Origin of the sequence: Microbacterium sp. MYb62 (genome assembly GCF_002979475.1) — a bacterium.
In the GTDB taxonomy this organism is placed as follows: domain Bacteria; phylum Actinomycetota; class Actinomycetes; order Actinomycetales; family Microbacteriaceae; genus Microbacterium.
Genome location: NZ_PCOY01000007.1, coordinates 1 through 57671 on the forward strand (window position 1 = coordinate 1; position 57671 = coordinate 57671).

The following is a 57671-nucleotide window of genomic DNA, read 5'->3' on the forward strand; positions in this document are numbered from 1 at the left end:
ACCCCGCACCGCCGCCGGAGAACCCCCCGCTGACCACGGCTGGGCCTCCCCGGGTGGCGACACGGCATGATCCCCCGATTCGATCTGTTCGTCCCCGACGGGGACGAGGCACGGCGCTGGGCGGAGGAGGAACTCTCCAATCCGCGCTACGCCGATGCGAAGCCGACGTGGTTCGACCTGGTCGCACGTGACGTCGGTCGTTTCCTCGCTGATCTGTTCAGCTCGGAGAACGGGGCGAACGTCGGTCCTTCCGCGCTCATCATCGTCACCGTCATCATCGTGGCGGCCCTGATCACGGCACTCGTCATCTGGGGCCGGCCGCGAAACTCGCGCGCCGTCCGCCGCGCGAGAGCCGATCTCCTGGGAGCGAGCGACGACCGTACCGCGGCGCAGCTGCGGTCCGATGCCGAGCGCCGCGCCCGCGAAGGCGACTGGGATTCGGCGACCATCCTCCGATACCGGGCGATCGCCCGCAGCCTGTGGGAGCGCGATCTGATCGATCCGGCTCCCGGCGCCACCGCCCAGTCGATCGCCCGCGACGCGAGCGCGGTGTTCGCAGACGAGGCCGATGCCCTGCGGCGAGCGGCGGGCGCGTTCGACGATGTCCGCTACCTCGAGCGTCAGGCGACCTCGGAGACCTACCGCGAGCTCGCGGAGACGGATGACCGGCTCCGCGCGCGCCGTCCCGAGGCGGTTCCGGCATGAGCGTGATCGAGCAAGAAGCCCCGGTTCCGTCGACGGCGGAACAGCGACCCCGCAGGGCGAAGGCGATCCTGGGCTGGGCGATCGTCGTGGTCCTCGTGCTCCTCGTCTCCTTCGTCGCCCTCCGGGTCGCCGCGACGGCGCCGGCGGAGAACGGTGCGCTCGACCCCGAGGGTCGCGGCGAGGCAGGCACCCTCGCCCTCGCGGAGATCCTTCGCGATCAGGGCGTCGACGTCGACGTCCACCGATCCCGGGCGGAGGCGCGCGCGGCGATCGATGAGGACACGACGCTCGTGATGGCCAATCCCTACACGCTCACCGATGAGGCGCTGGAGACGCTCATGGAACCTGCCGAGCGCGTCGTCTTCCTGTCCACGAGCACGCACCTGCTGAACGTTCTGAGCATCGGGGAGAACGCTCCGGGCACGCTGGCGGCAGCCACACCCGGATGCGACGTCGCCGAGTTCGCAGAGGTCGGGACGATACGCGCCGACCGGCTCTTCTCCCCCGCCGACGGAGTGCAGGCGTGCTTCGCGAACGACGAGGGCGCCGCCGTGCTCGTGGACGATCGGACCAGCACCCGACACGTCGTCGTCGAAGGCACGAGGCTCTTCAGCAACGAGTACCTCACCGAGGACGGGAATGCCGCACTGGCACTCGCTCTCCTCGGTCAGACCGACCGTGTCGTCTGGTACGTGCCCTCCTTCGGTGACTCCGACATCCAGGGCGAGCCGACGCCGACTCTCGGCAGCCTCACCCCGCTCTGGGTCACCCCCGCGATCCTGCTGCTGATGCTGGCGGGTGTCGCCACCGCGATCTGGCGCGGACAGCGCTTCGGCCCCCTGGTCGCCGAGACCCTGCCGGTGACCGTGAGGGCATCCGAGACCATGCACGGACGCGCCCGCCTGACCGCGAAGGCCGCGGATGCGGAGCACGCGGCGGAAGCTCTCCGCGACGGCGCACGGCGACGCCTCGCCCGCCGGCTCGGACTCGCGGTGCAGGCCGGCGCGGACGAGGTCGCCGACGCCGCCTCGGACCGCCTGCAGATCCCGCGCGGATCCCTGCAGGTGCTGCTGTCCGGGCCCCTCCCCACCGACGACGACTCCCTGATCGATCTCGCCAGACGCCTCGACGAGCTCGAATCGGCCGTCGAATCCACACTCCGCTCCGCCAGGGCGACGAGCACCGCCGCAGAACCGTCCACCCATCCCAGAGAAGACGAGGGAACCACGTGACCGTTGAGAATCCTCCCGCCGACGATGCCGCACTTCGTCAGGCGATGCACCGCGTGCGCACCGAGGTCGACAAGGCGGTGGTCGGCCAGGCCGGTACCGTCACGGGCCTCCTGGTGGCGCTGCTCGCTCGGGGGCACGTGCTCCTGGAAGGTGTCCCCGGGGTCGCGAAGACGCTCGTCGTACGCTCGTTCGCACGCGCGCTCGGGCTCGACACCAAGCGGGTCCAGTTCACCCCCGACCTGATGCCCGGCGACGTCACCGGCTCGCTCGTCTACGACGCGCGCACCGGCGAATTCGACTTCCGTGCCGGCCCCGTCTTCACCCACATCCTGCTCGCGGACGAGATCAACAGGACCCCGCCGAAGACGCAGGCGGCGCTGCTGGAGGCGATGGAGGAACGTCAGGTGTCCGCCGACGGTGTCAGCCGCCCGCTGCCCGATCCGTTCCTCGTCGCCGCGACGCAGAACCCGATCGAGCACGAGGGCACCTATTCCCTGCCCGAGGCGCAGTTGGACCGCTTCCTGATGAAGCTCGTTGTCGGCATGCCGGAGCGCGACGCCGAGGTGTCGGTGCTCCGCCGGCACGCGGAGGGCTTCTCCCCGCGCGAGCTGACCGGTGTCGAGGCCGTGGTCTCCGCGGACGAGATCCGTGCCGCACAGCAGGCCGCGTCCGCCGTCGATGTGACCGACGATGTGCTCGGGTACGTCGTGGATCTCGCCAGGGCGACACGTCAGTCCCCCTCCGTTGAACTCGGTGCCAGCCCCCGCGCCTCGACCGGCCTGCTCGCGGCGGCGAAGGCCTGGGCCTGGCTCAACGCCTCCTCGGCCGTCACCCCCGATCATGTGCAGACGATGCTGGTGCCGGTGTGGCGCCATCGCCTGCAGCTGCGGCCCGACGCCCAGATGGAGGGCGTGTCCGCGGATGCGGTGCTCACCTCGGTCGTGCAGCAGACCAGGGTGCCGATCTAGGTGTTCGTCACCGGCCGCCTCGCCGTCGCCATCGCCGTCGGCATCGTCCCCCTCGTCCTCGCAGGGCTCGCGGGCTATCCGGCGTACGCCGTGCTCGGTGCCTGGATCGGTCTGTGCGTCCTGCTGGTCGGACTCGACGTCGCGCTCGCGGCGAACCCCCGCTCGGTCACGGTGAGCCGCCGGGTCCCGAAGCGCGTGCGCATGGGCGAGCCGGTGCCGGTGACCGTGATCGTGCACAATCACGGTGCCAGGACGCTGCATGCGGTGCTCCGCGATGCCTGGCAGCCGACGGCCGGAGCGCCGACGGAACGGCAACATCTGCACATCCCCGCCGGCGAGCGCGGAAGGGTCGCGATCCCGCTCCTCCCCCGCCGGCGCGGGGAGCTGGTCAGCGATTTCGTGATGATCCGCTCGCGCGGCCCACTGGGCCTCGCCGGACGGCAAGCACGACATTCCGTGCGCGGAGCGATCCGGGTGCTGCCCGCGTTCTCGTCCCGCAAGCACCTGCCCTCGCGTCTGGCGAGGCTGCGCGAGCTCGACGGGAACACGAGCATCCAGGTGCGCGGCCAGGGGACCGAGTTCGACTCCCTGCGCGAGTACGTCCGCGGCGACGACGTGCGATCGATCGACTGGCGCGCCACCGCTCGTGCCGGCACGACGATGCTGCGCACCTGGCGGCCCGAGCGCGACCGGCACGTGGTCATCATCATCGACACGGGACGCACCGCCGCGGCGCGGGTGGGCGACGGCACTCGTGTCGACGCCTCGCTCGAAGCCGCGCTGCTGCTGGCGGCGCTCGCCGCCCGTGCCGGAGATCACGTGCATCTGCTCATGTACGACCGTGCGGTGCGCGGCAGGGTGACGGGCGTCGACGGCGCCGCGCTCCTGCCCGCCTTGACCGATGCCATGGCTCCCGTGCACGCCCGCCTGGTCGACACCGACTGGCACGGCGCGTTCGCCGCGGTGCGGACGCTCACCACCCGACCGTCGCTGATCGTCGTCCTCACGGCTCAGGATGCCGCCGAATCCGCCCGCGGTTTCCTCGGGGCCTTCCCGGACGCCTCACGGGCGACCACCGTGCTGGTCGGATCGGTGACCGACGACGGCATCGCCGTCCTTGCCCGTCAGCGTGATTCGCGCGAAGACGTGTACCTCGCCGCGGCGGCCGAGCGGACCCTCCGCGACGCGGAGAACGTCGCCGACGCGATCCGCCGGGCCGGCGGGGAGGCGATCGCCGCCGACCCCGAGGATCTCCCCCCGAGGATCGCCGACCGGTACCTCGAGCTGAAGGCCGCCGGCCGGCTCTGACCCCGTGCGACTCGTCCGACGCGTCCCCTCACGACCGAGCGTGCGGATCGTCTGACGGTCAGCCGACGACGAGGCGCGGGGTACCGGCCTCGTACTCGACGAGATCGCCGGTCTCGCCCTGACGACGGGCTCGGCCGCCGATGACGAGCATGTAGATGAGGAACACCGCGAGCGCGGCGGCGCCGATGCCGATCTTCATCGGCCAGGGCAGAGCCCAGCCGGTGATGAAACCCTCCACGAGCCCCGCGAGGAAGAGCGCGAAGACCAGTCCGAGGGCGACGGTAGCGAGTGCGCGCCCCTCCTCGGCCAGCGCCTCGCCGCGCGAGCGGTGCCCCGGTGCGACCCATGCCCAGAAGACGTGCAGTCCGGCAGCAGCGGCGACGAAGACGCAGGTCATCTCGAGCATGCCGTGCGGCAGGATGTAGAGCACCATGAGGTCGGCCTTGTCGTGCGCGGCCATCACCGCACCCGCGGTCCCGAGCCCCATCGCGTTCTGCACGAGCATGTAGACCGGCCATACGCCGGTGACGCCGAAGAGCACGCACTGCATCGCGATCCAGGCGTTGTTGCTCCAGACCATGCCCATGAAGGTCGCCGCGGAGTTCTCGGTGTAGTAGCCGGTGAAGCTCTCGTCCGCGTACTGCTGGAGCGCATCCGGGGGGCCGAGGGTCGCGACGAGTGCAGGATCGGCGGCGATCCAGGCCGCAGTGCCGACGGCGATGGCGATGAACGAGACCGCGATGACCAGGGTCGTCCAGCGCAGTCGGTACAACGCGGCGGGAAGCTGCAGCCGGAAGAAGCGCCCTGTCTGGGTGAGGATGCTGTCGGAGGCGCCGGTGAGGCGCAGTCTGGCGCGCACCAGGATCGTCGACAGATACGCCCCCTGGGGAGAGTCGCCGACCGAGGTCTTGAGCTCGGCGAGATCCGCGGAGGCTGCCCGATAGCGCATGATCAGCTCATCGACGCCGTCACCGTCGAGGCGGGCGCGGCTGAGTTCATCGAGCCGTGCCCACTCGGCCCGGCGTGCATCAGTCAGCGCATCGGCATCCACCTGATTTACTGTACTCATGTCCGTCCCGATCGCCGCCTCCGACGAGGTGCTCTCCGGTGAAGCCGTCGCGATCGACGTGCAGCCCGTCGGCTTCCTGTTGCGAGCACTCGGCGCCATCATCGACATGCTCCTCGGCTACGGCGTCTTCATCCTCTGGATCTTCCTGCGCATCTGGCTGGTGGATGCCGGCGTGCTCGACGACGCCACGGACAGGATCGCCACGGTCGCGGCGCTCGTCGTGAGCTTCGTGGTGCTGCCGATCACGATCGAGGTCGCGCTGAAGGGCCGCAGCCTCGGCAAGCTCGCCATCGGGGGACGGATCGTGCGCGTGGACGGCGGTGCCGCCGGATTCCGTCACGCGTTCATCCGCGGTCTTCTCGGCGTGCTGGAGATCTACATGACCTTCGGCGGACTCGCCGTGCTCGTCGGCGCGTTCAACGCGCGATCGCAGCGACTGGGCGACCTGGTCGCCGGCACGTACAGCCAGCGGGTCCGCACCCCGGGGCTCGCATCGCACGCACCTCTGCTTCCTCCGTCGCTGGCCGGGTGGGCGCAGATCGCCGACGTGGCGCGTCTGCCCGACCGGCTCGCGCGGCGCATCTCGCAGTTCCTGCAGACCGCGCCGCTCATGGTCCCGTCCGCGCGGGAGCGGGTCGCGTACGACCTGCTCACCGAGGCGACTCCGTTCGTCTCACCGGTCCCTCCCGCCCCGCCGGAGCAGGTGCTCATCGGCATCACGGTGCTCCGTCGCGAGCGCGAGCGGCGAGCGCTCGAGAACATCGACCGCCGGGCCGAACGACTCACGGGTCGCCGCCTCGGCGTCTGAGCACCGCGAGGGACTCGCGCTCAATACCGGTAGTGCTCGAGCTTGTAGGGGCCGCCCACCGGCACTCCGATGTACGCCGCCTGCTCGTCGCTGAGGGTGGTCAGCTGCACGCCCAGGGCATCGAGGTGCAAGCGCGCGACCTTCTCGTCGAGGGCCTTGGGCAGCACGTACACGCCGGTCGGATAGGCCTCGATGTTCGTATAGAGCTCCAGCTGAGCCAGCACCTGGTTCGTGAAGGACGCGCTCATGACGAACGACGGATGACCCGTGGCGTTGCCGAGGTTCATCAGACGCCCCTCGCTGAGTACCAGCACGCTGCGTCCGCTCGGCAGGCGCCATTCGTGCACCTGCGGCTTGATCTCGATCCTCTCCGCGCCGGGGAGGGCCTCGAGCCCCGCCATGTCGATCTCGTTGTCGAAGTGGCCGACGTTGGCGACGACCGCGAGGTGCTTCAGTGCCTGCAGGTGCTCGGTCGTCACCACGTCGCGGTTGCCGGTGCCGGTCACCACGATGTCGACCTCGCCGGCGACATCGATCAGGCGGGCGACCTGGAAGCCGTCCATGGCGGCCTGGAGCGCGCAGATCGGATCGACCTCGCTCACGATCACCCGGGCGCCCTGGCCGCGCAGCGCTTCGGCCGCCCCCTTGCCGACGTCGCCGTAGCCGCACACGAAGGCGACCTTGCCGCCGATGAGCACGTCGGTGGCGCGGTTGAGGCCGTCGGGAAGCGAGTGCCGGATGCCGTACTTGTTGTCGAACTTGCTCTTGGTCACCGAGTCGTTGACGTTGATGGCCGGGAAGAGCAGATCCCCCGCAGTCGCGAGCTCGTACAGGCGGTGCACGCCGGTGGTGGTCTCCTCCGTGACGCCGATGAGTCCGGCCGCGACCTTCGTCCAGCGATCGGGCGTCGCGGCGACCGACCCGCGCAGGAGGTCGAGGACGATCGAGTACTCGGGCGAATCGGCATCCGTCGCGGCGGGAACGACGCCGGCCTTCTCGAACTCGACGCCCCTGTGCACGAGGAGCGTCGCGTCGCCACCGTCGTCGAGGATCAGGTTGGGTCCGTCGAAGCCCGTCGACGACCAGTCGAAGATGCGATCGGTGCAGGCCCAGTACTCCTCGAGCGTCTCGCCCTTCCAGGCGAAGACCGGAACGCCGGCCGGGTCATCCACCGAGCCACCGGGGCCGACCACGACGGCGGCCGCCGCTTCATCCTGCGTGGAGAAGATGTTGCAGCTCGCCCAGCGCACCTGGGCGCCGAGCGCCACGAGCGTCTCGATGAGGACGGCGGTCTGCACGGTCATGTGGAGGGAGCCGGCGATCCTGGCACCCTTCAGCGGCTGCGCTGCACCGAACTCCGACCGGAGCGCCATGAGCCCCGGCATCTCGTTCTCCGCCAGCCGGAGCTGGTGACGGCCGGCTTCGGCGAGGGACAGGTCGGCGACGCGGTACTCGAGCTCAGGCATGCGCTCATTCTTCCACCCCGCCGAATCCGGCCCGCCTGCGTGTCAGAACCGGATCGCATCGATCACCTTCACCCGCAGCGCGACGAGTGCGGGGATGAACCCCGACACCGCGCCGACGATCACCGAGGCGACGAGTCCGACGAGGGCGGCCCGCATCGGGAACGGCGGGATGTCCTGGATCCCGGAGAACATCGAGGTGACGACCCAGTCCGAACGCAGCACCGCGACGACGATCGCGATCCCGATCACACCGGCGACGGTCGTCGCGACCAGGCTCTCGAGGAAGACCGAGAAGAACACGCGTCCGGAACTGGCGCCGAAGGCTCGGCGGACACCGATCTCCCGCACGCGCTGGCGCATCGCGACGAGCTGGATGTTGATCAGGCTGAGCGCCCCGAGCGCGAGGATCAGCGCGGCGATGCCGCCCGTGATCATCTCGAAGGTCGCCTGGACGTCCATCGCCCCCGGCTGCGCCGCCCAGTCCGACCTGCTCACCGTGACCGTCTGCCCTTCGGGGAGGCCCGCGCGAAGGTCCATCGCGAGCACCGGAGCGATCTCATCGACCTGCGCGGTGCCGATCCAGATCTCGTACTGCGTCCAGGCATCCGTCGGCAGCGCGTCGATGCGGGCCCGATAGGCGTCGTAGAGCAGGTCGACGCGCAGCTCCTCGTCGCCGAAGCCCTGACGAGGCGTGATGCCGATCACCTGGTAGGTGCCGCCCGCCGGGCCGCTGAGAGTCACCGTCGGGTGCTGCGAGAGCGGCAGGCGTCCGAGACGATCCCAGAGCGCCTCGGTGATCACCACGGGAGGGGCCAGCGCCTCGACGTCGGAATCCAGGAACCAGCGCCCCTCCAGAAGCTTCTCGCGATGGATCTGCGAGAACGCGGGATCCATCACCCGGGCGGGAACAGGGGTGATCCCCTCGGGCAGCGCCACCTCGATCGACAGGCCCTGGGAGATGCGGGCGGTGTGGCTGAAGTCGAACCTCTCGGACGCACGGCGGAAGCGCTCGTCGAAGTCATCGGCGTCGACCGGGGTGCCGTCGTCGCTGCCGACGGCCACCACGACGGTGGCCGCCCGTCCGCCCCAGCGATCCGACTGCTCGGCCTGGAACTGGCGCTGGTACTCCGATATCGCCACCACCGCGGTGAGCGCCCCCACCGAGACCGCGATCCCGATCAGGCTGAGCAGCACGCGCAGCTTGTGCACGCGGATCTCCGCCCAGGCGTCCGCGAGCGCGCCGAGGAATCCCGTCATGAGACGACCTCCGGCGATGCGGAGGGGACCGAGGCGGCGAGCGTCGACGCCTCGAAGGCGCGACGGAGGTCGGCGGTCTCCAGGTGGCCGGCATCCAGGCGATAGTGGCGGCGTGCCCGGGCAGCGACATGGAGGTCGTGTGTGATGGTGACCAGCGCGGCGTCCGTCTCGGTCGCCACCTCGTCGAGCAGCGACATGACGGATGCGCCGGTGTCGATGTCGAGGGCACCGGTCGGCTCGTCGGCGAGGATCAGGACGGGCTTGCGCACGAGCGCCCTGGCGATGGCCACGCGCTGCTGCTCACCGCCGGAGAGCTTGTCGGCGATCTGATCGACGCGATGCCCGAGCCCCACGCGCTCGAGCATGTCGGCGGCTATCTGCCGGCGGTTCCAGAACATCCGTCCGCGGGCGTGACCCAGGGGCATCATCACGTTGTCGATCGCGGTGCGACCGGGCAGGAGGTTGAACTGCTGGAAGACGAAGCCGACGTTGTCCCCACGCAGACGGTCGAGCCGTCCTGACCTCATCCGCCGCACCTCGCGCCCCTCGAAGGAGACCGAGCCTGACGTCGGCGCATCCAGCATCCCGAGGATGTTGAGCAGGGTCGATTTGCCCGATCCGGAGCGTCCGACGATCGAGACGTGATCGCCGGCGCCGACTTCGAGGGTGATGCCGCGGAGGATCTCCAGTCGGGAGTCGTCGGCCAGCAGGACGCTCTTGGAGACGTCCTCGAGAGCGACCAGACTCACCAGCTCATCCCGCTGTCGCACTGCTCCACGCCCGGGGAGACCTCGTAGCAGAACTCCTCGACCGGAGCGACGAACCCGGGGACGAACTGGCGGATGCTGTCGCCCTCCGCCAGGCCCTCGGTCACCTCGACCGTCACACCGTCGTTGACGCCCAGCTTCACCGCACGCTCCTCGGGCTCGGCCCCGTCGCCGGCATCGACCCAGACTTTCCCCGAACCCGCGCCGCCCTGGACGGCGGTCACCGGGACCACGAGAGCATCGTCGACCTGGCCCAGGGCGAGGTCGATGGTCGCCGGGAGCCCGGCGAACACGGTCTGATCCGCCGGGATGGCGCAGCGGACGTTCGCAGTACCCTCCGCAGTCACCTGTACACCGACGCCGGTGCAGGCGAACGGTGCCGGGCCTCCCGTGATCGTGACCGTCGCCTCGGTCGGCGCGTTCACGAGTCGATAGAGCTGCACCGGGTCGACCGTCGCGAGCAGGTGGTACCGCGCCGGTGTGAGCGTGTACGTCTCGGTGCCGACCGAGGTCGTCTGCCCCTTGACGAGAGCGATCTCCGAGACGTCACCGGCCTCGGGCGCGAGCACGTCGATGTCCTTGCGCGGGTCCTCCTGGCGGATCGTGAAGAGCTTCTGCCCGGCGGCGACGGACGCCCCCTCGCCGACGTGCACGACGAGAACCGTGCCGGTGAGCTCACTGCGCACGGCATACGCCTCGTCGCGCGCGACGTTGCCGCTCAGGCTCAGGGAGTTCACCACCGCGCCGCGCTCGACCACGACGACCGGGTCGGTGATCCCGGCCTCGGGGCTGACGACGGCCTCCGTGCGGTCGGGGAAGAAGGCGATCTTGACGAGTGCGGCAGCGCACACGCCGAAGACCAGCACGAGAAGCAGGGGGAAGATCCAGCGCCGCCAGACGATCACGAGTGCCTTTCCGGCAGCGCCGCCCTGGCACGCCTGCGGTCAGCGTATCCAGAAATCATTTCCAGGTATAGCTTTCCCGACCCGCGTGTCGCGGACAAGCGTTCAGGCGCGGAGAGCCTCGTGCCGTACGACGAGCCACCCCGCGGGCACCGACAGCCGGTCGGCATGCGGCGAGCACAGATCGTGGGCTTGGGGGTCGTTCGCCGCGCCGAGAGGGCCGAGCGCCGCCATCTGATCACCGTAGTCGTAGGTGAGGGTGGCCACGGCTTCGCGCGCGCAGCCGACCTTCGAGCACTGTCGTCCGTCCATCTCCGCCAGAGTACGGTCCCCCGCGCCGGCCCGACGGATGCCGCGCCGCGCAGGCCGGGCACCGCCTAGACTTTCGACATGCCTCGTCGCCGTGCCACCCACACCTCCGCCGCTCCCCGGCGCGGGGCACGACACGGGCGGCACGGACGTCTCGGCCGCAGCGAGGTCGTACGGCCGCCGCTCGCACCGCTCGACGGACGTCTCGACAGATTCGATCTCACGGTCGGCACGGCGGTCGAGTTCCTCCGCGGCACCTGGCCCGAGCTGCAGGAGGTCAGGTTCGAGATCGGGGCGATCCCCGGATTCGACGCTGCCGAAGAGGTTCCGCGGTGGCACCTCGACCGGAAGAACCAGCGCATCGTGCTGTTCCGCCTTCCCATCGAACGCCTGCTTCCCCCCGGCCACGACGATGCCGCGCACCGACGGATGGCGATCGAGAGCGCCGTGTTCCGGGCGGCGGCGGAGTACGTCGGCCGCGAGCCGTGGGATCTCGGCCACGAACACTGACCCTCCGGACGCGGCGAACCGGATTCCGCTCAGGGGTAGACGGTGATCGGCCTCTCGGCTCCCGCGCTCGCGCGCAGCGGCAGAACGGCGACCGCTCCCGGCGCCGACAGCGTCACGGCGGCGTGCACGGGTCCGGTCATCTGGAGTCGATAGGTCGTGCGCGCGGTGACGGCGATCCCCTTCGTCGCGCCGGCGGCGATGACGAGCTCCTGCGGCTGGCCGCCGTCGAGCGGCTCGAGGGTGATCGTCGCGTCTTCCGCCGAGGAGTTCGCCAGCTGCAGTCGGGGCGCCGGGCCCGAGGGCACCGCGAACACGACATCCGTGTCGATCTCCGGCGCGGGAGTCACCCAGGCGAAGTCCGAGTCGAGGCCGAAACCGTCCTGCTGCCGGACCGCGGCCACGACCGGGACGTCGGCGTCGACCTCGACGGTGTAGCGTCCAGGCTCGAGGCCGCTGAGCGAGACCTGCGTCGGCAGGTCCGCCTCGAGCGGAACGCTGAACTCATCGACGACCGCGGCCGTCCCCTCCGCGCGCACCTGCACGCTCACGGCGGCATCCGCGCCCGGTGAGAGCACCCTCAGCACCGCCATCTCCGCATCGTCGCCCGCCGAGACGAAGGACTCCACCCCGGTGAGCACGAGATTCTGCTGCGGGCCCGCGACGGCATCCTGAAGATCGATGCCGGCAGGATCGAGCACGCGGATCAGCGACGACTGGAGCACCGCTCTGACCGGAGCGCCCGCCGCTGTCACCTTCACGACCGGGTTCTCGTTCCCGGCGGCGAACGACGTGAGCGGAAGCGCGACCTGCGACCGGGCCGGCACGACCACGGTCCTGGTGCTGCGTGCGTTCCCGTAGACCATCAGCGTCACGGTGGAGGGGACCTCGGCCGCGTTCGTGAGGATCACGATGTCCTCGGTGCCCGTGCCCGTGCTCCCCCCGACCAGCCACGACTCGAGCCGCGGCGTGCCGCAGGGAAGCGCGGCGTATCCCGCGAGGTCATCGGCGGCGACGGTGATCGACTCCGCACCGGCGATCAGCGGCGCCGAGCGCCCCTCGACCGCGCCGGTGAGCACCTGCGCCTCGCCGGCGCCCTCGAGATCCTGGGCGGGCAGCCCCTCGGATGCCGGGTCGCCGGACGTGCCCCCGATCGTGAGGCTCGCCGATGCCGCGGAACGCATGTCCAGAGGCGCCGACGGGTCGCGCCCGAGCGCACGGAGGTCACCGTTGCAGACGAGGGTGCTGTCACCGGGGAGGGGCGTGACGGCCACCTGCGCCGGATCGTGCCGGACGACCGGCCACGGGGCGTGCACCGCCGTCGCGACGCCGAGAACGCAGGCTGCGGCGACGACGACGCCGGTGACGACGCGGGCGCCGGTCGCGGCGACGCGGAATGCTCGAGTACTGCTCATCGGTCCTGCTCCCTTCCCGGCTCGGTCGGCCGATCGCCGTCGTCCGACGAATCCTCGCCGTCGGATGACGGCGGCGCGACGGTCGGAGGCACGGGTTCGGCGATCGGCGCCAGCGCCGCATCGTCGAGCGCCGGGGCGTCCTGCGGATCGTCGATCGTCCCCACCAGTGGCTCTTCATCCGGCTCCCGGTCCTCCGCATGCCTCGGGAGCACGAGCGGCTCCTCGGGCGCGCGGCCGACGATGCGCGATTGCGCACGGGCCGCACGGCGGGAGGCGCGAGTCGGAATCGACAGCAGGAGCGCCGCGAGCAGCACCATCAGCTGCATGATCATGACGAAACGCGCGCTGCCCTGCTGAGCTGCGGTGAGAGTCGGCGGATCAGCCACCTCGGCCTCGAGGCGCCAGAGCTCCCCTCGATTCGTGGACCCCGCGTGCACGAGACCCGGACGCTGATCGATCGAGGCGACCGCTGCGGTGCGGAGCGTTCGAGCCTGATCGCCTTCGCCGGGCACCTGTGCGACCAGGACGTAGCTGATGCCCTCCGCAGCCAGCTCGCCCGGAGCATCGAAATCGCGAGCCGAGAGGAGGTCGACTGCGAGCGTCGAGATGTCCGCTCCCTGAGGCTCCACCGCTGTCGAGATCATGGTCGACTGCGACCCGAGCGTCTCACTCGCACCCCACACCACCTCGACGGCGAGACCGCCGTCGTTCTGCGGGGTGAGGACGAGAGTCGCGATCGACTGATCCCCTGCGGCCTGCGCCGCGACGTACGCCGGCAATGTCGATTCCGGGCCGTCGGAGAGGACGGAACGACCGGCGTGGAAGGCGGTGAGAGCCGGAATCGCGCAGATCGCGAGAGCGGTCGCTGCGGCGACCGCTGCAACGACCCTCAGTCGCGGCAGCGTGATCGCCGTGTCGAGCGTGACGACCGCGGCACCCAGCAGTCCGATCCACGCGAGGCTGAGCGCGGAGCCCGGCCAGATCGCGACCGGCGTCCCCTGCGTGAAGCTCACCGTCACACCGACGACGAAGAACGCGGTCGCCGCGCCGGCGAGAGCGACGACGAGCAGAGTGATGCCCGCGCGCCACCGTGGCGACACCGCCGCGGCGAGCGCGAGCACGGCGACCGGAGCGCACAGCAGCGGCGCCCAGGCACCGAGCGGTGCCGGGACGAAGTCGGTCCACCCCGCGAGATCGGTCGTCGGGAAGCCGGTGGCGAGCGCGAGGCGACCCGCCGCATCGGCTGCGGCCTGCGGACCAGCCCAGATCAGGCCGGGGTCCCCGAGCAGTGCCAGCGGGGTGCCGTGCGCGAGTTGCCAGAAGACGAGAGGGACGAACAGTGCAGCGGTCGGAACGGGCAGCCAGAGCAGGCGGCCCGCCCCCCGGAACTGCGCGGTGCCGAGCACGATGCCGAGAGCGACGATCCAGAGCAGCGCGAGCGCGGGAGCCAGCGAGGGCGCGCAGGCGATCACGGCGGCGAGCAGGATGGAGGCGCTCCCCGCGGCACCCCAGGAGCGGTGGGCGACGACGGCGGCGTGGAAAAGCCACGGCAGCAGAAGATGCACCAGCACCGCAGCCGGACGCCCCTCGACGAGAGCGGTGAGGAATGTCGGCGCGAGGGCCCACGCGACACCCGCGAAGATCCGCAGCCCCGCGCGATCGGTCACCCGCGTGGCGGCGAACCACCCGCCGAGGACGGCGAGCGGGAGGGCGAGGATCCACAGGAGCACCATGGCGAACGACGGTCCCGCAGGCCACAGGGAGCCCACCACGGCCACGACCGAGGCGAAGGGGTCGGCAGGGCCGACGAGATCGACCGCGATGCCGCGTATCCCCCAGGCTGCATCGTCCCAGAGCGCGGAGACGGTCTGCCGAAGGGGCAGCAGTCCCCCGCCGCCGATCGCCGGCCACGCCAGCAGGGTGGTGAAGGACGCGACGCTGACGACCAGGGCAGCGAGCACGGCCCACGCCCCACCGCCGGAGAAGAAGCGGAGTTCACTGACCGCCCCGCCCTCGCTGCCGTGTCCGTCATCCAGGCGGCGCCGGAGCTCCGATGACGTCACTCGCAGCGGAGCGATGCTCGCCCAGCTGGACGAGCGGAACGCGCGGATCGCGGCCCGCGAGCGTGCGACGGCGCCGATGCGGACCATCGCGGTGAGAGCGGCGCCCCACTCGGGGAACACCGCTTCGGGCCGCTTGCCGATGAGGTGGGTGATGGAGCGCCAGAGCGCGAGAGGGAGCAGGCTGAGCCAGTGGAGCGGCACGGCCGCTGCCGGCGCGTAGGCGAGCCGTCGATGCAGCTGGGCGAGACGCGTGACGTACGCCCGGCGGAATCGTCCCGAGGGCAGGGCCGCGGGACCGCCCGGTGCGGCGGAGATCCGTGCGCTCGGCGCGAGGACGACCCGACCACCGCCCAGTCGGGCGCGCACGCCGAGGTCGAGTCCTTCGTCGGCACCGGCGAGGGCGCGGTCAGGGCGCAGGGCATCGCGCACCTGGCCGCGGATGAGGATGCCGCGCACGTCCGAGCCGAGCGCATCGTCCGTGCGGTCGTGCTGGCCCTGGTCGAGTTCGCCTGCCGCGAGTTCGACGGAACGGCCGAGCCGCGTCATGCTGACGCCGAGCGAGACGATCTCGCGGTCGTTGTCGGTCGCGACGAGTTTGGGGGCGACGATCGCGGCGGAGGGCGAACGCTCCAGCGTCCCGGTCAGGCGCTCCAGCGCTCGCGGGTGCGGGGCCGTGTCCTGGGCGAGCAGCCAGACCGCGGAGCCCTCCTGCACGCGGGGCCGGGCGAGTTCCACGGCCTCGGCGAACGAGGTCGTGGTACGCGCCTCGATGATCCCCTCCACCGTGCTGGCCACCGACTCGCTCTCCCGCAGCGACGAGGCATCACCGCACATGACCAGCGTGACGGCTGCGGCGGGAGCCGTCTGGGATCGTACGGCTTCGAGAGTGCGGAGGAGTTGCGCGCGGGACGAGGATCCGGGGCGCGCGACGATGATGGCGTGAACTCGGGCTGGCATGACGTCGTCAGCCTATGCGCGCGACGGTCGGCGCCGGAGCAGCGGATGCGGCGCGCCCGCGAAGCCATGCGGCTTCGCGGCACTCGCGGCCAGCGGAGGACTCAGCTCGCGCGGCGCTTGAGCTTGCGACGCTCGCGCTCGGAGAGGCCGCCCCAGATCCCGAATCGCTCGTCATTGTTGAGCGCATACTCGAGGCACTCGCCGCGCACATCGCACGACGTGCAGATCCGCTTGGCATCTCTGGTCGAGCCGCCCTTCTCAGGGAAGAACGCCTCGGGATCCGTCTGCGAGCAGAGCGCATCGCTCTGCCAGGCGAGAGCGTTGTCGTCATCGCCGGTGTCGGTGCGCCGAACCCCGGGGACACCGAGGTTGATCGGATCGACGAACCAGTTCTCCGGTACGTCGGAACGGTAACCCGTCATCTCGATCTCCAACCCTGTCTCCGCCCCCCGGCGGGCCGTGCTCATGACTAATTACACCCGTGTCATTCGCTCCGGTCAAGTCGCGGATCGTAAACCCTCAAGCGACTCTTTAAGGTTCTTGGAGGCGCACCGGCGTGTCGCGCACCGACGAACACCCCCGCAGAATCACCGACCAGGCGCGGCGACGAAGACCTCGCCGGCCCCCGCGACGGTGAACGAGGGCTCGTCGGCGCCGACGAACGCCGCGGTGCCGATCGCGACGGCGATCGCCTCCCCGCCGGTCGTGGCGACGGACACCTCGCCGCCGGTCGCGAGCACCATCGTCGGACCCGTGACCTCGCACGTGACGGGAGCGCCGTCGATGACGACGATCCGCCTGAGGGAGAAGTCGGGCACCGGAACCGGGTAGGGCGTGACGGCCTCGTCGCGAGAGGGGCGCAGCACGGGCACCTCTCCCGGAGTGGTGTCGAGGATGGCGAGCAGCTCCGGAACGTCGATGCGCTTGGGGGTGAGTCCCCCACGCAGCACGTTGTCGCTCGCGGCCATGATCTCGACGCCGAGCCCGGACAGGTAGGCGTGGAGCAGACCGGCGCGGAGGAACACCCCCTCGCCCCGGTGCAGCACGACGTGGTTCATGAGCAGCGCGACCACGACTCCGGGGTCGCCCGGGTACGTCTGCGCGACTCCGGCGATCGCACGCAGCGTCGTGCGCCACTCCCCCACGTCCGAGCGAGCGGCGTCCACGACCGCCGCGATGATCTCGTCGACGGCCCGCTGCGCGGTGCCGCCCAGCACCCAGCCGATCACGTCACGCAGCGCGTCACCGTCGGCGGACAGGCGCGCACGCAGCTCGCCGACCCCTTCCGTATCGTCGAGCGTCTCGAGCAGTGCGAGCGAGTCGCGGACGGGACGGAGCCCGCTCAGCGACTCGAAGCGCTCGCTGAGGGCCACGAGGAGTTCGGGCTTGTGGTTGTCATCCCGGTAGTTGCGCTGCGGATCGTCGGCGGCGAGCCCGCTCTCCCGCGCCCAGCCCGCACGGGCCTGCTCGATCGTGGGGTGCACCTGGATCGAGAGCGGACGACCTGCCGCGAGCAGCTTGAGCAGATAGGGCAGCGTCCCGCCGGTGATCTGATCGAGCGTGCCGCCCTCGACGACATCGGCGGGGTCGCCGGGGTGATCCCCGAACCAGACCTCGGCCTCGGGCACACCGGTCGGGGTGCGTCCTTCGAGTGCGGCGAGGAGTGTGTCGGAACCCCAGGCGTAGTCGCGGGGCGTGTTCGTGAGGCTCAGCAGCATGCCTCCCAGCGTAGAGCGCCAGGACATTCAGGGATGCTCGTCGCGCGGCGCGGTAGCCTGAACGCGATGGCCCAGTACACGAAGCATCCGGTGTCCGCCCCGCCCACCGCGCCGGAGCGCGAGTCGACGGGGCACCTGATGCTGCGCGGGTACGTGATCCTCGTGCTCTTCGTCACGTTCGCCCACTCCGCGGTCTACAACCTCCTCGGTCGGGACGGCGCCGCCGTCACTCTGGCCGTCTTCACGCTCGCGACGCTCGGCATCGGCATCCCGATGCTCGCGCGCAACCGTCCGCAGCCCTTCCGCTGGCGGCGTCTGCCGTGGACCGCGCTCGGTTACACGACCCTCGCGCTCGTCTCGGTCGCCTGGTCGCAGTGGCGGGGGCCGACCCTGATCACCTGGATCCTGCTGGCGGCCGTCACGGTGAACGCGCTCTTCATCGCGCACGTGCTCACCTGGCACGAGATCGTGCGGGCACTGTCCTCCGCGTTCAAATGGATCCTCGGGCTCTCCCTGGCGATCGAGCTCTGGGTGTCCCTGGTCCTGCACGGACCGCTGCTGCCGAACTTCGCGGAACTCCCGGAAGGCAAACCCGACCCGCAGTGGTACTGGGTGCGCGACAACCTGTTCGACGGGGGCAGGCTGCAGGGGATCGTGGGCAACGCGAACCTGCTGGCGATGATCTCGCTGTTCGCCCTCATCACCTTCGGCGTACTGTTCGCCGCGCGAGCCCGCTGGAGCACGACCCTCGCGCTCTGGATGCTCCTCGCCGCCTACTTCCTCTTCCGCACGTCGTCCGCGACCGCGCTGGCGTGTGCGGCCGCCGCCGTCGTCGTGCTGGTCGTCGCGCTGCTGATGCGCCGCGCACGCACTCCGGGCGCCCGCACCCGCATCTACGTCGTCGCCATCGGCGGCACCGCGGTCGCCGCTCTCGCCGTCTGGCTGCTCCGCGCCCCCCTGCTCGCGCTCCTCGGGCGCAGCGCGGATCTCACCGGGCGCTCGGACCGGATCTGGGCGAAGGTCCTCACGCGCGCAGGCGAGCACCCGATCTTCGGCAACGGGTTCTCGAGCCCGTGGATCCCGGAGGACCCGGCGTTCTACGAGTGGATCACCGACCACGGCATCACCGTCTTCCACGCGCACAACATGTGGTTGGACGTGCTGCTCCAGCTGGGCGCGGTGGGCGTCGTCCTGATGGCGGTGGCCTACGCGACCCTGTTGTGGCGCTCCTGGTTCTTCGCGATCGATCGCCCGCGATGGGACCTCGACGCCGAGCGGCCGTTCTCCCCGCTGACTCTGCTTCCGAGCCTGTTCACGGTGGTGCTGCTCGTGCAGGGATTCTCGGAGTCGACGCCGATCATGCTGTGGGGCTGGATGCTCGTGGTGCTGTTGTCGTTCAAGCTCAAGTCGGTGCCGCTGGTCGGCGTCGGGGAACGTGACCTGGTGTTCGAACGCGGCGCACGGCAACGGCGGGTGCCGTGACCTCGGTTCGCCCCCTGGTCCCGCTCCTCGGCTCGGTCGAGCTCGCACGCGCGTTCACGCTCGCCGTGCTCACCGCGGTGTTCGGGTCCTACGCGATCCGCCAGATGACGTCGGCCGTCACCCTGGCGACGATCATCGCGGCACTGTGCCTGCTGGGGGCCGCGATCCTCTGGGTCCGTCGCGAGGAGCTCTCACTGCTGCGGATCGCCCCGTCGTCGCTGCTCGCCTTCCTCGGTTGGGCACTCGTGAGCGTGGCCTGGAGCACGGACAAGTCCGACACGCTCCTCGGGTGGATGTCGCTGTTCGGATTCGCTTTCCTGGCGATCACCGTCGGCCACGTCCGCGACACGCTGCAGACGGTGCGTGCGATCGGCGACACGCTGCGCGTTCTGCTGGCCGCCTCGCTCGGCGTCGAGATCCTGTCCGGAGTGCTGCTCGATCTGCCGTTCACATTCCTCGGGATCCAGGGCAACCTCGCGGCGGGCGGTCCGATCCAGGGCATCTTCGGCAGCCGCAACATGCTCGGCTTCATCGCGGTCATCGCGCTGATCACCTTCGTGATCGAATGGCGCACGCAGTCCGTGAAGACGCCTCTCGCCGTGGTCTCGATCGCGCTGGCCGGGTCGCTGGCGGTGCTCTCGTCCTCGCCGACCGTGCTCGTGCTCGCAGGAGCCGTCGGCGTGGTCACCGTGGCTCTCACCATCGTGCGCCATGCACCGCCCGAGCGACGTACGATCGTGCAGTGGATGCTCGGCGTCATCGTCGCGCTCGCCCTCACGGCGGCGTTCGCACTGCGCCATCAGATCATCGCGCTGCTCGACGCAGGATCAGACTTCTCGATCCGCGCGTCGCTGTGGAACACGATCCTCGACTTCGTCGCCGTGAAGCCCGTGCAGGGCTGGGGCTGGTTCGGCGACTGGGCGCGCGGGGAGTACCCGTTCACGTACATCAACTTCCAGTTGGACGACCACCACGGGAGCGCACTGAACGCGTTCTTCGACGTGCTGCTGCAGCTCGGCGCGGCGGGACTCGTGCTGTTCCTCCTGCTGGGCGGCATCGCGCTGATCCGCTCCTGGTTGGTCGCGAGCATGCGCCGCTCGGTCGTCTACGCCTGGACTCCCATCATGCTGGTGACCCTCGCCGTCGACTCGATGTTCGAGAGCTTCACCCTGGTCGGCGCCGGATGGTTCATGCTCGTGCTGTGCGCGCTCCGCGCCGGCCAGTCACGTTCCTGGCGCGAGAACATCGATGCGGCGCAGACGGGCACGATCCCGACGCTGCGCGGGCAGGAGTAGACGGGGTCAACGCACGGTGGGCAGCTTCTGCGCCCAGGCGATCGCGTCGCGCACTCCGTCGTCGACCGAGCGTTCCGCACTCCAGCCGAGCACCTCACGTGCACGGTCCACGATCGCGAAGGCGCCTGCCTGATCGCCGGGGCGGCGATCGGCCTCCACGATCGGAAGCTGCTCCCCGGTGACGCGCACGTAGGCGGCGACCAGCTCGCGAACGGTCACACCGGCCCCCGTGCCCACGTTGATCACCTGGTACGGCTCATCAGGAGTCGCCACCTCGTCGAACCTGCGCACCGCGGCCACGTGCGCCAGGGCGAGGTCCCAGACGTGGATGTAGTCGCGGAGGCCGGAGCCGTCGCGCGTGTTCCAGTCGGTGCCGGTGACGGCGAACGGCTCACCGGACCTGTGCGCCTGCATGATCTTGCCCAGGGCGTGCGACGGTTCGGGATGCTGGAGTCCGGTGCGGAGCTGCGGATCGGCACCGATGGGGTTGAAGTAGCGCAGGGCGATCGCTCGGAACTCCCCGACGGCGGCGGCATCCTTCAGGATCTGCTCGACCATCGCTTTGGTCGTGGCGTACGGACTGGACGGCGCGAGGGCGCCGTCCTCGTCGACGCCGTCGCCCGTCTCGCCGGAGTACACCGCGGCGGAGGAGCTGAAGACGATCCGCGAGATGCCCGCCTCGCGCAGTCGCCTCAACAGCACGATGGTCTTGCCGACGTTCGCGTCGTAGTAGCCGAGCGGATCGGTGACGGACTCCGACACGACGATGCGTGCGGCGCAGTGCACGACCGCATCGATGTCGGGATGCTCGGTGAGAAGCCGGTCGAGCACGTCGGCATCCGCGATGTCGCCGACGTACAGATCGCGCCCCTCGCCGAAAGCACGCAGGCCCGTGGACAGGTCGTCGAGGATGACCACTTCGAGCCCGGCTTCGATGCATGCCGTCGCGACGGTCGACCCGATGTAGCCGGCGCCGCCGGTGATCAATACCTTCATCGCAGCCAGTCTAGCCACCGGACCTCCGACCACCTGGTGAGCCTCTCCGCTGATCCGAAGCTCGCGGACGGTAGGCTACTCACTGCTCGTCACGTCCCGCATCGTCCCCGACGGTGGCCCGCGGCGACGATGCCACCGATCCCCTGACCTGGCAAGCGATCTTCGAGGAGAAGGCATGACCGCGGCGCCCGCTGCATTCGATCCGACGGCTGCGACGATCGTCGTCGTCACCTTCAACCGGTCGCATCTGCTCACCGGACTCCTCACCAGCATCACCGCGATGGACCCGAAGCCCGGACGGGTCGTGATCATCGACAACGCCTCCTCCGATGACACGACCGACGTCGTGGAGTCGTTCCGCGACGCCATCGGCACCGAGATCGTCTACCGCCGCCTGGAGACGAACACCGGCGGTTCCGGCGGCTTCAGCGAGGGCATGCGCACGGCGTACGAACTCGGATCCGAATGGATCTGGATGATGGACGACGACGTCGAGGTGCTTCCGGACGGGCTTGCGAAGATGGGCAAGTGGGCACCTCGCTTCCGGAGCATCCAGGGCCGGCGGTACGACTACGACGGCAGCGAGTTCTACTGGCAGTACCGCATCGCGGAGCGCATGGGCATCCCGATCCCGTTCGCACCGTCGGGTTTCGACGAGTCCGGGTACAAGGAGATGAACAGCGGGTGCTTCGAGGGGATGTTCATCCATCGCTCGATCGTCACGCAGATCGGCCTCCCCGACCACCGTTTCTTCATCTACTGGGACGACCAGATGTACGGCTGGCTCGCCTCACGCAAGACCACGGCCGTCATCGTCGACGAGTTCGTGCTGCGCCGCACACGCGAGATCAAGCAGTGGGACATGGGCATCCGCCACATGAACGCCTCGAGCAACGCCTACCGCTTCTACATCATGCGCAATCGCGCATATATCAAGAACTACTACCGCAGGCACGGCGTCTACAACCCGATCCTGTTCGGTCTCGGAACGTCGATGACGTTCGCGAAGGAACTCATCCGACTGGTCTTCGTTGAGCGCACCGTCCGCGGGACGAGCAACCTCTTCCGTGGCCTGCGGGAGGGCGGCAGACTCGGTCGCGACCGTTCCTGGCAGCCGATGGCCCCGCTGGAGGCATGATCCCATGAGCGAGCAGCAGCCGGACCTTCAGTGGGCGCCCATCCCGCCCAAGCCGAGCAACCGTGGACGCATCTGGCTCATCATCGGTCTGATCGTCGCCTTCGTCGTCATCGTCGGGGTCCTGGTGTTCTTCCTCATCCCGCGTGGGGCGGCGCCGACGCCCGATCCCTCCGCGACCGCGACCTCGACCCCGTCGGCGACCCCCTCCTCGACGTCGACGCCGACACCGACACCGACGTCGACCGCACCGTCGACACCGGATCCCACGCCGTCGACGGTGCCCTCACCCCCGCCGCCTGCCGATCCTGACGTCGCCGGCTTCCGGGATCAGATGTCGCCGCTGCTCGACGACGCCGAGACCGGACTGGGCTTCGTCGCCGACGCGAGCAGCTCCGACGAGGTCAGATCGATCGTCGAACAGCTCCAGATCGACGCGCAGCGGATGTCCGAAGCGGTCCCGCCGTCATCGATCGACGCGAAGTGGCGTGATGCCGTGAGCGCATACGGCGGCCGACTCGACGCGCTGCGCTCCGCCGGAACCGGCTCCGGGACGGCCCTCGACGCCGCCCGACGCAGCCTCGACGAGCTTCGCGGGGTCCTCGGCTCCTAGGCGGGATCAGCGCGCGGAAGGCGCGGGCTGGCGACCCGACGAAGGACGCGGGCTAGCGAGCCGAGTACAACCGCGCGGCGAGCTCGGCCTTGCGCAGACCGAACTCCTGCGCCCGGGCCGGGAAGTCGACGTTCCTCGTCGGCGCGGGGATCATGCCGGCGTCCGCGTCGTCGTCCTCGGCGGGCTCCCAGCTCGTCCATCCCGTACCGAGCTCCTGGAGCGACGCGTGTTTGATGTCGTAGTACCCGGGTCGCGCGTCGACCACCGTGCCGCTCGCCCCGGCCGCTGCGGCCAGCAGGTGGAAGTGGAAGCGCGTCGTCAACCAGCGCTGACCCTCGCGGGCGGGGAATCCCTCATCCCAGATCCGCATGAACGGGAAGAAGGGCGCCGAATCCGCCACGAACGGCGCCGCACGGCGGAAGTCCTCCGGCGGGATGCCCTCGACGAATCCGACCTCGCTCACGCTCTCCTGCGCTGACATGAACTGCTCGACCGAGCGCTCCAGACGCGCGTCCTGGCGGGTGTCTTCCACGTCTCCCTGGACGAGGACCATCGTGGCGGGCAGTCCCTCAGACGGCGCGTAGATCGGACGCTCGTTCGCGAAGGCGAGGAACGCGTCGTCGAGACCGTGGATCACGCCGAACGTCCGTGCGCTCTCGCCATCGCGTGCCTCGACGTAATCGAATTCACGCAGTCGGTCACGCAGCCAGTCGAACGTGGGCCCGTCGTGCGGGAGCAGTCCCTGGCCCGTCGCGAAGATCGGTACGCCGTAGTCCTCCTTGAGCGTGACCATGGCTTCGACGACGCCGAAGTTCTCCGGCCAGATGGAGTTCATGTAGCCGCCGCCGAGGAGGTGGATCGAGCCCATCCCGCGAAGGTCGCGGAGCCCGAGGTCGTACCGGGGGGATCCGAGATCGCGGATCAGAGCGCGCATCCGGGCGGCGGCCGCCTCATGGTCGTCGGACGGTCCGGTGTGGGTCGCGTGCCACAGCGTGTTCGTCGTCTTCAGACGTGGATGCGTGTTCCGGAACAGATGGGACGCACGACCGGGCTCGATGGTGTCGAGCCAGACCTCGCGATTCGGCTGATGCTCTGCCAGCCAGTCGAGCCAGGCGCGTGTGATGAACTCGTCGCCGAAATTGGGCTGTCCCCCTGCCGAGACGAGATACACAGGGGGTTGGGGCTGTCCGAAGATCTCGTCGCCGACGCGACGGATCGTGCGTGCAGCGCGCGCAGGAAGAGACGACACCAGGAGCGCTCCTCTGGTCGGGAGGGGGGACGACGCGGCCGGGTGAGCGCGTCGTTGCTCCTTCCAGCCTATCGCCCGTGCACGCTGCGCGCTCCGGGGCCTAGCGACCGCTGTCCGCGTTGTAGCGGTCGAGGACGGTGTCGATCGGACCGTCGAGAACCAGCTCGCCCTTGTCCAGGTAGAGCCCCCGCGAGCAGAAGCGGCGGAGGTCCCGCTCGTTGTGGGACACGAAGAAGAGCGTGCGCCCTTCCGCCAGCAGCTCGTCGATGCGCTGGTAGCACTTGTCGCGGAATCCCTTGTCGCCGACCGCCAGAACCTCGTCGACGAGCAGGATCGGCTCGTCGAGCTGGGAGACGACCGCGAACGCCAGGCGCACCTTCATGCCGTTGGAGAGGTGCTTGTAGGGGGTGTCCTCGAAACCCGCGAGTTCGGCGAAGGCGATGATCCCGTCGTAGCGACGGGAGACCTCCGCACGGGACATGCCGTGCAGACCCGCCGTCAGCCGGACGTTCTCGCGCACGGTGAGATCACCCACGAACCCGCCGGTGATCTCGATCAGAGGAGCGACGCCGCCGTTCACCGTCACCGTGCCCTCGTCGGGGAGGAGCACCTTCGCGACGAGGCGCAGCAGCGTCGACTTTCCCTGCCCGTTGCGTCCGACGACACCGATCGCCTCGCCGGGCTTCACCACGAAGGAGACGTCCCGCAGCGGCCAGAACTCGTCGGGGCGGGAACGACGCGATGAGCCCGCGAAGAGGTCCTTGAGGCTCCGGCGCCCACGACGGTTGCGTCGGAATCTCACACCGAGCCCGTCGGCGGCGATCGCCACATCCTCTGTCACGTGTTCCCCCATCAGAGTTCCTTCAGCACCGTGCGCTCGAGCCGACGGAACACGAAGATGCCGAGTGCCAGGATGCCGAAGCTCATCGCGATGCCGATCAGGACGGGCTCGGTGCTCCACTGCTCGGGGAAGAATCCGACGCGGTAGAGCGTGAAGATGCCCGCCAGCGGGTTGAACGCTCCGATCACGTCGAAGGGCGCCGGCAGATCGGCCACCCCGTAGATGATCGGCGTGGCGTAGAACAGCGCACGGAGGATGAGCGCGGTCGTCCGCTCGAGGTCGGAGTAGAGCACGCACAGCGGTGCGACGAGGAGACCGAGGCCCACCAGGAGGACCGCCTGCATGACGACCGCGAGCGGGAACCAGAGCAGCCCCCAGCCGACGGGTGCCCCGGTGGCGACGGCGAACAGCACCAGGACGGGCAGCGAGAAGAGGAACTCGATGCCCTTGCTGAGGACGATCCGGTTGACCCAGATCGATCGCGGGATCGCGGTGGAGCGCACCAGGCGCGAGTCCTTGCGGAATGCGCGGGTGAAGTCCGAGACCGAGGTGTTGAACCACACCCACGGCAGGAGCGCCGTGAGCAGGAAGACGATGTAGGGCTCCTCCCCCACCGTCCTGTGGAACACCACGGTGAACACGAACCAGTAGATCGCGCTCATCACCAGCGGATCGAGCACCGACCACACGTATCCGAGCATGCTCGTCGCATACCGGACCCGCAGATCCCGCGCCGAGAGCAGCCACAGCGAGTGCAGATAGCGCCGGGGCGTGCCGGGAGCCCCCACCGTCGAACCGCTCATCCTGCTCCTGTGTCCGAATTCTCGCGCTGCACGCCCTCCGGCGTCAGTCGCCGCTCTGCACGGCGTCGAAGAGCTGACGCCACCGGGCAGGCGAAGTGATCCTCGGCGCCCCCTCGGCGTACTCCGACGCGAGGTGCTTCCACTGACGAGCCAGCCGCAGGTGCAGCCTAATGCTCCGCCACAGGAATCGGTGCATCGTGGCGCGGTCGCGCTGGTACCACGCCACACCGATGCCGTCAGGAGACGTCACGAGAGCCGAGTCGATGTCGGCGAATCGCCACCACGTGATGTCCTGCGCGGAGATGATGCGCTCCGGGTTCCGCCGACTGCCGGGCGCCTGCTTGATGAGGAGCTGGCGTGCGCCGACGCGCGCGGCGAGCAAGATCGCCGCCACGGGGTTCGTGGGCTTCGACACGCCGCCCAGCAGGGCGACCGAGGACCGACGCACCGGCGGCAGCGTCGCGAAGTCCTCGACGACCTTCGAGTCGATGTAGCGGGTGCGCAGCTCACGGATCTCACCCTGCTTGCTCGGCAGCAGCTCGGGAAGCTGTGCCGGGCCGCGGAACACGTCGCGGAGCGCCTCGTGCCGGAGACGGACGGCGGAGTACTGCAGCATGAACAGCAGCTTGATGTCACCCAGGAACGAATGCAGCGGCAGGTACCCGCCGCTGCGGACGTGGGAGTGGAGCAGCCCGGTCACCACGCGGTTGCGGTGGATGAAGTACTCCTCCCAGGTGCGCGTGGGGTCCTTGTCATGCCAGGCCATATGCCAGACGGCGACGCCGGGCAGGCAGACCGTCGGGTAGCCGTGTTCCCGGGCGCGGAGGGAGAACTCGATGTCATCGAACTTCAGGAAAACCGGCAGGGAGAGCCCGATCTCCCTGAGCACGCGGGTGGGGATGAGGCACATCCACCAGCCGTTGAAGTCGGCGCCGAGGTGACGGTGCAGCTCGGGTGTGGAGCGCAGCGGCTCTTCGGCGAAGTCGTGGTCGTACTCGCTCTCACCCGACGGTCGCATCCACGACTTGCGCTGGTCCCAGAGCTCGCCCTGCGTGTACAGCACGGAGCGATCGTCGAGGTGCAGCATCCCGCCGCCGACGATCGTGGGCACCGTGGCGAAGTCCGCGAAGCGCACCGCACGCACGATGGCCTCGGGTTCCGAGATCGCGTCGTCGTCGAGAAGCAGGACGTATTCGCTGTCGCCGTCAAGGGACTCGAGCATCGCACGCGAGAATCCGCCGGATCCACCGAGGTTGGGCTGGCGGATGATCGCCAGCTTGTCGCCGAGGCGGGCTGCCGCTTCGGCGAAGCCCGGCTGGTCGCTGACGAGGTCCGTGCCCTGATCGACGACCACGACGCGGTCGAGCACCTCGTGCACGTGCTCGTTCTGACCCACCGCGATGATCTGGTTCAGGCAGTACGACGGACGGTTGAACGTCGTGATGCCGACGGTGGCCTTCCCCGGGGTCCAGTCCTCCGGTGCGACGACCTGCCACTCGGCGGAGACGAGCGTCGCGTCGGAGCTGCCGGCCGCGATGTCGAACCAGTAGAAGCCGCCGTCGATGAACGACGTGACGGGGAGGTCGAACTCCACCGTCTCGTCGGTGAAGGTCTTGGAGGCGAGAGCCGAAGCGCGTCCTCGGGCACTGGACTTGTAGACCGAGATCAGACCGCGTCCTTCGACGGTCGCCACCAGACGCACGGAGCGGACGGTGGTGGAGTGCTGCCAGTCGCTGGCCGGGAAGGCGTTGAAGAACGTGCTCAGCGAGACGCGACGGTGCGCGTAGACCTTGATGCTCCGACGGTTGACGATCTCATAGGCCTCGCCGGGCTGGGAACCGTCACCGGACCCCGTGTCCACGTAGAGTGCGGAGACCTCGGCCACCCCTTCCGCGGGGAAGACGGTGTGGTTGACGGTGACGTAGTTCTTCTCGTTTTCGACCATGGTGTCCCTCTCCTCAGGCGAGGTGGTTGTTCCACATCGACAGGGCGGAGCCGATGGCCATGTGCATGTCGAGGTACTGGTAGGTGCCGAGGCGTCCGCCGAAGTGGACATCCTCCTCGCCCTTGGTGAGTTCACGGTACGCCAGCAGACCGTCGCGATCGCTCTGAGTGTTCACCGGGTAATAAGGCTCGTCTTCACGCGTCGCGAAGCGCGAGAACTCGCGCATGATGACCGTCTTGTCGGTCGGGTAGCGATCGGCGCGCTCGGGGTGGAAGTGGCGGAACTCGTGGATCCGCGTGTAGGGCACTCCGGCGTCCGCATAGTTCATCACCGGGGTCCCCTGGAAGTCACCGGTCGCGAGGACCTCTTCCTCGAAGTCGAGCGTCCGCCACGAGAGAGCGCCCTCCGAGTAGTCGAAGTAGCGGTCCACAGGTCCCGTGTAGACGATGGGCACCTGCCCGACGGTGGCCTTCTTGTTGAGCGGCTGCGTCTCGTCGAAGAAGTCGACGTTGAGCTTCACCTCGATGTTGGGGTGGTCGGCCATCCGCTCGATCCAGGCGGTGTAGCCGTCGGTCGGAAGGCCTTCCCACGTGTCGTTGAAGTAGCGGTTGTCGTACGTGTAGCGGACGGGGAGTCGGCTGATGATCTCGGCCGGAAGCTGATTCGGATCGGTCTGCCACTGCTTCGCGGTGTAGTCGCGGATGAACGCCTCGTACAGCGGGCGGCCGATGAGGCCGATCCCGCGCTCCTCGAGGTTCTGCGCCTGCTTCGCATCGAACTCGCCGGCGAGCTCGTGCACGAGCGCGCGTGCTTCGTCCGGCGAGTAGGCGGCGTTGAAGAACTGGTTGATCGTCCCGAGGTTGATCGGGAGCGGGAACACGACGCCCTTGTGGTTCGTGTAGACCCGGTGCACGTAGTTCGTGAAGGTGGTGAAGCGGTTGACGTACTCCCACACCGTCGGGTTCGACGTGTGGAACAGGTGCGCGCCGTAGCGGTGCACCTCGATCCCGGTCTCCGGTTCGTCCTCGCTGTAGGCGTTGCCGCCGATGTGGTGGCGGCGGTCGATGACTGTGACCTTGCGTCCTGCTTGTGCGGCGCGTTCAGCGATGGTGAGGCCGAAGAAACCCGACCCGACGACGAGGAGATCCATAGATGCAACTTTCCTGATGCTGACCGACGTGTGTACTGCGCGTGCACCGCTACAGGCACGCATTCCCACATTTTAGCCGTCAGAGGTTGCGATCAAGCTGAGGGCTCGGCCACCTAGCCGGATTCGGTGAGGATTCGCTCGAGGAACGGCGTCAGAGTGCGCGCGTAGCTTCCCGAGAGATGGTTGTCATCGATGTAGACCGCGACGTTGCCGATCGCCGCCTCGCACATGTCGCCAGGGCAGAGCCAGGGGGTGAAGTCGACGACGGTGATCGCGTCGCGCAGCGCCTCCGCCGGATTCACCTCCGACAGGACCTCTTCTCGGGGCACCGCGCAGTCCGTGGAGGGATCGATCGCGCACTGGTACATGTTGAACGAGAACCGCGGATTGTCGCGCACGCCGATCACGGGGATCCCCGCGAGACGCATCTCGTCCACGGCTTCCTCGATCCCGTTCAGCAGGCGTTCCGGCTGGTGGGCATCGGCTCGCGTGACGACCAGATACACGGCGTCCGGGGTGATCTCCTTCGCGTAGTCGAAGGCGGCGCGGACCCAGGTCTCGCATGACGACAGGGTGAGGCTGCGGGATTCCTCGGTGAGTCCCGCCGTGCATCCTCCCTGGAGTAAGGTGACCACCGCGAGGTCGCTTTCCTCGAAGAGCGCGTTCAGCGGTACCGACAGCTGCTGGGCGTGCGAGTCGCCGATGACGAGGATCCGGTGCTCCGCCTCGTCTCCGCCGACGTTCTGATTGCACGACGTGCGGAGGATCTCCGCCCTGGGAGCGAGGACGCCTTCGCACGCGGGACCGACCGAAGTCCACTCGTCATCCAGCGCCGTCGGCAGCGGTATCAGGGGACGCTCGCCACCGGCGATGTCGATCGCGGCACCGACCTGCGCGGCCCCCGGATAGTCGACGTCGGCGACGTCCGCCGCGATCTCGGCCACGCGGAGCTGTTCGACGCCGCGCCAGGTCCCGGTGACGCCGGCGACCGCGATGACGGAGGCCGTGATGACGGCGAGGCTCTGCAGTGAACCCGCTCTGCCGGGCCGCGACGGCTCGCGCAGCGGCGCCTCGACGAAGCGCGAGAGGAGGCGCGCGGTGACGAGGGAGCCGACGATGATCACGAGTCCGGCCCCGAGTCCGACTCGGTCGACGTCGAACACGACCATCCACGTGACGAGGATCGGCCAGTGCACCAGGTAGAGCGCGTAGGCGTCACCGGAGAAGTACGTCATCGGCTTCGATGCGAGCAACGACGCAGGCCCTCCGCGCGCATCACCCGCCCCGGACACGATCACGGCGGCGGCGCAGAGCACCGGCCACAGGGCCAGATAGCCGGGGAATCGTCCGCCGACATCGAGGAGGATGCCGCAGAGCACGATGCCTGCCACACCACCCCAGCCGAGCACGGCGCGGATGACGACGCCCAGACGGATGAACGGCAGCAGCAGAGCCAGGAGCGAGCCCGCCGCGAACTCCCACAGTCGCGTCCGGGTGTCGAAGTACGCGAACGCCTGGTCGGACCGGGTCTCGATGATCGAGAACCACAGCGACCAGACGAAGATGACGAGGAAGACGCCGATCAGCGCAGGACGGATGAGGTCGCGACGGCGGCGGAGGATGAGTGCGACGAGGAGGATGAGCACGGGCCAGAGGAGGAACACCTGCCCCTGGATCGACAGCGACCAGAAATGCTGCAACGGGCTCGTCTCGGAACTGTCACGGACGTAGTAGTCGACCTCGGAGAACGCCAGCTGCCAGTTCTGCACGTAGAAGAGGCTCGCCCAGGTCTCATTCCAGATCCGCGTCCACTGGGTCGGCGGGAAGAACGCGGCACTCGCGGCGAGGACAGCGAGCAGGGTCACGGCGGCGGCCGGGACGAGCCGACGGAAGCGTCGGCTCCAGAACTGCGGCAGCGACAGCGGGGTCCCCGCCACCACCCGGCGCGTCAGCGAACCCGTGAGGAGGAAGGCGGAGATCATCAGGAAGACATCGACACCGCCGGAGACCCGGCCGAACCACACGTGGTAGACGACGACGAGCACAATCGCCAGAGTGCGCAGTCCATCGATGTCGGCTCGATAGCCGGCGCTGCGCAGCTCGGTCGCTGGCCTGTTTGTGGGCACGCGAAAAACCTCGGTCGGACGACGGTCGTCTCCGCCGATTCGGGTGAGCGGAGACTTCCGATCCACCCTAACCCACGGTCTCTTCCAGCGTCATCCGCGCGGCGCAGGAGGGGCGGCGAGGGCCTCATCGAGCGTGATGCGGAGACGGTCGCTGAGCGTCGCCGCATAGGCGCTACTCAGATGATCCGCATCGTAGAACACCGGCTCCCCTCCGACGGCGGCGAAGCACACCGCGTCGTCGCAGAGCAGAGGGGTCATGTCGACAGGCCACAGTCCGCTCCGCGTCTCCGCGGAGGCCAGTGCTACGGGATCCGGCGGAAGCGCGGTCTCGCGCGCGATGGCGCACTCGACCGGTGCCTGCGCGTTGAGCACGACACAGTCGATGTCTCGGACATCGCCGTTCAGAGGAGTGTCCGCGATGGGGACGACAGCGATGCCCGCGTCGATCCAGCGGCCCCAGGTGCCACGCAGTGCCTCCACGAACTGCTCGTCATGCACGCGCCCGCTCCCGTCGTCGACGAGTTGCTGTCGAGCGGCCATCGACGTGATCACCATGTCGGGCGGATCCGCCACGAGTTCATCGGAGAGTGCGTCCGCCCAATTCCGACAGCGCTCATAGTCCACCGGTCCCCACAGCGCGTCGAAGCCGACGAAAGCGACGTCGGCCGGCGGACACCCCGGGAAAGAGCTGATCGTGAGCTGCCACCCTTCCGCTCGTGCGACCGGGAAGATCGCCGCCTGCCACTGCTCCGCGTGGGAGTCTCCGACCAGCCACACCCGGGGACCGGGTTCGCCGGCGGCGAAATCGCATTCCCGCGTCGTCTGGCGGCCATCGAAGGCCAAGACGTCTTTGAGTTCCCCGCATTCCGGCGCGAGACCGAAATAGGCGTCCTCGGCGGTGACGACCGGATCGACCACCGTCACGGAGGGATCGCATCTCGCCGGATCCATCAGCGACGCGGCCCCGTGGCACACCCCGGTCTGTTGTTCCGCCGACTCCGCGGCGGCGTCACGGATCGCCGCGCCACCGAGGAGGGCGAACGCGAGCGCGACGACCACGGCCATCATGAGTCCGCCACCGAGGAACGCCCGAGGCGTCTCACGCCACCACGCGGCCCGCTGAGCCGGAGCCTCCACCCACCGGCGACCCGCCCAGGCGAGCGCCAGCGCCGCCGCGAGGACCAGGAGCCGGGACCACCACGAGAGCGGCGCGGCGATGAGGAAAGGGGTCAGCACGATGAGCGGCCAGTGCCAGAGGTACAGGGAATACGACACTTCACCCAGCCACTGGACCGGCCGCCGATCGGTCACGACGGCCACGCCCCACAACGGCGCTCTTCGGCCCGTGCCGGCGAGGATCACGGCGGCGGTAGCCGCCACCGGCAGGAGGGCCGCGACTCCCGGATAGCCCGTCTGCGGCCCGTAGAGGAACGCCGCCACCGCGATGCCCACATATCCGAGGACCGCGAGACCGGAAGCGGCGAGCGCGTTGATCCGCTGCAACGCCGTCACGGGGATCAGCGCGATCGCCGCCCCGGCCGCGAACTCCCATGCTCGGGTGAAGGTCACGAAATACGCCTGTGAGGGGAACGCGGTCGTGTACACGACGCTGCTCGTGAAGGAGAGGACGAGAACGATGAGCACGACCGCCCGCAGCGCCCGACGCCGATCCCCGCCGACACCTCGGCGGGCGATCACGGCCGCGGTTCCGAGCAGCAGCAGCGGCCAGACGAGGTAGAACTGCTCCTCGACGGAGAGCGACCAGAAGTGCTGCACTGCACTCGCTGCCGCATTGTGCGCGGAGTAGTCGACGGAGAGGCCGGCCAATGTCCAGTTCTCGACGTACAAGGCGCTCGAGATCGCCTGGACCGCATTGTCCGTCCACCGTGGGTACGGCAGCAGCAGCGACACCCCGATCAGGGTGACGGCGAGCACGAGGAGCGCGGCCGGCAGCAGGCGTCTGATGCGCCGTGCATAGAACGGCGCCAACCGGATCCGGCCGGTGCGATCGAGCTCGGCGAGCAGGTGCCCCGTGATGAGGAAGCCGGAGATGACGAAGAACACATCGACGCCGACGTATCCGCCGGTCATCCGCTCCGGCCAGAGGTGGTTGAGCACCACGAGGGCGATGGCCACCGCTCGCAGGGCCTGGATGTCGGTGCGGAACCGCGGGGTTCGCACCGACACCCGGGATCGAGGGACCGCCGGGGCGGGCGCGCTCACGAGCGCAGGTACTCCTCGAGCTGTTCCCCGGCGTCACGCGGGACGAAACCGGTCCCCTCGATCTTCACGAGATCGAGGACGCTGTTCAGCGGCCGCGGAGCGACCGGGCCCTCGGCACCGGCGAAGTACTCCGCCGTGCTCACCCCGGAGACCTTCGAGCGGTCCACGCCGACGAGAGCGAAGATATCCGCCGCGATCTCGGCCCAGGTGCGGGGCTCCCCGGCACCGGTGACATTGTAGGTGCCGTAGGGCGCTCCCGTCGAGAGCAGGTGGGCGATGGCCCGAGCGATCTCCGTCGCGAAGGTGAGGCGTCCCCGCTGATCGTCGACGACCTTCGGTGCGATCCCGCGCTCCGCGAGCGATGCCATCGTGCGGACGAAGTTCTTCCCGTCGCCGATGACCCAGGAAGTGCGCAGCACGTAGTGGCGGGCAACCGTGCCGACGGCGAGATCGCCCGCCGCCTTCGACTGCCCGTACACGCCCAGCGGGCACACGGCGTCGTCTTCGCGATAAGGACGGTCCGCAGACCCGTCGAACACGTAGTCGCTCGACACGTGCACCAGAGTGAGGCCGTACTCGCCGGCGATGCGCGCCAACGCCGCGGGACCTGCGGCGTTCGCCGACCATGCATCCCGACGTCCGTCCCGAGTCTCGGCGAGATCGACAGCCGTGTACGCGCCGGCGTTGATGATGGTGTCGTAGTCGCGCCAGCGCCGCGACGTGGCGGATTCCGGATCACCGAGATCGAACTCGGCGCGGGTCGTCCATTCGATGTGCGGGAGGTCGCCGAGCTCGTCGCGCAGTGCCCGTCCGAGTTGACCGCCTGCGCCGACGACGAGGGTCTTGCGCGCACCGATCGGCGTGACATCGGCAAGTCTCGGGTGCACGAGGTCCTTCGCCGAGATCTCGACCTCGGGGAGCGGGATCGGCCAGGCGATCGCCGCGGTCTCGTCAGCCAGATTCAGGAAGGAGTAGGACGCGTCCGCGGACCAGTGGTCGTTGACGAGATACGTGTACGCGGTGTCGGGCTCGAGTGTCTGGTAGGAATTGCCCACGCCGCGCGGCACGAAGATGGCCTTCGACGCATCGATCTCCGTCGTGAACACCGCGCCGAACGTCGGCCCTTCACGCAGATCGACCCAAGCGCCGAAGATGCGCCCGGTCGCGACCGACACCCACTTGTCCCAGGGTTCGGCATGGATTCCACGCGTCGTCCCGACCGCGTCGTTGAACGACACGTTGTTCTGGACGGGTCCGAAATCCGGCAGACCCAGCGCCGTCATCTTCTCGCGCTGCCAGTTCTCCTTGAACCACCCGCGCGAGTCCCCGTGGACGGGGAGGTCGAACACGACCAGACCGGGGATCCCGGTCTCGACCCGCGTGAGCTTCTTGCCGAACTCGATCTCGCCCACCGTGTCCTACTGTCCCTTCGTCGCGTAGAAGGCCTCGGTGGCATCCTTCGACGGTGCCCACCACACCTCGTTCTCGCGGTACCACTGGATGGTCGCGGCGAGTCCGGACTCGAAGTCGGCGTACTCCGGCGTCCACCCGAGTTCCGTGCGGAGCTTGGTCGAGTCGATCGCGTAGCGCAGATCGTGACCGGCGCGATCGGTGACGTGGTCGTAGGCGTCGCGCGGCTGCCCCATCTCCTCGAGGATGAGCTCCACGACGTCCTTGTTGTTGCGCTCGCCGTCGGCGCCGATGAGATACGTCTCGCCGATGCGCCCCTTCTCGAGGATGGTGAGCACCGCCGAGGAATGATCGTTCGCGTGGATCCAGTCCCGCACGTTCTCGCCCGCACCGTAGAGCTTGGGACGGATGCCGCGGATCACGTTGGTGATCTGCCGAGGGATGAACTTCTCGACGTGCTGGTAGGGACCGTAGTTGTTCGAGCAGTTCGAGATCGTGGCCTGCACGCCGAAGGAACGCACCCAGGCGCGAACCAGGAGATCGCTGCCGGCCTTGGTCGAGGAGTACGGCGACGAAGGGTTGTACGGAGTCTCCTCGGTGAACCGCTCCGGGTCGTCGAGCTCGAGGTCGCCGTACACCTCATCGGTGGAGATGTGGTGGAACCGACGCTCGTGCCGCCGCGCGGCCTCCAGCAGCGTGTAGGTGCCGACGATGTTCGTGTCGAGGAACGGACGCGGGCTGTGCAGCGAGTTGTCGTTGTGCGATTCCGCAGCGTAGTGGATCACCGCATCCGCCTCACCGGTGAGCCGGTCGACGAGCTCCGCGTCGGTGATGTCGCCGTGGACGAACTCGACCCGGTTCTCGGGCAGGCCGGCGAGCGACTCGCGGTTGCCGGCATACGTGAGTGCGTCCAGGACGGTCACCGTGTGGTCGGTGTTCTCGACGACATGGTGCACGAAGTTGGATCCGATGAATCCGGCACCTCCCGTCACGAGCAGGCGGGTCATGCTTGTCCTCTCTTGAGCAGGTCCAGAAGGTAGGAGCCGTATCCGCTCTTGACGAGCTTCTCCGCGCGCTCGCGCAGTTCGTCATCGGTCAGGAATCCCTGACGCCAGGCGACCTCCTCCGGCACGCCGATCTTCAGCGAGGTCCGTCGCTCCATGGTGCGGACGTACTCCGCGGCATCCGTCATCTGGTCGAACGTCCCCGTGTCGAGCCAGGCGGTGCCACGAGGGAGCACCTCGACCTGGAGGTCGCCGCGCTCCAGGTAGGCGCGGTTGACGTCGGTGATCTCGTACTCGCCACGCGCCGAGGGCGCGAGGTTCCGTGCGATCTCGACGACGTCGTTGTCGTAGAAGTAGAGCCCGGGAACCGCGTAGTTGCTCTTCGGGTGCGCGGGCTTCTCCTCGAGCGACACGGCCGTCCCGTCCGCGTCGAACTCGACGACGCCGTAGGCCTCCGGCTCGGCGACCCAGTACGCGAAGATCGCCCCGCCCTCGATGTTCCCGAAGCGCTGCAGCTTATTGCCGAGCCCCGGGCCGTAGAGCAGGTTGTCGCCGAGCACGAGAGCGACGCTGTCATCTCCGATGAAGTCCGCGCCGATCGTGAACGCCTGGGCGAGACCGTCCGGTGAGGGCTGCTGCGCGAACGTGAGATTGATCCCGAACTGGGATCCGTCACCGAGCAGCCGCTCGAAGTGCGCAGCGTCGTGCGGCGTCGTGATCACCAGGATGTCGCGGATGCCGGCGAGCATCAACGTCGACAGTGGGTAGTACACCATCGGCTTGTCATAGACGGGGATCAGCTGCTTGGAGACGCCCAGAGTGATCGGATGCAAACGAGTGCCCGATCCTCCCGCGAGAATAATGCCTTTCACCCCAACATCGTGCCACATCCGGGCTGAGAGCACGGGAGCACGGCATGTTGACTTGCGTCACATCAATCACAGTGGCACCATCAGTAGCTTTGCGCCACAATGGGGTTTGTGACCGGCTCCCCCACCCCACGCCTGCGCACGCTCCTCTCCAGCGCCGCAGCCATCGTCTTCGCGACGTCCCTCCTCGTCGCGACCCCCGCCCAGGCGACGGCCTCCCCCGCCGCGCCCACCTCGGCCACCGCCGTCAGCGACGTCGCCGCCGCGACGCAGCCGGTGAAGTCCCTGGTCACCGATAGCTTCCGCGCGGGGAACATCATCTCGGACAGCGTCTTCTACGATGACTCGACGATGTCGGCCGCATCGATCGACTCGTTCTTCCGCTCCAAGGTGTCGTCCTGCCGTTCCGGCTACGTGTGCCTGAAGGACTACCGGCAGAACACCCCGAACCGCGCAGGGGACAAATACTGCAACGGCTACCAGGGCGCGGGCAACGAATCGGCCGCCACCATCATCTACAAGGTCGCCCAGTCCTGCGGCATCAACCCGCAGGTGTTCATCGTGATGCTGCAGAAGGAGCAGGGGCTCGTCACCCACACGTGGCCCAGCGACTGGCGATACACAATGGCGCTCGGCCAGGGGTGCCCCGACACCGCTCCGTGCGACCCCGCCTTCGCCGGATTCTTCTACCAGATCTACGGTGCGGGCCGTCAAATGAAGATCTATACCGAGGGCCGGTACTTCACCTACTACGCCCCGGGCAAGACCTGGAACATCCTCTACAACCCGAATGCGGCGTGCGGGCGCGGACCGGTGTACGTCGAGAACGCGGCCACGTCGGCTCTCTACTACTACACGCCGTATCAGCCGAATGCCGCCGCGCTGCGCGCAGGCTACGGCGAGGGCGACGGATGCTCCGCCTACGGCAACCGGAACTTCCACAACTACTTCACCGACTGGTTCGGCTCGACGCAGATCTCCAAGAGGCCGACGGTCGGCACGATCATGGCCCCCGGGGGCGACAAGATCTACATGCTCATGGCCGGCGTGAAGTACCACGTCGTCTCGGGAGAGGACCTCGCACCGTTCTCGGCGCGGTTCGGCGGGGTCACCGTCGTCTCGACGGCATACCTGAACGGACTGCCGGAGGGGCAGCCGATCACCCGCTACGTGCACGACCCGCGCACGGGGACCCTGTACCTTCTCGAACCCGACGGCACCAAGCACCGCTTCGTCGATCCCGGCCAGGTCGCCCGGTTCGGGTACGCGTTCCCCTCCTATGTGAACCTCAACGGGCCCGTCGCCGATGCCTTCGCCACGGGCGCCGAGGTCGGAAACTACCTCCGCTCGGGATCCGACCCGGAGGTCTATGTCTTCGAGGGCGGAACCAAGCGCTACATCGCCACCGTCGAGGCTTGGCAGACCATGACGGGAGGGGCGCCCACATACGTCGCCTCCATGACGCCCCCCGCCGCGAGCGCCCTCCCCAACGGCCGCATCGCCGCACCGCCTCGCACCATGGTCAGGACGACCGCGGAGAACCGTGTCTATCTGACACTGCCGCAGGATCGCCTGGCGTACATCCCCTCCTTCGGCCTGGCCTCCGAGTTCGGCGCGACGACGTTCACGACCACGCCCAACGGCACACTCGATGCCCAGCAGCGCGTACCCGGCGCGCTCTCCCCCGTCATCCAGTGCGGTCAGACTCGCTACCTCGCCGCCGACGGCTCCCTCCACCGCATCACCGGTGACGACCTCGGCGGGATGACTCCGTTCGTGGTGAACGACGCGGAGTGCAGTGCCTTCCCGATCGCGAGCGGCACGGTCAGCGCTCCTTTCTTCGTGCAGCCGCGAGGTAAGGGAGAGGTCTACACGATCGCCGGTGGCAAGCTCCGCTATGTGAGGACGCCGGCGGATCTGAACTCGCTGAACGGGAACCGCCCACTGAAGGTCCTGACCTGGGCATCCGAGACGACATCGTGGTTCGGCATCGGGGCGGAGTACGTGCCCGACGGCGCGTTCGTGAACTTCCAGGGCCGGCCCGAGGTCTACCGATTCACACAGGGATCCCTCCACCACGTTCGCAGCGCCGCGACCCTCACGGCTCTCGGCGGCGGCAAGACGCCGCCGCTCCGGACGCTCCCGAGCGATCGCTTCGCGAGCTTCACCGTCGGAGCGCCCCTGCTGACCGAGAACCAGGATTTCGTGCAGTTCCAAGGCCGACCGGAGGTCTACCGATACACGAACGGCGCTCTCCGCCATGTTCAGAGCATGGAGACCCTGGTGCGCCTCGGCGGCGGCAGGATTCCGACGATCCTCGGCCTCGATGCGGCTTTCGCGAAGGATTACGTCGTCGGGGCGCCGCTCCCCTGACCCCCGGTCCTCCCGGCGAGCCCTCGCGCATCGGATAGGATCGAGTAACTATGAGCTCTGAGTCGGACCGTGTCCTCATCATCGTTCCGGCATGGAACGAGGGGCGCATCGTCGGCACGACCGTCCAGGCGATCCGCGCGACCGACGAGAGCTACGACGTCATCGTCGTGGACGACGGTTCCCAGGACGACACCGCCGCCGCGGCCCGCGCCGCCGGCGCGACGGTACTCTCGCTCCCGTTCAACGTCGGTGTCGGCGGCGCCATGCGAACCGGCTTCACCTACGCTCAGCGCGAGGGCTATTCGCGCGTGATCCAGGTCGACGCCGACGGTCAGCACAACCCCGCCGACATCGCCCGGGTGCTCGCAGGTCTGGAGACCGCCGACATCTCGATCGGCGCACGCTTCGCCGAGGTCGGCGACTACACGGTGCGCGGACCCCGCCACTGGGCGATGAGGTTTCTCGCCCGCACCGTCTCCCGCGTCGCAAAGGTCCGCCTCACCGACGTGACCAGCGGCTTCCGTGCCGCCAACTCCCGCGCCATCGACCAGTACGTGCGGTATTACCCCGCGGAGTACCTGGGCGACACCATCGACTCCCTCGTCGCCGCCTGCCACGCCGGCCTTCGGGTGACGCAGGTCCCCGTCGCCATGCGACCCCGCGCGCACGGCACTCCGAGTCAGGGACCGATCGGCGCATCGATCTATCTCCTCCGCTCGATCTTCGCGCTGGGGCTGTCGATGCTGCGCCGCGCGGAACCCATCCCCGAGACGGAGGCGACCGCCCGATGATCGTCGTCCTCGGCATCGCCCTGTCGCTGCTCGCCCTCGGGCTGGTCGGCTGGATGCTCCTCACCCGCCGCATTCAGGAGAAATACGCGGTGCTGTGGATCATCATCGCGCTCTGTGTGCTGGTCCTCGGACTCTTCCCACAGTTGCTGCTCTGGGCCACGGCCCTGATCGGCGTGCAGCTGCCCGTGAACCTGCTCTTCGCCCTAGCCATCCTGCTTCTCCTCGGCGTCGCGCTGCATCTGTCCTGGGAGATCTCCCGCGCCGAGGACGAGATCCGCCGACTGGCAGAGGAGGCGGCCATCTCTCGCGCCGTCGTGGACCAGCTGCGCGACCGAGTCGATGCACTGGAGGAGCGCGCGACCGGCGCGAAGGATTCCACCGAAGAATGACGGACCCCAACCATATGACCGACGAACACCCCTCCGCACGGCCCGTCGCCGTGGTCACGGCCTTCCGTGCCCCCGAAGACCTCGTCGGTCGCATCGGCGCTCTGAACGCACAGGTCGACAAGGTGGTCATCGTCGACGACGGCTCGCACAGCCTGGGTCGCCTCGACCTCGAAGACCCGGACGTGGTCGCCATCGAGCTGGACGAGAACATCGGCATCGCCGCCGCTCTCAACGTGGGACTCGACAAGGCCAGAGAGCTCGGCGCCACGCACGTGCTCACGATGGACCAGGACTCGACGCTGCCTTCCGACTACGTCGCCGAGGCGCTGCGCCACCTGGAGCGCCTGCAGGCGCAAGGCCGTCGCGTGGCAGCCGTCGCCCCCGCGCGTTTCGGCGAGTTCCTCGTGTCCACGCGGCCGGGGACCCCGCATCCGCGGGATCCGATCCAGTCCGGCCAAGTCGTCCCCATGTCGGTGTTCGACGAGGTCGGAGGCTTCGACGAGCGTCTTTTCATCGACGGCGTCGATACCGAATTCACCCTCCGAGCGCGCGGTGCAGGCTACGATTTCTGGGTTCTGCCCGGCAGCGACATGGATCACAGCCTCGGCGAGAAGATCCCCGTGATGCTCTTCGGCAAGCACCTGACGCTTTTCGGCAAGAAGCGCAACCACTACTACCACGCGCCGTTCCGCACGTATTACGCCGTGCGCAACGGCCTGGTGCTCTGGCGACTCCACCACCGCGGCAACCTCGGCTGGCTCACCCGCCGCACCCTCGCCCTGTTCTGGGTGACCGCGCTCGGGATCGTCCTCTCCGCCGACCGCGGCGCACAATTCGTCGCAACGGTACACGGCCTGGGTGACGGCGTGCAGATGCGGCTGGGCCGCATCCCCGAGCGCACGCTCCGCGCCCTCGCACGGCGTCGTCGATGAGCTCTGCCGAGAGTTCCTCCCGCCTGAGGCGCGCCCTCATGCCACTCGGGCGGATGGGCGGGTTCTCCGCTTCCATCCTCCTGAGCTCGGTGATCGGGGTCTTCACGATCCCGATCCTCGTCGGCGTTCTCGGTCCCGACCGCTGGGCCACCATCGGCGTGCTGCAGACGACCGGTCAGTTGGCCGCCGTCTTCGTCCTCTTCGGCTGGGGTGCCACCGGACCCAGCGTCGTCGCTAGCATCTCCCCCGCCGAACGCGTGGCCTTCTACCGCGCATCGTTCCGCATCCGCGCCATCCTCTACCTCGCCACGGTGCCCGTCGTGACGGTGCTGCTGACCCTTCTGCTGCGAGGAGATCTCACCCTCGCCGTGCTGGGAGCCCTGGCGTACGTGCTCCCGGCCCTCGGCGCTGGGTGGTACTTCACCGGAATCGCGCGGCCCGGGGCCTTCTTCATGCTCGAAGCCCTGCCGAGCGCCCTCGGCACCGTCGCGGGTGTGTGGATGGCGACCGTGACCCGCCAGGCCTGGGTCGTCCCAGCCTGGCAGCTGGCCGGGACCGCCGTCGCGGTGGCACTGTCGTACCACTACATCGTCCGCCGAAGCCGCATGCCGGCTATCGATGTTCCCCGCGTCCGCTTCTGGGCAACGTTGGGAGAACAGCGGCACGCGGTGACGACGGCGGTCACCAGCGCCGTCTACGTGGCCATGCCTATCCTGCTCGTCACCACGTTCTTCTCCAAGGACGAGCTGGCCGTCTACATCATCGCCGACCGGCTCTTCCGGTATGCGGCGCTGGCGTTCCTCCCGATCCAGCAGTTCTTCCAGGGGTGGGTTCCCGCCGACCCGGAGCAGGTCGACCGCCGCGCGCGGATCGCCTTCCTCGCCGGCATCGTGATCGGTGCCGTCGGCGGCGCCTGTGTCGCCGTGCTCTCCCCCATCGTCTCCCCCTTCTTCAAGATCCACGTACCGTTGGAGTTGTCCGTGCCTCTGGGCCTGGCCTTCTGCGGCGTCGCCCTTTCTGGCGTGGTGGGGTACGCCTGCCTCGTCGTACTGGGGCGCACCGACTTCCTCGCCAAGTCCACGGTCATCGGCGCCGTCATCGGCGTCCCCGCCGCTGTCGTCGCCGCACTGCTGCACTCGCTCCCCGCCGTCGCCGGCACCGTCGCGGCGACGGAGCTCACCGTTGCCGCGGTGCAGATCGTGGTGATGCTTCGCACGCTTCGTCAGCGACGGATGCGCGCCGACGAAGCCGCAGAGTGAACGACGCTAGGCCTTGACCCGACGTCGGAAAGCTTCGATGATCGCGCGACCGGTCATCAACCGGGCTCGGAGGATCGCGCCGAGGCCTCGCCCGGTCTTCGAGGAGTTGGCCCCATGGATGCGCCGGGAGATCGTGTCCTCCTCGAGATGGCGGACCGAACGGTCGGCGTTCGCGACGTAGCCCAGCCACTGGTCGTGGGTCTCGGTGAGGTACGTCGGGAAAGGCAGGATCCGGTCGCGCAGCTCGGCCCGGAACGCCATGCAACACCCGTAGTAGGGCCGAGTGCCGACCCAGATCCAGAAGATGTTGCGCATCCATCGAGAGCTGTCCGCCGCTTTCAGCCGCCGGGCCTGCACCGATGTGAGAGCACCACCGAAGGATGCGAAGTTCGAGACCACCAGTTCGACGCTCTCCAGTGCCTCGACCATCCGGTCAACGCGTCCGGGAAGCCAGACATCGTCCTGATCGGAGAGGAAGACGACACCACCTTCTGCGAGGCCGATCGCACGCTCGAAGGTGCGCATGTATCCATTGTTCTGCTCGGCGCGGATCAACCGGATCCGAGGGTCGCCGACGGCCTGCACGAGCGCTGCCGTCTCGTCATGAGAACAGTCGTCGATGACGATCAGCTCGTCTCCGTCGCCGAGCTGGGCGAGGATCGAAGTTATCTGCTCGACGATGAACGCAGCGCCGTTGTATGCGGCCATGCAGACGCTCACCATCGGACGGTCACTGCTGTGGCGCATGGTTCCTGTCCAACAAGGTCACGGAGGAAGTACGACTAGACTAGCTGTTCGCGTGCCTACGCGTCGAAGCGCGCCTGCGCGCCCAAGGAGGAGACCTAATGACCGCTGCCATCGACGTCATGCTCCCGTACTACGGCGACGTCACGCTGATGAAACTCGCGGTCCGAAGCGTGCTCGATCAGTCCTACACGGACGTCCGTCTGGTGGTCATCGACGACGGCTACCCCGACCCAGAGCCCGCTCGATGGTTCGGCGAGATGCGCGACCCTCGCGTCACCTACCTGCGCAACGAGAGCAACCTCGGCGCAAACGGCAACTATCGCAAGGCAGTCGAGCTCGTCGAGGCCGACTGGTTCGTGATGATGGGCGCCGACGACGTGATGCGTCCGGGCTACCTCGCCGCGGTCACCGACGCCGCACAGCGCTACGACGTGGACCTCATCCAGCCCGGAGTCGAGGTCATCGACGAGAACGGCTCGCGCGTGCTGCCCCTCGTGGACCGCGTGAAGAAGATGATCACTCCCAAGGTCGACGGAAGCGGCGAGGCGATCGGCGGAGAGGATCTGGCCGCCAGCCTGATGCGCGGCGACTGGGCCTACTTCCCCTCCATCGCCTGGCGCACCGAAGTGGTCCGTCGCATCGGCTTCCGCAAGGGGCTCGACGTCGTCCAGGACCTGGCTCTGATCCTCGACATCGTGAAGCAGGGCGGCAAGATGGCGCTGCTCACAGACGTCGTCTTCGACTACCGTCGGCACTCCCAGTCCGACTCGTCGGTGCGCGCCCTCGACGGCCGCCGCTTCGACGAGGAGCGTTCGTTCTTCCTCGCGGAGGCGGAGAGCTTCGACGCGTTGGGCTGGCCGCGCGCTGCGCGCTTCGCCCGCCGCCACCTGACCTCCCGACTCAACGCCGCCTCACTCCTGCTCAAAGCCGCCCGGACCCCAGGGGGCTCGGTCAAGGCGCTTATGAGGCACATCTGGCGCTGAGTGCAGGGCGGGGCTGGTCCCGCCGGCGCCACCCTCTCGATCCTGCGTAGTTCGCAGCCGCGAAGCGCGACACTCAGCCGCAGAGCACGATCTCGTAGAGCACCGCGTCGCCCACCGCGTCGATCTCCTCGACCGCGGCCGATGACTCCAGCCGGTCGAGGCCCTTGTACGCGTGCACGCCGTCGTTGATCTCCTGCTCGCCGAAGTCGAGGACGTACTTCGCCCCGAGCCGGTCGAGGGCGCCGCAGATCGCGCCGCTTGCCCGGGCAGTGTCCAACCGCTCGAGTAGCAGAGACATGTCCTCGGTGACGTCCATGAGCGTGTGAGGCATGACCACCCTCCGGTCGGCGAGCGCATAGGCGAGCGCCGTCCCCGTCCACGGGCTCCCGAGGATCACGGCACCCTCCGGCACGTGCTCGTCGAGACGCTCCAGGAGCGCGAGCTCGTCCGCCGTCACCAGGCGCGAGTCGTCGGTCACCGCGAAGGCTCCGTGCGCGCTTGCGACCGCCTGCCGCATGGTGGCCGCCTGCGGCACGAGCACGAGGACGAGAACCGCGAGCGTCGCGACGATGCCGCGGGCGTGACGACCGGACAAGTGCGCCGTCCGCGCGCACAACGCCGACCACAGGCGCTCACCGCCGATCGCCGCGAGCGGCACCCAGGCGATGGGGAGCAGCGCGGCCAGACGCGGAGCATTGTTGTACCAGACCCCGGTCAAAATGTCGCGCGGGGTCCAGTAGGGCAGAGCGGAGACGACGATGTACAGCACCGCCGTGGCGATGAGGAAGGCCACCGCGATCTCATCGTTCGCGGAGCGACGACGCACGGCGACGACGACGCCGACGCCGACGAGCACCGCGACCACGAGATTGATGGGCGCTGCCCATACCGAGACGGTCAGCACCTCGCCGATGGCCTGCCCGACGGTCTCGGTCGTCCCCCATGTCCGTGCGTCCGCCGAGGGCCGCAGCACGTACCAGGATCCCGCGACGACGACTCCGAGCACCAGGATCCACGCCGTGGCGAGGACCTTGGAGCGGCGAGGAGCGCCCGAGCGCAACAGGTGCAGCCAACGGATCACGAGCACGAGTGCGACGAACAGCAGCAGGGCGACCAAGCCACCGGGGTGGGCGACGGCGACCGCGGGCACGGCCCCCAGCGCGGCGATCAGATACGCCCATCGCTGCATCCAGCCGGTCTTCCCCGAGGCCTCGATGATGAAGGCAAGAGGCACCCCGATCATGCTCAGGGCCATCATGTAGGGGAAGAGCACCCCGTACTCGACGAGCAGCAGAGGGAAGGCGGGCAAGGCAACGCTGACCGCAGCAGCCGTCAGCAGCACCGGGGTCGACGCACCGAACAGCGACCTCGTGACCAGCAGGATCGATACCGGCCACGCGAATGCGGCGAAGAAGATCATCACGGCGTTCGATGCCACCGGGATGCTCACACCGGTCAACTGCACCGCGAGGGTCGCGACCGCGTGCCAACCGGTGGGATAGAACGGAAGATTGCCGCTGGGAGCAGTCGTCATCGCCCCGACCGTCAACGGCGAGACGGAGCCGGTGTCGAGCGCATACCGGATCGCGTTGAGGTGGAAGATGTTGTCGAAGGTCTGCGAGAAGTTGTCGGGCGCGCCGATGACGAACATCAGCTGCACGAGGGCGATCAGCACCGCGCCGAAGAGTGCCAGCACGGCCGCTCGCGGCATCGCCGGCAGAATCGGACGCGCCGCGCGGGAGCGCAGCAGGGTGACCCGCAGCGCCGCGAGGAGGACGAGGATCGCGAGCGCGACCATTCCGACCGGCAACACCCCCCACGGTATGCCGAGCATCGGCGCCGCGAGCGAGGCGAGCACGATGATCGTGGTGCCGGCGGGGATGGCCAGTGCCACGGCCGCGAGTCCACGGAAACCGAGGACGAACGACGCCAGGAGGCCCGGGATCAGGACGACGCCGACGACGGCGAGCACGCCGATCCCGAGATCAATCCATGCCATGCGCGCCGTGCCTCTCTCCCCGACGTCCGGAACTCGACCGCCGGCGTCGATCTTAGCGAGAATGACCTGGGCGGAAGCCGACACTCCGCAACCGCGGAGCGTGAGATGGAGACCCCCACCGACAACCTATGATTGGTGAGGCGTTCGCCCGAATCAGAACGCTCAACGGAGGTGATGAGAACGCCGTGTCCGAGATTTCTGTGCCGACGGACCAGAAGCTGACGCAGCCGGGAGCGAACAACGGGCTCTTCGACGTATTCCGTCGCAAGTATCTGCTCAGCCTGATCATCCGCAAAGAAGTGGGTATCCGGTACCGAGGATCCGTCCTCGGATGGCTCTGGTCGTACGTCAAGCCGCTGATCCAGTTCCTGGTCTTCTTCTTCGCTCTCGGGGTCTTCCTCAACCTCAACGACAGCATCGAGTACTACCCGCTGTATCTGCTGTCCGGCATCACCGCCGTCACCTTCTTCAACGAGTCGTTCTCGAACGCCACCCGTTCGCTGGTCGACAACGCCGCGCTCATCAAGAAGATCTACTTCCCGCGTCAGATGTTCCCGATCGCGAGCACCATGGTCGCCGCGATCAACACGGTGCCGCAGATCATCGTCGTCATCGTCATCGCGCTGTTCTACGGGTGGACGCCGACCGTCCTGGGCATCGGAGCCCTCCTGCTCGGGCTCGTGATCATCGCGCTGCTCGCCACCGGACTGGGTCTGCTCTTCGGCGCCATCAACGTCACCTTCCGCGACGCGCAGAGCTTCGTGGAGATCATCGTCATGGTGTCGGTCTGGGCCTCCCCCGTGATGTACCAGTGGCAGATGGTGGCGAGCAAGGTCCCGGACTGGCTCTTCCAGCTCTACGCCCTGAACCCCATCACCGGTGCGGTCGAACTGTTCCACTACGGCATCTGGCACGCGCTCGATCCTGCGAACGCCGAGCCGCTGCCCTCCCTGTGGCTGCACGCGCTCATCGCGCTCGCTGTCTCCATCGTTTTCGTGATCATCGGCGAGATCATCTTCCGCCGTCTGGAGGGTCGTTTTGCCCAGGACCTCTGATGTGCCCCGGATCCTCGTCGAGGACGTGCACAAGCACTTCAAGCTCCGTCACACGCACTCCATCAAGGAGACCTTCGTCGCGGCGATGCGACGCAAGCCTCTGACCTCGGAGTTCCAGGCCCTCGACGGCGTCTCCTTCTCCATCGGCGAGGGCGAGGCCGTCGCGCTCATGGGCTTCAACGGCTCGGGCAAGTCGACCATGCTCAAGCTCATCTCGGGGGTCCTCCGCCCTGACGAGGGCAGCGTGCGCACTCGCGGTCGCGTCGCCGGTCTCATCGAGGTCGGTGCCGGCTTCCATCCGGACCTCTCCGGGCGCGAGAACGTGTATCTCAACGCGGCGATCCTCGGCATGTCGAAGAAGGAGACCCAGGACCAGTTCGACGCCATCGTCGAGTTCAGCGAGATCGAGAAGTTCATCGACACCGAGGTCAAGCACTACTCCTCGGGCATGTTCCTCCGTCTCGCGTTCTCCGTCGCGATCCACACGCGCGTCGACATCCTCCTGATCGACGAGATCCTCTCCGTCGGCGATGAGCCGTTCCAGCGCAAGTGCATCCAGCGCGTGCGCGAGCTGCACTCCCAGGGGAAGACCCTCGTCGTGGTGAGCCACGACCTGAACATGGTCTCCGACCTCTGCGAGCGGGGCATCGTCATCCAGGGCGGGAAGGTGCGCTTCGACGGCGACAGCAAGAGCGCCGTGGAGATGATGCGCTCCTAGGTCGGGAGCCCATCCGGATCGGAGCGGTCTCGGATCAGAGATCGGCGTGCAGGCTCCAGACGCGCTCGGCGGAACTGTCCCAGGAGAAAGCCCTGGCTCGGTCCGAGGCGAGGACCCGCAGCCGGTCTCCCGCGCTGGTGGCGGCATCGGCGACCGCGTCGGCGATGCCGTCCTCCGTCACCAGCCTTCCGCCGTCCGCGAGGACGTCGTGGTGCGCGCTGCTGTCGACGGCGACCACCGGCACCCCGACCGTCATCGCTTCGACCGCCCTCCAGGGCCATCCGGCCACGGCATCCGTCGCGACGAAGACGGATGCCCCCGCCAGGACGGCTCCGCGATCTTCGGCGGACAGGATGCCACGCACGTGTGCTCGGCGCTCGGGCAGTCCCGCGGCCGAAGCGGCCTCCGCGAGGCGAGGTTCCGTCCCCTCCCGCGCGTCGAGCACCACGGCATCCATGCCGGCGGCGACCGCGGCGCGGAACCCCTCCTGGAGCGACGTCGACGATCCGCTGAGCACCACGTAGTCCGCGGGCAGGGACAGGGCGTCGCGGCGCGCAGCCGCATCGGCCGGCACGGCGAATCCCCGCGGCGGAGCCCCGGCGATCACCCTGATGCGATCGCCGAGCTTGGCGAGTTCGGACAGTCGCGCCGCGACCGCATGCGAGGGCACGACCACGGCATCGGCATGCCGCACCGCACGACGCAGCATGCCCCGCTGCCAGGCGGCGACGCCCTTCGGCAGCTGATCGGGGGCTTCCCACGCCCGCAGATCCCACACCGTCACGGTGGTCTGGTCGTTGTCGTGCACGCGGTCATGCCGCACGAGTGGCGCCATCAATGTGGGCGAGTGGATGAGTCCCCCACCGACACCGGGTGCGATCCCCAGCTGCCAGGATCCCGCGAGCTCGCGGCGTCCGAGTCCGAGCTTGCGCACGTCTCCCACTCCGGCCACCGGCACCTCCGCGCCCGCCGGGACGATCGCGTCCACGGTGCAGCCGGAGGGAGCCGTGGCGACGAGTCCTGCGAGGAGCCCCAGCGAGGCATCCGCCTGATCGGCGTCGACGACATGCACCAGCTGATCCAGGACAACACGCAGCCGAGCACTCATGGGTTCAGGCTAACGTCGCGGTGCCATCGCCCCGGGGAGCACGCGGCCCGTGCCGCGCGAATGTCAGCGTTCGCACAGTTTCCGGGCATCGCCCCAGCGGTTCATGCTTGAATGCTCGAATGAGCGATGGTCGACTTCCCGTCCGGCGCCGATGGATCGGGTGGACCGTCGGCATTCTGGTGTCCCTGCTGCTCATCGCTGTCGGATGGGTCACGATCCGGGGCATCGGCGCGGTGAACGATCTCCAGCAGGTCGCGAAGGGCGCGAGTCAGCTGAAAGGGGCGATCGCGGCCGGCGACATCGACGGTGCGAAGCCGATCGCCGCGAGCATCGCCCGCAACGCGGCATCCGCGCACGATCTCACGTCCGACCCCGTGTGGCAGGCGTTCAGCGCTGTCCCGTGGCTGGGACCGAACTTCCATGCGGTGGGTGAGATCGCCGAGATCGCCGACGACGTCTCGGCCGAAGCACTCACCCCGCTCCTCGAGGTCGCCGGGGACTTCGATCCGGCAAGTCTCGGCTTCAGCGGGGGAACCATCGATCTCGCGCCGTTCGCCGCGATCGCCGAACCGCTCGGCACCGCTGACACCGCTCTCGCCGATGCGCAGCTGCGGGTGAAGCGCATCGATGCCGGCGCCACCCTGCCTCCGCTCGCCGAGGCCATCGGCGAGATGAACTCAGCGGTCACCGAGGCGGCGACCGTCGTCGGCTCCCTCCATGGCGCCGCCGTGCTGCTCCCGACGATGCTCGGCGGCGAGGGTCCGCGGAACTACGTGCTCGCGATGCAGAACAACGCCGAGTTGCGCTCATCCGGGGGCATCATCGGATCGATCGCTCTGCTGCATGCCGAGAACGGCACGATCACCCTGCAGTCCCAGGCATCGACGACGCAGTTCCCGCCCCTCGACACGGCCCTGCCGCTGAGCGAATCCACACTCGCGCTGTTCGAGGACCGTCCTGGCCGCTATCTGCAGAACATCACCAGCATCCCGGACTTCACCGAGGCCGGCGCGACCATCGCCGCCCGCTGGCAGGGACGCTTCGGCGACACCGTCGACGGGGTGATCGCCGTGGATGCTGTCGTGGCCAGGCACCTCATGGCCGCCACGGGCGACATCGCGTTCGGGCCCTTCACCGCGACGTCCGAGAACGTGACAGACATCCTTCTCTCGCAGATCTACGCCGCGGTTCCCGATCCTGCCGTGCAGGACGAGATCTTCGCCCAGGCCGCAGGCGCGCTGTTCGGAGCCGCGCTCTCCGGTGCGGACCCTCAGGCTCTGATCGGCGCTCTGGCCGATGCCGCCGGCGAGGGACGGATCCGCGTCTGGAGCGCGCACCCGGACGAGGAGGCGCTGCTGGCCTCTTCCGCGCTCGGCGGCGCGATTCCGAAGGACAGCCCTGACGCCACTTTCGTGGGGGTGCTGATGAACGACAGCACCGGCGGCAAGATGGACTACTACACGAGGGCGTCGATCACGACGTCCGTCGGGTCGTGCCAGGGAACCCCGACCACGCAGGTGCGCGTGACGTGGACGAACACCGCGCCCGCCGACGCCGCGACGTCCCTGCCCGCCTATGTCACCGGCAACGGCGCGTACGGGGTGCCTCCCGGCACGGTGCGCACCCTGATCGCGATCTACGGCCCGGGGGGCGCGACGCCCTCCCACATCGACAGGGACGGCGCCGAGGAGGGCGTGCAGACGGCCATGCTCGATGATCGCTCCGTCGTGCAGCACGAGGTGTCCCTCGCTCCAGGAGAGTCGACCACCATCACGATCGAGTTCCAGGGAAGCGGCGCAGGAGAGCGCCTGACCGAAGTGCTGCACACCCCGATGATCGACACCCCGGATACGACACGGGAACCTCTTCGCTGCGCATCGTGACTTTCCCCTGCCGATAAGGTACTGTCGACTCACTGGGGAATATCTGGTGTCTGCAATTCTGCCGTGGGGGCAGGAAGACATCACGCAGTCGGACGCAGGGGTGTGTCCGAAGGCGATTCCGCGTGAAATTCTGGGGAGAAATCATGCTGAAGAAACTGGCTGCCATCAGCCTCACCGCTGGCGCGCTCGTACTCGTCGCGCCCGCCGTCGCAACGGCGGCGCCGACCGTTCCGGCCGCGTCCTCCGATTCCTACCCGTCGCCTCCGGGCGCCAAGGTCGGCGACCCGATCATCGACATCTGCGAAGTCTCGACCATCGTCTTCGGGCCGGGCTACTTCCTTCCGTCCGAGAACGTCAACGTCTCGGTGTCCGGCCTCAACGCCGGGAAGGCAGCCGTCTCGGGGAACACCGCCGCCGGCGACGGCAGCCTGACGCTGACGTTCCGCCCGCCGTCCGACGGTGAGGGCTCCTACGCCGTCGCCTTCAACGGCTCGCGCTCATACACCGCGACGATCACGGTGTCACACGGCCACGACGCGGCCGCGAGCTGCGACCACGATCCTGGGGTCGCAGCAGCCGGTACTGAGTTGCCACTCACAGGTGGTGGCTTCGAGCTGGCGCTCACCGGCGGAAGCGTCTCGCCCTGGATCCTCGGCGGCGGAGCCGCGGCGCTCGTCGCCGGCGGTGCCCTCGTCGCGGTCGGAGCATCCCGCCGCAAGCGCGCCTAGGTCCGGCTGCCGCCTCGTGCGGTGGTCGACTGGACGACGGTGATCCCTCCCCCTCCGATCACCGTCGTCTGGTGCATCCGGTGAACACACCGGAAGCCCACGGCTGTCCCGTCCCTCGGGGAGACAGCCGTGGGCTTTGGCGTGTCCGCGTGGTGTGCACTCACGCGGTCCCGGAAGCCGGGCAGCGCTCACGGTGCGGGCGTCGGCGTCTCCGTCGGCGGATGCAGTGACTGCTGGATCATGTCGCGGATGTGGGCGTAGTCCGGCTGGTGCTCATCCACACCGGAATCCGGCGTGAGCTCGATCGTCGTCACCTGCTGCTCCTTCGCCTTGAGCATCAGGTCGAAGAACTCGGGCAGCTTGTCCGAGGGCAGATCGGTGCTGATCAGAGCCGTTCCGGCCGCCAGAACCTCGTTGAACCGGGTGAGCACCGTCTGCGGGTCGAACTGTCCGAGGATCGCCTCCTGCAGCTCACGCTGACGCTTCATGCGATCCCAGTCACTGGTGGTGTAGCGCGAGCGGGCATACCACTGGGCGGTATCGCCGTCCATGCGCTGCTGGCCGGGCTCGATCCAGCCGATCGCCCACTCGTTCACGTCGCTGCCGGTCCAGCCCTCCGGCGGTCCGCCCTTCGGCAGCCGCTCGGTCACGTTGATGTCCACACCGCCCAGAGCGTCCACGAGCTCTGCGAAACCATGCATGTCGACGAAGACGTAGTACGGGATCTCGATACCGAGAACGCCCTCCGCGGCATCCTTCGTCGCCTCGATGCCGGGATCGGAACCCTGGGCGACCGCGTCGGGATAGAGCGCAGCGCCGCCGTCCTCCCGGCAGACCTCAGCGGCGTTGCGCACGTGGTTCATCCAGCCGTTCCACCCGCAGCTCGACGAGCTGTGCCCCTCGAATCCGTTCGGATAGAGCTCCTGCATCGGACTGCCGTCGCTGAACGGTGCGTTCGGGAGCTCGCGCGGGATGCCGGTGATCGTCACGGCTCCGGTGTCGGCGTTGACCGAGACCACCGAGATGCTGTCGAACCGCATGGAGTCGCGTCCGTCGCCGCTGTCCGCGCCGAGGAGGAGGATGTTGTAGTAGCCGTCGCTCGGCTCCACGCTGGGTCCGCTCTGCCCGAAGATCGCACCGACCGTGTTGCGCACCGACCCCACGGAGGTCGCCGCGTATCCGGTGCCGCTGCCCACGAGCCCCAGCAGCACCAGTGCCACGACCGGAATGGCGAGCCGAGATGCTCCTGGCACCTTCACCAGCCGCACCAGACGCAGCGTGTCGAAGGTCAGCACGATCCACAGCACGATGTACCCGATGAGGAGCACTTGGACGAGGGTAAGGACCGCTGCCGAGAAGAAGCCACCGGTGACCGTGAACCACAGCAGGACCGGGCGCGCGAACAGCGCGAGACCCAGGGTCACGATCACGAGGAACCAGGCGAGCAGCGTCGCACCGAGACCGAAGCGGCCGAGACGCCGACTGCCCGCGAGCGCCTGAGCCGATCCGGGGAGGAGGACGTTCATCCCGATGAGCCACCAGCCGCGCTTGGCCATCATCCCCGGGTCGGCGACGTCCGGATGCCGCAGGGGCCGGGTCTCGATGAGCGGGCGCCGTGTTGCGCGCGGAGGCGCAAGGGTCACAGCGAACCCTTCAGCCGTTCGTTCTTCTCCTCGACCTGCGCCTCGAGATCCCGCGCGTACTCCTCGACCCGATCGGCGAGGTCGGCGTCGGCGATACCGAGGATGCGTGCGGCCAGAAGCCCGGCGTTGCGGGCACCGCCGATCGACACGGTCGCGACCGGGATGCCGGCGGGCATCTGCACGATCGAGAGGAGCGAGTCCATCCCGTCGAGATAGGCGAGCGGGACCGGGACACCGACCACGGGAAGAGGGGTCATCGAAGCGAGCATGCCGGGAAGATGGGCTGCTCCCCCGGCGCCGGCGATGATCACGCGGATGCCGCGCGACCGCGCTTCGCGCGCGTAGGACATGAGCTTGTCCGGCGTCCGGTGCGCCGAGACCACCTCGACCTCATGCGGAATGCCGAAGTCCGTGAGCGCCTGAGAGGCGTCGCTCATCACACGCCAGTCGGAGTCGGATCCCATGACGACGCCGACCAGAGGATCGGCGGAGGAGTGCAGTGGCTCGGTCACCAGATCAGGCTACGGTCTGCCGCTGGGAGAAACCCCGAACGGCACGCCCCTTTTGTGGCGCATCTGTGTCCCCGCGCGGGCACCGGCGGGCCCGGAGGCTCACTGGAAGTGTGCGGCAGCAGCTCGCGCGACGTACACCGCTTCGTCGAGATCATCGTCGGCTACATTCACATGGCCGACCTTGCGCCCGGGCCTCGGGGACTTCCCGTAGGTGTGGATCTTCGCCTGCGGGTGCTCCGTCATCGCCGCGCCGAAACGCTCGTCGAGCGTGCCCTCGGCCGGCCCCCCGAGGATGTTCACCATCACGGACCAGGCGGCTCGAGGAGCCGTGCTGCCGAGCGGAAGATCGGCGACGGCCCGCAGGTGCTGCTCGAACTGGCCGGTGACGGCGCCGTCCTGACTCCAGTGTCCACTGTTGTGCGGACGCATCGCCAGCTCGTTCACGAGGATGCGCTCATCGTCGGTCTCGAACAGCTCGACGGCGAGCATCCCGGTGACCCCGAGCCCTTCGGCGATCGTGCGTCCGATCTGCTCCGCGACCTCCACGAGCCGTTCGGCGGCAGCAGGTGCAGGAGCGATGACCTCGGCGCATACGCCGTCGCGCTGGACAGTCTCCACGACCGGATACGCGACGATCTGCCCGCTCGGACGACGTGCGACCTGCTGCGCGAGCTCACGGACGAACGGCACGAGCTCTTCGACCAGCAGGGCGTCCCCGTCGGCGAGCGCATCGAACCAGTCCTGCGCCTCCTCCGCCGCGCGGACGACGCGCACACCCTTGCCGTCGTAGCCTCCGCGCGGCGTCTTCACGACCGCGGCACCGGCATGAGCGTCGAGGAACTCCTGCAGCTCGGCGGTCGTTCGCACGGAAGCCCAGTCCGGCTGCGGCACGCCGAGCGCGGCCAGGCGAGCCCGCATCACGAGCTTGTCCTGCGCGAACTGGAGCGCATCCGGGCCGGGGTGCACGACGACTCCATCGTCCACGAGAGCACGAAGCACGTCCTGCGGCACATGCTCATGGTCGAAGGTCACGACATCGACGTCCGCCGCGAAGGCGCGCACCGTCTCGAGATCGCGATAGTCGCCGACCGCCGTGGCTGCCAGCGCGGCGGACATGCCCTCGCCTTCCGCGAGCACACGCAGTTCGAGTCCGAGCTCGACCGCCGGAGCGATCATCATCCGGGCCAGCTGTCCTCCACCGATCACGCCCACACGCAGCGCCATATGCTGCCTCCATTCGTCTGTCCCCATTCTCCCGCACCGGCCAGGGCGCGCACGACACGTTCCGGACCTCGGGTGTGCGCGACGTGCCGGTGGATGGCTCGGCGAGCTCCGCCGAGGGTCAGTCGCCGCTCGCCTGGGCGTCGCGGTGGGCGAGAATCTGCCCGACCTCGATCTGATCCGCCAGCGTCTCGTGCACGAGGGTCACGTTGGGAACGTTCGGCAGCCGCAGCGGAGCGTCGACGCCGTTCGAGAGAGTGATGTTCCCGGCCCCCCACATCCGCTGCAACGGCCCGCGACGAACCGCGATCGTGTATCCCCGAGCATGAGACATCTCACGGCGCTGACGTGCCCCGATGCCGTGACGGGCGATGACGCGCCTCGTCGTCACGGTCGTGGACCGGGAGTACCAGATGACGAAAGGCACGACGACGGCGAGGATGACCACCACCCCCGCGGCGGTGAGGAGCATCCAGTTCTCGAAGCCCGCCGGAAGGTTCCCGTAGAAATATGCGGTGGCGCCGAAGGTCGCGATGAGCACCAGAGCCGACCAGAACAGTCGGCGCGCGTGACCTCGGAAGCGCGCGATCAGCAGCTCCTCCGTCGGCATGCCGGGCGGCGGCATCAGAGGCCGGCCACCGAGCGTCACAGGCTGGGTCACCCCACCATTGTGCCTGTGATCTGCGACATTCCCGTCTGTGCGGCGGCGTGTCAGGTTCCGGCAGGACGCACATGCACGACGTCACCCGCCGAGACGGCGTGCTCCACGCCCTCCGCGACGACGAGAAGGCGACCGTCGGCATCGATCGCCGTCGCGCTGCCCTCCAGGACGAGATCGCCGGGCATCGACACCCGTACGGTCTGCCCGAGCGTCGCACACGACGCCGTCACCGCGTGGTGAAGACCGCTCGCGACGGCGTCCCCCGCGGCGATGAGAGCCGACAGATGCCCGTCGAGCGCCTCGAGATAGCTCGCCAACAGCAGATCCTCATCGACCTCGCCGCCGAGCACGGCGAACGACGTCGCCGTCGGCACGGGGAGCTGATCGCTCGCCATGGCGGTGTTCACTCCTGCGCCGACCACCACGGCGCCCGAGGTCGCCTCGGCGAGGATGCCGCAGATCTTGCCCCCGTCGACCAGCACGTCGTTGGGCCATTTCACCGCGACGTCGTGGCCCGGAAGCTGGGCGGCCACCGCCTCGGACATCGCGACCCCGGCCGCGAGCGGGATCCAGCATCGAGCCGCCGCATCGTCCGGGAGTGCGCGCAGCAGCACCGAGATGGCGAGGGCCGTCCCCTCCGGCGCCACCCAGGTGCGGTCGAGCCGCCCGCGGCCCGCGGTCTGGTCGCGCGTGACGAGGGTCGAGAGGTGCGGCCACTCCTCGACGGCCTCCGCCTTCACCCGCAGATCGGCATTCGTCGACCCGGTGCGGGTGAGCAGCTCCAGGCGGGGTGCGACCGACTGCGCGCGGGGAAAGTCCATGCTCAGGCGTCCTCGTCGTCGACTTCTTCGTCGTCGTCGTCCTCGTCTTCGCGGATCGTCCCGACCTCGTGGGCCTGCCACCGCTCCCACTCCTGCATGAGCCCGTCGACCGCCGCATGGAACTTCTCGGTGGCCACCCCCTGAGTGGTGTCGCCGAAGTAGTGCTGCACCCACATGCGAAGGCGGGCGATCGCGGCCTCGTCGGCTCGCACCCGCTCGACCTGGGCGACGATGTCGCTCGCCGCATCCGCGGTGAGCCACTCGCAATCGGACAGATACCCCTGGGTGTCGATCGACGCCTGTTCGTCCGATGGCCGGGTGATCATCAACGGCTTGCCCGCCGCGAGCCGGTCGTAGACCATCGCCGAGATGTCGACCACGGCCACGTCCGCCGCGGTGAGCTGCCACCCGAGCTCGGGGCCCGAGTCGTAGACGTGATGAGCAGTCGGGTCCGCGGCGTTCGCCGCGTTGATCGCCGCGATGATCCGACGATGGGCGGCGCCGTACGCCTCGTCGACCACACCGCTGCGGGGATGAGGACGGTAGATCACCCGGTGCGCGCCCGTGGCGAGCAGACGCCCCACGAGCGCCTCGCCGTGGGTGGCGATGGATCCGTAATGCGCACTGGGGCGGTCGCCCTCCCAGGTGGGGGCGTAGAGCACCACGGTGCGCTCATCCGGTGTGTACGGCAGCGACCCCGAGTAGTGGTCGGCCTGCGGCCGGCCGATCTCGATCGTGCGACGATCCACGTCGTAGTCCCAGAGCGTGCGCGAGAGTCGATCCCGCGCAGCCTGACCGGCGACGAAGGCGTAGTCGTAGGCCTTGTACTGGTTGGTGGTCATGTACATCTTGTCGGACTCACCGTGGTTGATGAACACGTGCCAGCGCCGACCGTAGCGGAACATCTGGAAGTTCCGGGTGTTCTGGTTCACGTACAGCACGACGCGGATGTCCTGCGTCGCGATGAACCGTTCGAGGTCGCGGACCTTCGGCACGAATGCCACCGGCGGAGCGTCCTCTTCGAGCAGCTTCTCGGTGCCGGTCGCCTGTCGGGAGAGCACCACGACGGGCCAGCGCTTCGCGAGTTCGGCGAGCGGGCGATACCACTGACGCATCTGGTACATGTTCACCGCGCCATCGGCGAAGTACACCGCCACCTGGAAGTGGCCCGCAGGATACGGCTCGCGCTCGGCGAGCCGTCGGCGCACCCGCTGCACGGAGGTGCGGGATGCGAGCGCCCGCTTCAGCAGACGGTA

General features: G+C 68.6%; 50 protein-coding genes (1 of these 50 running past the window's edge). 20 read left to right on the forward strand and 30 right to left on the reverse strand.

Annotated elements, in window-relative coordinates:
• The first annotated feature begins 66 nt into the window (after positions 1 to 66).
• The 4 genes from CQ042_RS09180 to CQ042_RS09195 are packed head-to-tail and all read left to right on the forward strand — an operon-like array spanning position 67 to position 4213.
• Complete coding sequence (locus CQ042_RS09180) at positions 67 to 705, forward strand: DUF4129 domain-containing protein (protein WP_105670179.1); 639 nt, start codon at positions 67 to 69, stop codon at positions 703 to 705.
• Complete coding sequence (locus CQ042_RS09185) at positions 702 to 1937, forward strand: DUF4350 domain-containing protein (protein ID WP_105670180.1); 1236 nt, start codon at positions 702 to 704, stop codon at positions 1935 to 1937. Before CQ042_RS09180 ends, CQ042_RS09185 begins: the two co-directional genes overlap by 4 nt.
• A gap of 44 nt (positions 1938 to 1981) precedes the next feature.
• Positions 1982 to 2905: a MoxR family ATPase gene (locus CQ042_RS09190; RefSeq protein ID WP_258132209.1), complete on the forward strand. Its 924-nt coding sequence runs from the start codon at positions 1982 to 1984 to the stop codon at positions 2903 to 2905.
• Entirely contained in the window at positions 2906 to 4213 is a 1308-nt protein-coding gene (locus tag CQ042_RS09195) for a DUF58 domain-containing protein (protein ID WP_105670182.1), read from the forward strand.
• A 58-nt stretch (positions 4214 to 4271) separates the two neighbouring features.
• On the opposite strand, the gene CQ042_RS09200 is transcribed toward CQ042_RS09195, so the two are convergent.
• Positions 4272 to 5264, reverse strand: a complete 993-nt coding sequence (locus CQ042_RS09200) for a stage II sporulation protein M (protein WP_105670183.1) — start codon at positions 5262 to 5264, stop codon at positions 4272 to 4274.
• A gap of 16 nt (positions 5265 to 5280) precedes the next feature.
• Between CQ042_RS09200 and CQ042_RS09205 the strand changes: the two genes are divergently transcribed.
• Positions 5281 to 6090 (forward strand): RDD family protein, encoded by an 810-nt coding sequence (locus CQ042_RS09205; protein WP_105670184.1) that lies wholly within the window; start codon positions 5281 to 5283, stop codon positions 6088 to 6090.
• Positions 6091 to 6110: 20 nt separating this feature from the next.
• Here the strand turns inward: CQ042_RS09205 and ahcY are convergent, their stop codons facing one another.
• The 5 genes from ahcY to CQ042_RS09230 all read right to left on the reverse strand — a co-directional run bounded on the left by ahcY (position 6111) and on the right by CQ042_RS09230 (position 10794).
• Positions 6111 to 7556, reverse strand: a complete 1446-nt coding sequence (ahcY, locus tag CQ042_RS09210; RefSeq protein WP_105670185.1) for an adenosylhomocysteinase — start codon at positions 7554 to 7556, stop codon at positions 6111 to 6113.
• 42 nt (positions 7557 to 7598) lie between these two features.
• On the reverse strand, positions 7599 to 8813 hold the full coding sequence (locus CQ042_RS09215; protein WP_105670186.1) for an ABC transporter permease: 1215 nt from the start codon (positions 8811 to 8813) through the stop codon (positions 7599 to 7601).
• Positions 8810 to 9562: an ABC transporter ATP-binding protein gene (locus CQ042_RS09220; RefSeq protein ID WP_258132174.1), complete on the reverse strand. Its 753-nt coding sequence runs from the start codon at positions 9560 to 9562 to the stop codon at positions 8810 to 8812. The genes CQ042_RS09215 and CQ042_RS09220 overlap by 4 nt, the downstream gene beginning before the upstream one ends.
• A complete protein-coding gene (locus CQ042_RS09225) occupies positions 9559 to 10485 on the reverse strand; it encodes an efflux RND transporter periplasmic adaptor subunit (RefSeq protein WP_105670188.1) in 927 nt (308 codons plus the stop codon). The genes CQ042_RS09220 and CQ042_RS09225 overlap by 4 nt, the downstream gene beginning before the upstream one ends.
• A gap of 102 nt (positions 10486 to 10587) precedes the next feature.
• Positions 10588 to 10794, reverse strand: a complete 207-nt coding sequence (locus tag CQ042_RS09230) for a DUF3499 family protein (protein ID WP_105670189.1) — start codon at positions 10792 to 10794, stop codon at positions 10588 to 10590.
• 78 nt (positions 10795 to 10872) lie between these two features.
• Between CQ042_RS09230 and CQ042_RS09235 the strand changes: the two genes are divergently transcribed.
• Positions 10873 to 11301, forward strand: coding sequence for a hypothetical protein (locus CQ042_RS09235; RefSeq protein ID WP_105670190.1), 429 nt, complete (start codon positions 10873 to 10875; stop codon positions 11299 to 11301).
• Positions 11302 to 11330: 29 nt separating this feature from the next.
• Here CQ042_RS09235 and CQ042_RS09240 read toward each other — a convergent pair whose 3' ends face one another.
• From CQ042_RS09240 to manA, 4 genes are all read right to left on the reverse strand, one after another.
• Entirely contained in the window at positions 11331 to 12713 is a 1383-nt protein-coding gene (locus CQ042_RS09240) for a DUF5719 family protein (RefSeq protein ID WP_105670191.1), read from the reverse strand.
• Positions 12710 to 15733 carry a glycosyltransferase gene (locus CQ042_RS09245; protein WP_105670192.1) on the reverse strand — a complete coding sequence of 1008 codons (3024 nt, stop codon included), beginning with the start codon at positions 15731 to 15733 and terminating at the stop codon, positions 12710 to 12712. Before CQ042_RS09245 ends, CQ042_RS09240 begins: the two co-directional genes overlap by 4 nt.
• Before the next feature lie 101 nt (positions 15734 to 15834).
• Positions 15835 to 16155 (reverse strand): WhiB family transcriptional regulator, encoded by a 321-nt coding sequence (locus CQ042_RS09250; RefSeq protein ID WP_105670319.1) that lies wholly within the window; start codon positions 16153 to 16155, stop codon positions 15835 to 15837.
• Between the two features lie 165 nt (positions 16156 to 16320).
• Positions 16321 to 17478, reverse strand: coding sequence for a mannose-6-phosphate isomerase, class I (gene manA, locus CQ042_RS09255; RefSeq protein ID WP_374954465.1), 1158 nt, complete (start codon positions 17476 to 17478; stop codon positions 16321 to 16323).
• Positions 17479 to 17517: 39 nt separating this feature from the next.
• On the opposite strand from manA, the gene CQ042_RS09260 reads away from it, so the two are divergent.
• Positions 17518 to 18933: an O-antigen ligase gene (locus CQ042_RS09260; RefSeq protein ID WP_105670320.1), complete on the forward strand. Its 1416-nt coding sequence runs from the start codon at positions 17518 to 17520 to the stop codon at positions 18931 to 18933.
• Positions 18930 to 20228 carry an O-antigen ligase gene (locus CQ042_RS09265; protein WP_105670194.1) on the forward strand — a complete coding sequence of 433 codons (1299 nt, stop codon included), beginning with the start codon at positions 18930 to 18932 and terminating at the stop codon, positions 20226 to 20228. The genes CQ042_RS09260 and CQ042_RS09265 overlap by 4 nt, the downstream gene beginning before the upstream one ends.
• A 6-nt stretch (positions 20229 to 20234) precedes the next feature.
• On the opposite strand, the gene galE is transcribed toward CQ042_RS09265, so the two are convergent.
• Complete coding sequence (gene galE / locus CQ042_RS09270; protein WP_105670195.1) at positions 20235 to 21224, reverse strand: UDP-glucose 4-epimerase GalE; 990 nt, start codon at positions 21222 to 21224, stop codon at positions 20235 to 20237.
• 175 nt (positions 21225 to 21399) lie between these two features.
• Here galE and CQ042_RS09275 point away from each other — a divergent pair, with 175 nt between their 5' ends.
• Together CQ042_RS09275 and CQ042_RS09280 are read left to right on the forward strand one after the other, a co-directional pair.
• Positions 21400 to 22362: a glycosyltransferase family 2 protein gene (locus CQ042_RS09275; protein WP_105670196.1), complete on the forward strand. Its 963-nt coding sequence runs from the start codon at positions 21400 to 21402 to the stop codon at positions 22360 to 22362.
• 4 nt (positions 22363 to 22366) lie between these two features.
• Positions 22367 to 22972 carry a hypothetical protein gene (locus tag CQ042_RS09280; protein WP_105670197.1) on the forward strand — a complete coding sequence of 202 codons (606 nt, stop codon included), beginning with the start codon at positions 22367 to 22369 and terminating at the stop codon, positions 22970 to 22972.
• A 52-nt stretch (positions 22973 to 23024) separates the two neighbouring features.
• Here CQ042_RS09280 and CQ042_RS09285 read toward each other — a convergent pair whose 3' ends face one another.
• The 10 genes from CQ042_RS09285 to rfbA all read right to left on the reverse strand — a co-directional run bounded on the left by CQ042_RS09285 (position 23025) and on the right by rfbA (position 36595).
• Entirely contained in the window at positions 23025 to 24221 is a 1197-nt protein-coding gene (locus CQ042_RS09285) for a polysaccharide pyruvyl transferase family protein (RefSeq protein WP_181157511.1), read from the reverse strand.
• A gap of 100 nt (positions 24222 to 24321) precedes the next feature.
• Positions 24322 to 25062 carry an ABC transporter ATP-binding protein gene (locus CQ042_RS09290; protein WP_258132176.1) on the reverse strand — a complete coding sequence of 247 codons (741 nt, stop codon included), beginning with the start codon at positions 25060 to 25062 and terminating at the stop codon, positions 24322 to 24324.
• Between the two features lie 11 nt (positions 25063 to 25073).
• Positions 25074 to 25865, reverse strand: coding sequence for an ABC transporter permease (locus CQ042_RS09295; RefSeq protein WP_105670200.1), 792 nt, complete (start codon positions 25863 to 25865; stop codon positions 25074 to 25076).
• A 43-nt stretch (positions 25866 to 25908) separates the two neighbouring features.
• Positions 25909 to 27810: a glycosyltransferase gene (locus tag CQ042_RS09300; RefSeq protein ID WP_181157512.1), complete on the reverse strand. Its 1902-nt coding sequence runs from the start codon at positions 27808 to 27810 to the stop codon at positions 25909 to 25911.
• Positions 27811 to 27823: 13 nt separating this feature from the next.
• On the reverse strand, positions 27824 to 28960 hold the full coding sequence (gene glf, locus CQ042_RS09305; RefSeq protein ID WP_105670202.1) for a UDP-galactopyranose mutase: 1137 nt from the start codon (positions 28958 to 28960) through the stop codon (positions 27824 to 27826).
• A gap of 113 nt (positions 28961 to 29073) precedes the next feature.
• Positions 29074 to 31086, reverse strand: coding sequence for an acyltransferase family protein (locus tag CQ042_RS09310; RefSeq protein WP_181157513.1), 2013 nt, complete (start codon positions 31084 to 31086; stop codon positions 29074 to 29076).
• A gap of 90 nt (positions 31087 to 31176) precedes the next feature.
• A complete protein-coding gene (locus CQ042_RS09315) occupies positions 31177 to 33309 on the reverse strand; it encodes an acyltransferase family protein (RefSeq protein ID WP_105670204.1) in 2133 nt (710 codons plus the stop codon).
• Complete coding sequence (locus CQ042_RS09320; RefSeq protein ID WP_105670205.1) at positions 33306 to 34721, reverse strand: bifunctional dTDP-4-dehydrorhamnose 3,5-epimerase family protein/NAD(P)-dependent oxidoreductase; 1416 nt, start codon at positions 34719 to 34721, stop codon at positions 33306 to 33308. Before CQ042_RS09320 ends, CQ042_RS09315 begins: the two co-directional genes overlap by 4 nt.
• A gap of 6 nt (positions 34722 to 34727) precedes the next feature.
• Positions 34728 to 35726, reverse strand: coding sequence for a dTDP-glucose 4,6-dehydratase (rfbB, locus tag CQ042_RS09325; protein ID WP_105670206.1), 999 nt, complete (start codon positions 35724 to 35726; stop codon positions 34728 to 34730).
• Positions 35723 to 36595, reverse strand: a complete 873-nt coding sequence (gene rfbA, locus CQ042_RS09330) for a glucose-1-phosphate thymidylyltransferase RfbA (protein WP_105670207.1) — start codon at positions 36593 to 36595, stop codon at positions 35723 to 35725. Before rfbA ends, rfbB begins: the two co-directional genes overlap by 4 nt.
• A 108-nt stretch (positions 36596 to 36703) precedes the next feature.
• On the opposite strand from rfbA, the gene CQ042_RS09335 reads away from it, so the two are divergent.
• Genes CQ042_RS09335 through CQ042_RS09355 form a run of 5 tightly spaced genes read left to right on the forward strand, consistent with a single transcriptional unit; the run spans position 36704 to position 42336 of the window.
• A complete protein-coding gene (locus CQ042_RS09335) occupies positions 36704 to 38965 on the forward strand; it encodes a hypothetical protein (RefSeq protein ID WP_105670208.1) in 2262 nt (753 codons plus the stop codon).
• Positions 38966 to 39015: 50 nt separating this feature from the next.
• Positions 39016 to 39756, forward strand: a complete 741-nt coding sequence (locus CQ042_RS09340; RefSeq protein WP_105670209.1) for a glycosyltransferase family 2 protein — start codon at positions 39016 to 39018, stop codon at positions 39754 to 39756.
• Positions 39753 to 40145 carry a DUF2304 domain-containing protein gene (locus CQ042_RS09345; RefSeq protein ID WP_105670210.1) on the forward strand — a complete coding sequence of 131 codons (393 nt, stop codon included), beginning with the start codon at positions 39753 to 39755 and terminating at the stop codon, positions 40143 to 40145. Before CQ042_RS09340 ends, CQ042_RS09345 begins: the two co-directional genes overlap by 4 nt.
• Positions 40142 to 41077, forward strand: a complete 936-nt coding sequence (locus tag CQ042_RS09350) for a glycosyltransferase family 2 protein (protein WP_105670211.1) — start codon at positions 40142 to 40144, stop codon at positions 41075 to 41077. The genes CQ042_RS09345 and CQ042_RS09350 overlap by 4 nt, the downstream gene beginning before the upstream one ends.
• 38 nt (positions 41078 to 41115) lie before the next feature.
• Positions 41116 to 42336 carry a lipopolysaccharide biosynthesis protein gene (locus CQ042_RS09355; protein ID WP_181157514.1) on the forward strand — a complete coding sequence of 407 codons (1221 nt, stop codon included), beginning with the start codon at positions 41116 to 41118 and terminating at the stop codon, positions 42334 to 42336.
• 6 nt (positions 42337 to 42342) lie between these two features.
• Here the strand turns inward: CQ042_RS09355 and CQ042_RS09360 are convergent, their stop codons facing one another.
• Positions 42343 to 43083 (reverse strand): glycosyltransferase, encoded by a 741-nt coding sequence (locus CQ042_RS09360; protein WP_105670213.1) that lies wholly within the window; start codon positions 43081 to 43083, stop codon positions 42343 to 42345.
• Between the two features lie 98 nt (positions 43084 to 43181).
• On the opposite strand from CQ042_RS09360, the gene CQ042_RS09365 reads away from it, so the two are divergent.
• Positions 43182 to 44066, forward strand: a complete 885-nt coding sequence (locus tag CQ042_RS09365) for a glycosyltransferase (protein WP_219844836.1) — start codon at positions 43182 to 43184, stop codon at positions 44064 to 44066.
• Positions 44067 to 44139: 73 nt separating this feature from the next.
• Here the strand turns inward: CQ042_RS09365 and CQ042_RS09370 are convergent, their stop codons facing one another.
• Positions 44140 to 46065, reverse strand: a complete 1926-nt coding sequence (locus CQ042_RS09370) for a DUF6541 family protein (RefSeq protein WP_105670214.1) — start codon at positions 46063 to 46065, stop codon at positions 44140 to 44142.
• A gap of 185 nt (positions 46066 to 46250) precedes the next feature.
• On the opposite strand from CQ042_RS09370, the gene CQ042_RS09375 reads away from it, so the two are divergent.
• Positions 46251 to 47120, forward strand: a complete 870-nt coding sequence (locus tag CQ042_RS09375; RefSeq protein ID WP_258132180.1) for an ABC transporter permease — start codon at positions 46251 to 46253, stop codon at positions 47118 to 47120.
• Positions 47104 to 47838 (forward strand): ABC transporter ATP-binding protein, encoded by a 735-nt coding sequence (locus tag CQ042_RS09380; RefSeq protein WP_105670216.1) that lies wholly within the window; start codon positions 47104 to 47106, stop codon positions 47836 to 47838. The genes CQ042_RS09375 and CQ042_RS09380 overlap by 17 nt, the downstream gene beginning before the upstream one ends.
• Before the next feature lie 34 nt (positions 47839 to 47872).
• On the opposite strand, the gene CQ042_RS09385 is transcribed toward CQ042_RS09380, so the two are convergent.
• On the reverse strand, positions 47873 to 48946 hold the full coding sequence (locus CQ042_RS09385) for a glycosyltransferase (protein ID WP_105670217.1): 1074 nt from the start codon (positions 48944 to 48946) through the stop codon (positions 47873 to 47875).
• 119 nt (positions 48947 to 49065) lie between these two features.
• Here CQ042_RS09385 and CQ042_RS09390 point away from each other — a divergent pair, with 119 nt between their 5' ends.
• Positions 49066 to 50829, forward strand: coding sequence for a DUF4012 domain-containing protein (locus tag CQ042_RS09390; RefSeq protein WP_105670218.1), 1764 nt, complete (start codon positions 49066 to 49068; stop codon positions 50827 to 50829).
• A 143-nt stretch (positions 50830 to 50972) separates the two neighbouring features.
• Entirely contained in the window at positions 50973 to 51557 is a 585-nt protein-coding gene (locus CQ042_RS09395; protein WP_105670219.1) for a hypothetical protein, read from the forward strand.
• Positions 51558 to 51745: 188 nt separating this feature from the next.
• Here CQ042_RS09395 and CQ042_RS09400 read toward each other — a convergent pair whose 3' ends face one another.
• The 6 genes from CQ042_RS09400 to CQ042_RS09425 form a co-directional block, all read right to left on the reverse strand.
• The gene (locus CQ042_RS09400; RefSeq protein ID WP_105670220.1) at positions 51746 to 53200 is read right to left on the reverse strand and encodes an LCP family protein; all 1455 of its coding nucleotides are present in this window, start codon (positions 53198 to 53200) and stop codon (positions 51746 to 51748) included.
• Positions 53197 to 53664 (reverse strand): 5-(carboxyamino)imidazole ribonucleotide mutase, encoded by a 468-nt coding sequence (gene purE, locus CQ042_RS09405; RefSeq protein WP_105670322.1) that lies wholly within the window; start codon positions 53662 to 53664, stop codon positions 53197 to 53199. The genes CQ042_RS09400 and purE overlap by 4 nt, the downstream gene beginning before the upstream one ends.
• Positions 53665 to 53811: 147 nt before the next feature.
• Positions 53812 to 54936, reverse strand: coding sequence for a 5-(carboxyamino)imidazole ribonucleotide synthase (locus CQ042_RS09410; RefSeq protein WP_105670221.1), 1125 nt, complete (start codon positions 54934 to 54936; stop codon positions 53812 to 53814).
• Between the two features lie 118 nt (positions 54937 to 55054).
• A complete protein-coding gene (locus tag CQ042_RS09415; protein WP_105670222.1) occupies positions 55055 to 55558 on the reverse strand; it encodes a PH domain-containing protein in 504 nt (167 codons plus the stop codon).
• Between the two features lie 86 nt (positions 55559 to 55644).
• On the reverse strand, positions 55645 to 56415 hold the full coding sequence (locus CQ042_RS09420) for a biotin--[acetyl-CoA-carboxylase] ligase (protein ID WP_105670223.1): 771 nt from the start codon (positions 56413 to 56415) through the stop codon (positions 55645 to 55647).
• A gap of 2 nt (positions 56416 to 56417) precedes the next feature.
• Positions 56418 to 57671 carry the 3' portion of a CDP-glycerol glycerophosphotransferase family protein gene (locus CQ042_RS09425; protein WP_105670224.1) on the reverse strand. Its footprint extends 30 nt past the window's final position, so 1254 of the gene's 1284 nt are visible here — the last part of the coding sequence; its start codon lies beyond the right edge, outside the window; its stop codon occupies positions 56418 to 56420.

Excerpts from the sequence above, each read along its gene's own strand:
- CQ042_RS09180 (WP_105670179.1), top strand. The coding sequence starts at position 67 with ATGATCCCCCGATTCGATCTGTTCGTCCCCGACGGGGACGAGGCACGG.
- CQ042_RS09185 (WP_105670180.1), top strand. The coding sequence starts at position 702 with ATGAGCGTGATCGAGCAAGAAGCCCCGGTTCCGTCGACGGCGGAACAG.
- CQ042_RS09190 (WP_258132209.1), top strand. The coding sequence starts at position 1,982 with ATGCACCGCGTGCGCACCGAGGTCGACAAGGCGGTGGTCGGCCAGGCC.
- CQ042_RS09205 (WP_105670184.1), top strand. The coding sequence starts at position 5,281 with ATGTCCGTCCCGATCGCCGCCTCCGACGAGGTGCTCTCCGGTGAAGCC.
- ahcY (WP_105670185.1), bottom strand. The coding sequence starts at position 7,556 with ATGCCTGAGCTCGAGTACCGCGTCGCCGACCTGTCCCTCGCCGAAGCC.
- CQ042_RS09215 (WP_105670186.1), bottom strand. The coding sequence starts at position 8,813 with ATGACGGGATTCCTCGGCGCGCTCGCGGACGCCTGGGCGGAGATCCGC.
- CQ042_RS09230 (WP_105670189.1), bottom strand. The coding sequence starts at position 10,794 with ATGGACGGACGACAGTGCTCGAAGGTCGGCTGCGCGCGCGAAGCCGTG.
- CQ042_RS09235 (WP_105670190.1), top strand. The coding sequence starts at position 10,873 with ATGCCTCGTCGCCGTGCCACCCACACCTCCGCCGCTCCCCGGCGCGGG.
- CQ042_RS09240 (WP_105670191.1), bottom strand. The coding sequence starts at position 12,713 with ATGAGCAGTACTCGAGCATTCCGCGTCGCCGCGACCGGCGCCCGCGTC.
- CQ042_RS09245 (WP_105670192.1), bottom strand. The coding sequence starts at position 15,733 with ATGCCAGCCCGAGTTCACGCCATCATCGTCGCGCGCCCCGGATCCTCG.
- CQ042_RS09250 (WP_105670319.1), bottom strand. The coding sequence starts at position 16,155 with ATGACGGGTTACCGTTCCGACGTACCGGAGAACTGGTTCGTCGATCCG.
- manA (WP_374954465.1), bottom strand. The coding sequence starts at position 17,478 with ATGTCCTGGCGCTCTACGCTGGGAGGCATGCTGCTGAGCCTCACGAAC.
- CQ042_RS09260 (WP_105670320.1), top strand. The coding sequence starts at position 17,518 with ATGGCCCAGTACACGAAGCATCCGGTGTCCGCCCCGCCCACCGCGCCG.
- galE (WP_105670195.1), bottom strand. The coding sequence starts at position 21,224 with ATGAAGGTATTGATCACCGGCGGCGCCGGCTACATCGGGTCGACCGTC.
- CQ042_RS09275 (WP_105670196.1), top strand. The coding sequence starts at position 21,400 with ATGACCGCGGCGCCCGCTGCATTCGATCCGACGGCTGCGACGATCGTC.
- CQ042_RS09280 (WP_105670197.1), top strand. The coding sequence starts at position 22,367 with ATGAGCGAGCAGCAGCCGGACCTTCAGTGGGCGCCCATCCCGCCCAAG.
- CQ042_RS09295 (WP_105670200.1), bottom strand. The coding sequence starts at position 25,865 with ATGAGCGGTTCGACGGTGGGGGCTCCCGGCACGCCCCGGCGCTATCTG.
- CQ042_RS09300 (WP_181157512.1), bottom strand. The coding sequence starts at position 27,810 with ATGGTCGAAAACGAGAAGAACTACGTCACCGTCAACCACACCGTCTTC.
- glf (WP_105670202.1), bottom strand. The coding sequence starts at position 28,960 with ATGGATCTCCTCGTCGTCGGGTCGGGTTTCTTCGGCCTCACCATCGCT.
- rfbB (WP_105670206.1), bottom strand. The coding sequence starts at position 35,726 with ATGACCCGCCTGCTCGTGACGGGAGGTGCCGGATTCATCGGATCCAAC.
- CQ042_RS09340 (WP_105670209.1), top strand. The coding sequence starts at position 39,016 with ATGAGCTCTGAGTCGGACCGTGTCCTCATCATCGTTCCGGCATGGAAC.
- CQ042_RS09345 (WP_105670210.1), top strand. The coding sequence starts at position 39,753 with ATGATCGTCGTCCTCGGCATCGCCCTGTCGCTGCTCGCCCTCGGGCTG.
- CQ042_RS09350 (WP_105670211.1), top strand. The coding sequence starts at position 40,142 with ATGACGGACCCCAACCATATGACCGACGAACACCCCTCCGCACGGCCC.
- CQ042_RS09355 (WP_181157514.1), top strand. The coding sequence starts at position 41,116 with ATGCCACTCGGGCGGATGGGCGGGTTCTCCGCTTCCATCCTCCTGAGC.
- CQ042_RS09360 (WP_105670213.1), bottom strand. The coding sequence starts at position 43,083 with ATGCGCCACAGCAGTGACCGTCCGATGGTGAGCGTCTGCATGGCCGCA.
- CQ042_RS09365 (WP_219844836.1), top strand. The coding sequence starts at position 43,182 with ATGACCGCTGCCATCGACGTCATGCTCCCGTACTACGGCGACGTCACG.
- CQ042_RS09370 (WP_105670214.1), bottom strand. The coding sequence starts at position 46,065 with ATGGCATGGATTGATCTCGGGATCGGCGTGCTCGCCGTCGTCGGCGTC.
- CQ042_RS09385 (WP_105670217.1), bottom strand. The coding sequence starts at position 48,946 with ATGAGTGCTCGGCTGCGTGTTGTCCTGGATCAGCTGGTGCATGTCGTC.
- CQ042_RS09390 (WP_105670218.1), top strand. The coding sequence starts at position 49,066 with ATGAGCGATGGTCGACTTCCCGTCCGGCGCCGATGGATCGGGTGGACC.
- CQ042_RS09395 (WP_105670219.1), top strand. The coding sequence starts at position 50,973 with ATGCTGAAGAAACTGGCTGCCATCAGCCTCACCGCTGGCGCGCTCGTA.
- purE (WP_105670322.1), bottom strand. The coding sequence starts at position 53,664 with ATGGGATCCGACTCCGACTGGCGTGTGATGAGCGACGCCTCTCAGGCG.
- CQ042_RS09410 (WP_105670221.1), bottom strand. The coding sequence starts at position 54,936 with ATGGCGCTGCGTGTGGGCGTGATCGGTGGAGGACAGCTGGCCCGGATG.
- CQ042_RS09415 (WP_105670222.1), bottom strand. The coding sequence starts at position 55,558 with ATGCCGCCGCCCGGCATGCCGACGGAGGAGCTGCTGATCGCGCGCTTC.
- CQ042_RS09420 (WP_105670223.1), bottom strand. The coding sequence starts at position 56,415 with ATGGACTTTCCCCGCGCGCAGTCGGTCGCACCCCGCCTGGAGCTGCTC.